At 63.7% G+C, this 46764-nt stretch carries 31 protein-coding genes (1 of these 31 cut by a window edge); 21 read left to right on the top strand and 10 right to left on the bottom strand.

Going from position 1 to position 46764, the window contains the following annotated elements:
• A partial coding sequence (locus EWH12_RS10910; protein WP_129926569.1) for an alpha-glucuronidase family glycosyl hydrolase occupies positions 1–2276 on the bottom strand: 2276 nt, incomplete at its 3' end.
• Between the two features lie 141 nt (positions 2277–2417).
• On the opposite strand from EWH12_RS10910, the gene EWH12_RS10905 reads away from it, so the two are divergent.
• The 8 genes from EWH12_RS10905 (at position 2418) to EWH12_RS10870 (ending at position 17393) form a co-directional block, all read left to right on the top strand.
• A complete protein-coding gene (locus EWH12_RS10905) occupies positions 2418–4793 on the top strand; it encodes a glycoside hydrolase family 3 N-terminal domain-containing protein (RefSeq protein ID WP_129926568.1) in 2376 nt (791 codons plus the stop codon).
• Complete coding sequence (locus EWH12_RS10900; protein ID WP_129926567.1) at positions 4790–7159, top strand: glycoside hydrolase family 3 N-terminal domain-containing protein; 2370 nt, start codon at positions 4790–4792, stop codon at positions 7157–7159. The genes EWH12_RS10905 and EWH12_RS10900 overlap by 4 nt, the downstream gene beginning before the upstream one ends.
• A 14-nt stretch (positions 7160–7173) precedes the next feature.
• Positions 7174–8385 (top strand): D-mannonate dehydratase ManD, encoded by a 1212-nt coding sequence (manD, locus tag EWH12_RS10895; protein WP_129926566.1) that lies wholly within the window; start codon positions 7174–7176, stop codon positions 8383–8385.
• 135 nt (positions 8386–8520) lie between these two features.
• Complete coding sequence (locus EWH12_RS10890) at positions 8521–9846, top strand: MFS transporter (protein WP_129926565.1); 1326 nt, start codon at positions 8521–8523, stop codon at positions 9844–9846.
• A complete protein-coding gene (uxaC, locus tag EWH12_RS10885; RefSeq protein ID WP_066601303.1) occupies positions 9843–11258 on the top strand; it encodes a glucuronate isomerase in 1416 nt (471 codons plus the stop codon). Before EWH12_RS10890 ends, uxaC begins: the two co-directional genes overlap by 4 nt.
• Positions 11255–12730 (top strand): mannitol dehydrogenase family protein, encoded by a 1476-nt coding sequence (locus tag EWH12_RS10880; protein WP_129926564.1) that lies wholly within the window; start codon positions 11255–11257, stop codon positions 12728–12730. Before uxaC ends, EWH12_RS10880 begins: the two co-directional genes overlap by 4 nt.
• 138 nt (positions 12731–12868) lie before the next feature.
• Positions 12869–15778 (top strand): TonB-dependent receptor, encoded by a 2910-nt coding sequence (locus EWH12_RS10875; protein WP_129926563.1) that lies wholly within the window; start codon positions 12869–12871, stop codon positions 15776–15778.
• Positions 15779–16163: 385 nt separating this feature from the next.
• Positions 16164–17393, top strand: coding sequence for an SGNH/GDSL hydrolase family protein (locus EWH12_RS10870; protein WP_422917726.1), 1230 nt, complete (start codon positions 16164–16166; stop codon positions 17391–17393).
• Here the strand turns inward: EWH12_RS10870 and EWH12_RS10865 are convergent.
• Positions 17377–17868: an Lrp/AsnC family transcriptional regulator gene (locus EWH12_RS10865; RefSeq protein ID WP_129926562.1), complete on the bottom strand. Its 492-nt coding sequence runs from the start codon at positions 17866–17868 to the stop codon at positions 17377–17379. The genes EWH12_RS10870 and EWH12_RS10865 overlap by 17 nt on opposite strands.
• A gap of 98 nt (positions 17869–17966) precedes the next feature.
• Here EWH12_RS10865 and putA point away from each other — a divergent pair, with 98 nt between their 5' ends.
• The 3 genes from putA (at position 17967) to EWH12_RS10850 (ending at position 23707) form a co-directional block, all read left to right on the top strand.
• A complete protein-coding gene (putA, locus tag EWH12_RS10860; RefSeq protein ID WP_129926561.1) occupies positions 17967–21566 on the top strand; it encodes a trifunctional transcriptional regulator/proline dehydrogenase/L-glutamate gamma-semialdehyde dehydrogenase in 3600 nt (1199 codons plus the stop codon).
• A gap of 84 nt (positions 21567–21650) precedes the next feature.
• Positions 21651–22385, top strand: a complete 735-nt coding sequence (locus EWH12_RS10855; protein ID WP_066601309.1) for a FadR/GntR family transcriptional regulator — start codon at positions 21651–21653, stop codon at positions 22383–22385.
• A gap of 134 nt (positions 22386–22519) precedes the next feature.
• Positions 22520–23707: a CaiB/BaiF CoA transferase family protein gene (locus EWH12_RS10850; protein ID WP_066601311.1), complete on the top strand. Its 1188-nt coding sequence runs from the start codon at positions 22520–22522 to the stop codon at positions 23705–23707.
• Between the two features lie 27 nt (positions 23708–23734).
• On the opposite strand, the gene EWH12_RS10845 is transcribed toward EWH12_RS10850, so the two are convergent.
• Together EWH12_RS10845 and EWH12_RS10840 are read right to left on the bottom strand one after the other, a co-directional pair.
• Positions 23735–24094, bottom strand: coding sequence for a YciI family protein (locus EWH12_RS10845; RefSeq protein ID WP_066601317.1), 360 nt, complete (start codon positions 24092–24094; stop codon positions 23735–23737).
• A 121-nt stretch (positions 24095–24215) separates the two neighbouring features.
• Positions 24216–25355 (bottom strand): acyl-CoA dehydrogenase family protein, encoded by a 1140-nt coding sequence (locus EWH12_RS10840; RefSeq protein WP_066601318.1) that lies wholly within the window; start codon positions 25353–25355, stop codon positions 24216–24218.
• A 204-nt stretch (positions 25356–25559) separates the two neighbouring features.
• Here EWH12_RS10840 and EWH12_RS10835 point away from each other — a divergent pair, with 204 nt between their 5' ends.
• A complete protein-coding gene (locus EWH12_RS10835) occupies positions 25560–26807 on the top strand; it encodes a LysR family transcriptional regulator (RefSeq protein ID WP_066601322.1) in 1248 nt (415 codons plus the stop codon).
• Positions 26808–26817: 10 nt separating this feature from the next.
• Here the strand turns inward: EWH12_RS10835 and EWH12_RS10830 are convergent, their stop codons facing one another.
• The 6 genes from EWH12_RS10830 to EWH12_RS10805 all read right to left on the bottom strand — a co-directional run bounded on the left by EWH12_RS10830 (position 26818) and on the right by EWH12_RS10805 (position 34012).
• The gene (locus tag EWH12_RS10830) at positions 26818–27039 is read right to left on the bottom strand and encodes a transposase family protein (protein ID WP_129926560.1); all 222 of its coding nucleotides are present in this window, start codon (positions 27037–27039) and stop codon (positions 26818–26820) included.
• A gap of 10 nt (positions 27040–27049) precedes the next feature.
• Positions 27050–28537 (bottom strand): aldehyde dehydrogenase family protein, encoded by a 1488-nt coding sequence (locus tag EWH12_RS10825; RefSeq protein ID WP_129926559.1) that lies wholly within the window; start codon positions 28535–28537, stop codon positions 27050–27052.
• A 20-nt stretch (positions 28538–28557) separates the two neighbouring features.
• Positions 28558–30186 (bottom strand): GMC family oxidoreductase, encoded by a 1629-nt coding sequence (locus EWH12_RS10820; RefSeq protein ID WP_066601325.1) that lies wholly within the window; start codon positions 30184–30186, stop codon positions 28558–28560.
• The gene (locus tag EWH12_RS10815; RefSeq protein WP_242496018.1) at positions 30183–31538 is read right to left on the bottom strand and encodes an MFS transporter; all 1356 of its coding nucleotides are present in this window, start codon (positions 31536–31538) and stop codon (positions 30183–30185) included. Before EWH12_RS10815 ends, EWH12_RS10820 begins: the two co-directional genes overlap by 4 nt.
• An 80-nt stretch (positions 31539–31618) precedes the next feature.
• Positions 31619–32551, bottom strand: a complete 933-nt coding sequence (locus EWH12_RS10810) for a PDR/VanB family oxidoreductase (RefSeq protein WP_066601330.1) — start codon at positions 32549–32551, stop codon at positions 31619–31621.
• 147 nt (positions 32552–32698) lie between these two features.
• Positions 32699–34012: a Rieske 2Fe-2S domain-containing protein gene (locus EWH12_RS10805; protein ID WP_242496017.1), complete on the bottom strand. Its 1314-nt coding sequence runs from the start codon at positions 34010–34012 to the stop codon at positions 32699–32701.
• Positions 34013–34233: 221 nt separating this feature from the next.
• Here EWH12_RS10805 and EWH12_RS10800 point away from each other — a divergent pair, with 221 nt between their 5' ends.
• From EWH12_RS10800 to EWH12_RS10760, 9 genes are all read left to right on the top strand, one after another.
• On the top strand, positions 34234–36486 hold the full coding sequence (locus EWH12_RS10800; RefSeq protein ID WP_129926558.1) for a TonB-dependent receptor: 2253 nt from the start codon (positions 34234–34236) through the stop codon (positions 36484–36486).
• A 64-nt stretch (positions 36487–36550) separates the two neighbouring features.
• Positions 36551–37330, top strand: coding sequence for an SDR family NAD(P)-dependent oxidoreductase (locus tag EWH12_RS10795; RefSeq protein ID WP_129926557.1), 780 nt, complete (start codon positions 36551–36553; stop codon positions 37328–37330).
• 145 nt (positions 37331–37475) lie between these two features.
• The gene (locus EWH12_RS10790; protein ID WP_066601337.1) at positions 37476–38519 is read left to right on the top strand and encodes an aromatic ring-hydroxylating oxygenase subunit alpha; all 1044 of its coding nucleotides are present in this window, start codon (positions 37476–37478) and stop codon (positions 38517–38519) included.
• Between the two features lie 115 nt (positions 38520–38634).
• The gene (locus EWH12_RS10785; RefSeq protein ID WP_066601339.1) at positions 38635–39378 is read left to right on the top strand and encodes a MerR family transcriptional regulator; all 744 of its coding nucleotides are present in this window, start codon (positions 38635–38637) and stop codon (positions 39376–39378) included.
• Positions 39379–39682: 304 nt separating this feature from the next.
• The gene (locus tag EWH12_RS10780) at positions 39683–40984 is read left to right on the top strand and encodes a cytochrome P450 (RefSeq protein WP_066601341.1); all 1302 of its coding nucleotides are present in this window, start codon (positions 39683–39685) and stop codon (positions 40982–40984) included.
• Positions 40985–41131: 147 nt separating this feature from the next.
• Positions 41132–42565 (top strand): aldehyde dehydrogenase family protein, encoded by a 1434-nt coding sequence (locus tag EWH12_RS10775; protein WP_066605139.1) that lies wholly within the window; start codon positions 41132–41134, stop codon positions 42563–42565.
• 62 nt (positions 42566–42627) lie between these two features.
• Positions 42628–45012: a TonB-dependent receptor gene (locus EWH12_RS10770; RefSeq protein ID WP_129926556.1), complete on the top strand. Its 2385-nt coding sequence runs from the start codon at positions 42628–42630 to the stop codon at positions 45010–45012.
• Positions 45013–45075: 63 nt separating this feature from the next.
• The gene (locus tag EWH12_RS10765; protein ID WP_129926555.1) at positions 45076–45999 is read left to right on the top strand and encodes a DUF7064 domain-containing protein; all 924 of its coding nucleotides are present in this window, start codon (positions 45076–45078) and stop codon (positions 45997–45999) included.
• A gap of 1 nt (position 46000) precedes the next feature.
• On the top strand, positions 46001–46764 hold the 5' portion of the coding sequence (locus EWH12_RS10760; protein ID WP_242496015.1) for a phosphotransferase family protein. It continues 418 nt past the right edge of the window; only the first 764 of its 1182 coding nucleotides appear in the window; it begins with the start codon at positions 46001–46003; the stop codon falls past the right edge of the window.

Raw genomic sequence — 46764 nt, 5'->3', positions numbered from 1 at the left:
GGGACTTGCGTCCGCTGTTCGCCGAATGGGTGTTCGGCGAGGGCCTTTCGGAAGGGCAGTCGCAATAGCTTGGCCGTGATGACATTTACCGCTGACAGAACCATGCCAATTAGCTCTGACATCCACAGGCCCGGCGCATAGGGGAATTCCAGCGCCTTGTACCACTGCAAATCATGGGCGGGTGCGGCTGATCCGGCGGGCAGGGGGCGTTTCGACACCGACTGGAAATAGGCGATGCTGGCGTCGCGCCACCATTGCGCCTCGCGATGCTGAATGGTCAGGAAGGCCTGCGTCTCCGCAAACCGCTCCGCATCGACATAGGGTTTGAGCGACGCCCAAGTCGTTTGCATATCCGCGACATAGCGGACCCCGTTGTCATAGCGATGGATCAGGCCGTCCCACACTGTCTCGCCCGATGACAGGCGATAATCCCACGGCACATGATGGAACCAGAGCAGGTCGCGCTCCGGCGTGGTTTTCACATTAGCCCACATCTTCGCGACTGGCGGCGCATATTGGCCGACCGCGTCGCTGCCCGTCTTCGTCCGGTCGAAGCCGATGCCGTTCGCATCCGCCTTATGATAATAGACCGGGTTCCATTCGGGCCGGGCCAGATCGGAAACCCAGGGGCCGGGGCCATAATGATGGCCGGTGTCCATGACATGCGTCAGGCCCAGCGGCGTCATATAATCGACCGCCGCCTCGCGCGATCCCATCATCATCTTGACGATTGGCTGCACGACCTTCTGGTCGGGAGAGAAGGTCATCTCCGCCCATTCTTTTGCAATGTCCTGCGCCGACAGGCTGGTGTCCCAGGCGAGGCGGCCAAAGGCATACCAGTCCGCCTGATTGAAGATCGACCCGTTCCAGTCGCGATCGACGCCGATATTGGCGACGCCGGCGATGCCCGTCAGCTTGTGGCCGTCCAGCGACCCGTCGATCACCTTGGCGACCGTCGACCCCTTGCCCTTCGCATAGGTGTCGGCGTCCAGCACTTCCTCGAACAACGGGCCGAGATAGGTGAGGTGCGTCGACTGGCCCAGATATTCCTTGGTGATCTGGAATTCCATCATCAGCGGCGTCTTGGGCATTGCGCCGAACAAGGGATGGAAGGGTTCGCGCGGCTGGAAATCGATCGCGCCATTCTTCACCTGCACGATCACATTGTCGGCGAATTTGCCGTCCAGCGGCTTGAAGTCGCTATAGGCCTGTTTGGCGCGATCGTCGGGATTGTCATGGGCGTAGACAAAGGCGCGCCACATCACGATGCCGCCATGCGCCTTCACCGCCGCCGCCAGCATGTTCGCGCCATCGGCATGGGTGCGTTGATAATCCTGCGGCCCCGGCTGGCCCTCGCTATTGGCCTTGACCAGGAAACCGCCGAAATCGGGAATCGCCTTGTAGATTTCGTCGGCCTTGGCTTTCCACCAGGCAGCGACGGCCGGATCGAGCGGGTCGGCGGTCTTGAGGCCGTCCAGTTCCATCGGCGCGGTCCATTTGACCGACAGATAGACTTTGATCCCATAGGGACGGAAGACATCCGCCAATGCTGCCGCCTTGGCGATATAGGGCGCGGTCAGGCTGTCCGCCTTCGCGTTCACATTGTTGAGAACCGTGCCGTTGATGCCGATCGAGGCGTTGGCGCGGGCATAGTCGGTGTAGCGCGGCCCTGTCCAGTCGGGCAGCCGCCACCAGTCCCAGATCGACTGGCCGGCATAGCCGCGCTCGACCGTGCCATTGAGATTATCCCAATGATTGAGCAGGCGCAGGCCGATCTTGGGTGCGCTGCGTATGTCGAGCTTGTCGAGACTTGTCCCGCTCTGGGCGAGGCGCAGCCAATGATAGGCGCCGTGGAGCAGGCCGATATCGCTGTTCGCGGCGATCAGTGTGACCGCCTTGCAGTCGATCATCGTAGTGCGAATCGCATAGCCCTCGCTGCCCAGGCCATCCGTCTTGACCGGCAGGGCAGGGGCCGATGTCGGCGTCGCCAGCCACAGCGCGCCTTGCTGCATGGTTGCCGACACGGTCGGGGTAGCGCCGGTCATGCCAGCAATCCCCCGCTGCAATTCGTGCGTCGCGATGGTCAGGGTGGGGCTGGTTCCGGCCGCCACGATAGCGGTCGCATGGGCCGCCAATCCGGGCTTGCGGACCTGATCCGCGGGCGCATAACGCAACCACAGATCATAGCCATCCTCGGCCTGCGCCACGGGCGCGATCACGGGCGTCAGCGCCGTCCCGGCCATGGCGATCATCCAGCAAAACAGGCGCGCTTTCACCAAAATCCTCTCCCTTGTCCCGAACGTCAAAGCCCATTGATCGGGCATTGACAAGTCTCTCTTGTCGAAGCAATGGTAACGCTATCAGTTCAACCACGGCAAGCGGAAAGATTGTCGCGGAATAAAATGGAGAGGGGCGTCGTGATCCGTAACCGTAAAATATGGTGTGCCGCATCGGCGCTGGCGCTGAGTGTCGCCTTGCCGGTGATGCCCGTCCATGCGGCGCCCGCGACGGCATCGACCAAGGCTGTGTACAAGGATGCCGGCGCCCCGATCGAAGCCCGCGTAGATGATCTTCTTGCGCGCATGACGCTGGATGAAAAGATCGCGCAGATCACCACTGTCTGGCTCGACAAGGTCAAGATTTTCGACGCGCAGCTTCAACTCGATCCTGCGAAGCTCGCGGCGCAATATCCCAATGGCCTCGGCCATTTCACCCGGCCGTCTGACGCGAAGGGCGCGGTCAGTCCGCGCGTCGCGCCGGGCCGCAATCCGCGCCAGACGGTCGCGCTCGTCAACGCCCTGCAAAAATGGGCGACGACGCAGACGCGGCTGGGCATCCCGATCCTGTTCCATGAAGAGGGGCTGCATGGCTATGCCGCCGTCGGCGCGACCAGCTTCCCCCAGTCGATCGCCATGGCCTCCTCCTTCGACACCGCCATGCTGCGCGACGTGAACAGCGTGATCGCGCGGGAGATCCGTGTCCGCGGCGTGCCGATGGTGCTGTCGCCGGTGGTGGACATCGCCCGCGATCCGCGCTGGGGCCGGATCGAGGAAACCTATGGCGAAGATCCCTATCTGGTCGGCGAAATGGGCGTTGCGGCGGTCGAGGGGCTGCAAGGCGTCGGCCGTAGCCGCGACCTGCGACCCGGCAAGGTGTTCGCCACGCTCAAGCATCTGACCGGCCATGGCCAGCCCGAAAGCGGCACCAATGTCGGCCCCGCGCCGGTCAGCGAACGCGAACTGCGCGAAAATTTCTTCCCGCCCTTTGAACAGGTGGTCAAGCGTACCGGCATCGAAGCGGTCATGGCGTCGTATAACGAGATCGATGGCGTCCCCAGCCACGCCAATCGCTGGCTGTTGGATAATGTGCTGCGCGAGGAATGGGGCTTCAAGGGCGCGGTCGTGTCCGACTATTCGGCGGTCGATCAGTTGATGAGCATCCACCATATCGCCGCTAATCTGGAAGAAGCGGCGATGCGCGCGCTCGATGCGGGCGTCGATGCGGACTTGCCCGACGGCCTGTCTTACGCGACGCTGGGCAAGCTGGTGCGCGAAGGCAAGGTGAACGAGGCGAAGGTCGATCTGGCCACGCGCCGGATGCTGGAGCTGAAATTCCGCGCCGGCCTGTTCGAACAGCCCTATGCCGACGCCGCCGCGTCGGAAAAGATCACCAACAACGCGGACGCCCGTGCCCTCGCGCTGAAATCGGCGCAGCGTTCCATCATCCTGCTCAAGAATGACGGCATGTTGCCGCTCAAGCCCGAAGGCACGATCGCCGTCATCGGGCCGAGCGCTGCGGTGGCGCGGCTGGGCGGCTATTATGGCCAGCCGCCGCACACCGTGTCGATCCTCGGCGGCATCAGGGCGAAGGTTGGCGGCAAGGCAAACATCGTCTTCGCGCAAGGCGTGAAGATCACCGAGAATGACGACTGGTGGGAAGACAGCGTCACCAAGTCCGACCCGGCCGAAAACCGCAAGCTGATCGCGCAAGCGGTCGAGGCGGCCAGGGGCGTGGACCGAATCGTCCTGACGCTGGGCGATACCGAACAGTCGAGCCGCGAGGGCTGGGCCGACAACCATCTGGGCGACCGGCCCAGCCTGGACCTTGTGGGTGAGCAGCAGGAACTGTTCGATGCGCTCAAGGCATTGGGCAAGCCGATCACCGTCGTCCTCATCAACGGGCGGCCGGCCTCGACCGTCACCATCAGCGAACAGGCCAACGCAATTCTCGAAGGCTGGTATCTGGGCGAGCAGGGCGGCAATGCCGTCGCGGACGTCCTGTTCGGCGACGTGAACCCTGGCGGCAAGCTGCCCGTCACCGTGCCGCGATCGGTCGGGCAATTGCCGCTATTCTACAATGCCAAGCCCTCGGCGCGGCGCGGCTATCTGTTCGATACGACCGACCCGCTCTACCCCTTCGGCTTCGGCCTCAGCTACACGAGGTTCGACCTGTCGCCCCCGCGTCTGGCCGCGACGACGATCGGCACCGGAGGCAAAACAACTGTCTCGATCGATGTCCGCAACAGCGGCGCACGCGAAGGCGACGAGGTCGTCCAGCTCTATATCCGCGACAAGGTCAGCTCCGTCACGCGCCCGATCAAGGAGTTGAAGGGCTTTCAGCGCATCACCCTGAAGCCGGGCGAAAGCCGGACCGTCACCTTCACGATCAGCCCGCAAAGTCTGTGGATGTGGAATGACCATATGGAGCGCGTCGTGGAACCGGGCGAGTTCGAGATCATGACCGGGAACAGTTCGGTCGCGCTCCAATCCGCCACGCTGACGGTGAAGCCATGAGTCTCGCCCGACGTCAGGCGCTGGGCCTGCTCGCCTCGACCTCCTTCTTCGCGGCGGCCCCGGCCGTCGCCGCTAGGAAGAGCGGTCCGCTCTACAAGGACGCCACCGCCCCGATCGACCTGCGCGTTCGCGACCTGCTGGGCCGCATGACGCTGGAGGAGAAGGTCGGCCAGATCATCGCGCTCTGGGCGACCAAGGCCGACATCATGGACGACCTGACCTTCTCGCCTGCAAAAGCGAGCCAGGCCTATCCCGCCAGCTTCGGCCAGATCACGCGCCCGTCCGACCGGCGCGGCGCGCCCGACGGGTCGCAGCAGGCGGGCGGCGTTGGCGCGCGCTGGCGCACCCCGGCCGACACCGTCGCCTTCATCACCGCCGTCCAGACATGGGCGACGCAGGAAACGCGCCTGGGCATCCCGGTGCTGTTCCATGAGGAATCGCTGCACGGCTATATGGCCACCGACGCGACCATGTTCCCGATGGCGATCGGCCTGGCGGGCAGTTTCGACCGGGACCTGATGCGCGACGTCCAGTCCGTCATCGCCCGCGAAGTCCGCGCGCGCGGCGTCCATCTGGCGCTGTCGCCGGTGGTGGATATCGCCCGCGACCCGCGCTGGGGCCGGATCGAGGAGACGTTCGGCGAAGACCCCTATCTGTGCGGCGAAATGGGTGTCGCGGCGGTGCTGGGCTTGCAAGGGGAGAGCAAGCAGATCGGCCCGGACAAGGTCATGGCGACGCTCAAACATATGACCGGCCATGGCCAGCCCCAGAGCGGCGAGAATATCGCGCCCGCGCCGATCAGCGAGCGGGAGTTGCGCGAGAATTTCTTTCCGCCCTTCCGGCAGGTGGTCAAGCGCACCGGCATCGCCGCCGTCATGCCCAGCTATAACGAGATCGACGGCGTCCCCAGCCACCAGAACAAATGGCTGCTCGGCGACATATTGCGCGGCGAATGGCATTTCGACGGCGCGGTGGTCAGCGATTATGGCGCGGTCCACGAACTCGACACCATCCACCATGTTCAGCCCGACCCGGAGGCATCGGCCCGCGCCGCCCTCCGCGCCGGGGTCGATTGCGAGCTGCCCGATGGGATGACCTATCGGACGCTCGTGGAACAGGTCCGCGCGGGCAAGGTGCCCCTCGAAGCGGTCGACATCGCCTGCACGCGCATGTTGACGCTCAAGTTCCGCGCGGGCCTGTTCGAAAATCCCTGGCCGCGCAAGGATTATGACGCGCTGACCGGCAATGCCGAAGCCCGCGCGCTGGCGCTCAAGGCCGCGCACAAATCGATCGCGCTGCTCAGGAATGACGGCACGCTGCCGCTCGCTGCCGGCGCGCACAGGCGGGTCGCGGTGATCGGCCCCAACGCCGCCATCGCGCGGCTGGGCGGCTATTCTTCCATTCCACGGCAGGACGTGTCTTTGCTGGAAGGGGTGAAGGCCAAGCTCAAGGGCAAGGCGGAGGTCGTCCATGCGCAGGGCGTCTTCATCACCCAGAGCGAGGATCGCTCGGTCGATGAAGTCTATCTGGCCGATCCCGCAAAGAACCGCCAGTTGATCGCAGAGGCGGTCGAAGTCGCTAAGGGCGCGGATATCATCCTGCTCGCCATCGGCGATACCGAACAGACCAGCCGCGAAGGCTTCGCGAAGAACCATCTGGGCGACCGCACCAGTCTGGACCTGCTGGGCGAACAGAACGCCCTGTTCTCGGCGATCAAGGCGACCGGCAAGCCCGTCATCGTCTGCGCCATCAATGGCCGCCCGCCCAGCTATCCGGACATAGTGGAGAGCGCCAACGCGCTGCTCGAATGCTGGTATCCGGGGCAGGAGGGCGGCGCCGCCATGGCCGATATCCTGTTCGGGGACGTCAATCCCGGCGCGAAGCTGCCCGTCACCGTCGCGCGCGACGCAGGGCAGATTCCGATCTTCTACAACCGCAAGCCCAGCGCCCGGCGCGGTTATGTGTTCGAGGACATCTCGCCGCTTTTTCCCTTCGGATATGGCCTTAGCTACACGCAATTCACATTTGGAAAACCACGACTTTCTGCTCAACGCATCGGCGTCGGTGGAACTGTCACGGTCGAGGTCGATGTGCGCAACATGGGCGACAGGGCAGGGGACGAAGTGGTGCAGCTCTACGTCCATGACCAGACCGCCAGCGTCACGCGCCCGATCAAGGAACTCAAGGGTTTTGAACGCATCACCCTTGCCCCCGGCGAGACGCGGACCGTGCGCCTGAGCCTCGGCCCTGATGCCTTCGCCTTATGGAATCTGGAGATGGAAGAGGTGGTCGAACCCGGCCTCGTCGACATCATGGTCGGGCCGGACAGCCAGAATCTTCAAACCGTCACGCTCGAAATTATCTGAACAGGACTGCGCATATGCCCAAGATCATTGATGCCAAGGTCATCGTGACCTCCCCCGGTCGCAATTTCGTTACCCTCAAGATCATCACCGAAGACGGCGTCTACGGCCTCGGCGACGCGACGCTCAACGGCCGCGAATTGTCGGTCGCCAGTTACTTGCAGGATCATGTCGTCCCCTGCCTGATCGGCCGCGACGCGCACCGGATCGAGGATATCTGGCAATATCTCTACAAGGGTGCTTATTGGCGGCGCGGTCCCGTCACCATGTCGGCCATCGCCGCCGTCGATACCGCGCTCTGGGACATCAAGGGCAAGCTGGCGGGCCTGCCGGTCTATCAATTGCTGGGCGGGGCGAGCCGGGAAAGCGTGATGGTCTACGGCCATGCCAATGGCGCCAGTATCGAGGATACGGTCGCCGTCGCGCTCGACTATCAGCGCCAGGGTTACAAGGCGATCCGCATCCAGTGCGGCGTGCCGGGCATGGCGTCCACCTATGGCGTGTCGAAGGATAAATATTTCTACGAACCGGCCGACGCCGACCTGCCGACCGAAAATGTCTGGAACACCAGCAAATATCTGCGCGTCGTTCCCGAACTGTTCAAGGCGGCGCGCGAAGCGCTGGGCTGGGACGTGCATCTGCTGCATGATATCCATCACCGCCTGACTCCGATTGAAGCGGGCCGTCTGGGCAAGGATCTGGAGCAATATCGTCCTTTCTGGCTGGAAGATGCCACGCCGGCCGAAAATCAGGAAGCGTTCAAGCTGATCCGCCAGCACACCACGACGCCGTTGGCCGTGGGCGAGATTTTCAATTCGATCCACGACTGCCGCGAGCTGATCGAAAACCAGCTGATCGACTATATCCGCGCCACCGTGGTTCATGCCGGCGGCATCAGCCACCTGCGCAAGATCGCGAACTTGGCCGACCTTTATCAGGTCCGCACTGGTTGCCACGGCGCGACCGACCTGTCGCCGGTCTGCATGGCCGCCGCGCTGCATTTCGACCTGAGCGTCCCCAATTTCGGCGTGCAGGAATATATGCGCCACACGCCCGAAACCGACGCGGTTTTCCCGCACGCCTACACCTTTGCTGATGGGGCCATGCATCCGGGTGAAGCGCCCGGTCTGGGCGTCGATATCGACGAGGACCTGGCCGCCCAATATGAATATAATCGCGCCTTCCTGCCGGTGAACCGGCTGGAAGACGGCACCATGTTCAACTGGTGATCCCTTGACCCATCCGCAAACATCTCCGTCGTTCCCGCGCAGGCGGGAATCCATCGCGCCATCTCGCGCCTTGCTTCGTGCCGATAGATGGATCCCCGCCTGCGCGGGGATGACCAATGCTTGTTGGAAAGCCCGATGAACGCCATCCCAAAGCCATCCGGCCCAAAGCCATCAGGCCCAAAGCCATCAGGCCCAAAGCCATCAGGCAAAGTCCGCTGGATCGTCTGCGGCTTGTTGTTTGCGGCGGTCGTGCTGTCTTATGTCGATCGCCTCGTCCTGCCGACATTGAAGCCTGACCTTCAGGCCCGCTACGGCTGGAGCGAACGCGGCTATGCCGATCTCGCCATCTGGTTCCAGGCGGGCTATGGCATCTCTTACGTCGTGTTCGGGCGGCTGATCGACCGGATCGGCGCGCGGGCTGGCTATGCGCTGGCTGTGACCTTGTGGACGCTGGGCCATGTCGCCCATATCTTCTTCACATCGACCGCCGGGATGCTGATCGCGCGCATTCCGCTGGCGATCGGGGAAGCGGGGACATTTCCCGCCGCTATCGCCGCGACCAACGAATGGTTCCCCAAGAAGGAACGGGCGCTCGCCATTGGCATCTTCAACGCCGGGTCGAATGTCGGGGCGATCCTGACGCCGCTGGTGGTGCCGATCATCGCGGTGACGCTGGGCTGGCGCTGGGCGTTCATTCTGACCGGCCTGCTGACCGTGGTCTGGCTGGCCGTCTGGCTGAGCTTCTACCGCACGCCGCGCCAGAAAAAGAGCCTGTCGGCCGAAGAACTGGCCTGGATCGAAACCGATCCCGTAGAACCCCAGCGCCCGGTCAAATGGGCGACCCTGTTCCGCCATCGCCAGACCTGGGCCTATATGGCGGGGCGCTTCCTGATCGATCCGGTCTGGTGGACCTTCCTCTTCTGGCTGCCCGATTTCTTCAACAAACAATATGGCGTCAAGATGCTGGACTTTGGCCCGCCGCTGATTGCGGTCTATCTGCTGGCCGATGTCGGGTCGGTCGCGGGCGGATGGGCCTCCTCGCGCTTCATGGGGCGGGGATGGAGCCTCAATCGCGCGCGCAAAGGCGCGATGCTGCTCGCCGCGCTCTGCGCCGTGCCGATCGCCTTTGCCGCCAGCGCGCCATCCATGTGGGTGGCGGTCGGCCTCATCGGCCTGGCCTGCGCCGGGCATCAGGGCTTTTCCGCTAATCTCTATGCGCTGCCCGGTGATGTCTTTCCGCGCCGGATGGCGGGATCGGTCGTCGGTCTTGGCGGCCTTTCGGGTGCGGTCGGGGGTATGATGATGGCCAAATTCGCGGGCGTCATCCTCGACACGGTGGGCAGTTACGGCCCGATCTTCGCGGTCGCCTCCTGCGCCTATCTGATGGCGCTGGGCGTCATCCATCTTCTCCTGCCCCGCTATCAGGCGGTGCTTGTTCCCCTTCCAGAGACTCGCGCATGACGAAGCCCTTACGCCTGCACCCCGACCGGCTGTTCCCGTCCGATCCCGCCACCCGCGATATGGCGCGGCGCCTCTATGCGGCGGTCAGGGATCTGCCGATCATCAGCCCGCACGGCCATACCGATCCGCGCTGGTTCGCCTATGACGCGCCTTTCGCCAATCCCGCCCAACTGCTGATCGTGCCCGATCATTATGCCTTCCGCATGTTGATGAGCCAGGGTGTGACGCTGGACGAACTGGGCGTGCCGACCGTCGATGGCAGCGCGACCGAAAGCGATCCGCGCGCCATCTGGCGGCGCTTTGCCGAGCGTTACTATCTGTTCCGGGGCACGCCCACGCGGATGTGGATGGACTGGGTCTTTGTCGAGGCGTTCGGCATCGATGTGCAGTTGGAAGCGGACACCGCCGATCACTATTACGACATGATCGATACCGCGCTGAGGACCGACGCCTTCCGCCCGCGCGCCCTGTTCGAACGCTATAATATCGAAGTGATCGCAACCACCGAAGGGCCGCTCGATCCGCTCGACCATCACCGCGCGATCCGGGCGTCGGGCTGGGGCGGCCGGGTCGTCACCGCCTATCGTCCCGACCCGGTGCTGGACCCCGACGACCCGCATTTCATCGCCAACGTCCAGCGCTTCTGCGCCATGGCGGGTGAGGATGCAGGCAGCTATGCCGGATATCTCCGCGCCCACGAAAAGCGCCGCGCCGATTTCCGCGAAGCCGGCGCGACCTCCACTGACCACGGCCATCCGTCCGCCTTCACCGCCAACCTGCCGCGCGAAGAGATTGAGGCGCTTTACGCCAAAGTCACGACCGGCCCCGTCACGGCCGGAGAAGCAGAACTGTTCCGCGGACATATGCTGACTGAAATGGCGCGCATGGCGATCGAGGACGGCATGGTGATGCAATTGCACCCCGGCGTCCATCGCAGCCATAACGCCGCCGTGCTGGCCCGCTTCGGCAAGGACAAGGGCGGCGACATCCCGACCGCGGGCGAATTCGTGCAGGCGTTGAAGCCCTTGCTCGACGCTTATGGCAATGACCCGCGCCTGACCCTGATCCTCTTCACCCTGGACGAGGATGTCTATGCCCGCGAACTCGCCCCGCTGGCGGGCCACTACCCCGCGCTCAAGCTGGGGCCGCCCTGGTGGTTCCATGACAGCCCGGAAGGGATGCGCCGTTTTCGCGAGCGCACGACCGAAACCGCGGGTTTCTACAACATGGTCGGCTTCAACGACGATACCCGCGCCTTCCTTTCGATCCCGGCGCGGCATGACGTCGCCCGCCGCATGGACTGCGCCTGGCTGGCCCAACTGGTCGCCGAACATCGGCTGGAGGAGGATGAGGCGGTCGAAGTCGCCCGTGCGCTCGCCTATGATCTGGTCAAGGCGGCGTACAAGCTGTGAGCCGGCTCTCCTCTCAAACGCTGGCGCAATTGCCCGCCGATGTGATCCGCCCCGCCTATGACCGAGCCGCCGTCAAGTGCGGCGTGGTCCATATCGGCATCGGCGCCTTCCATCGCGCGCACCAGGCGGTCATATTCGACAATGCGCTTAACGCCGGCGACTTGCGCTGGGGGATCGTCGCCGCCTCGCTGCGGTCGCCGGGCGTGCGCGATCAGATGCAGCCGCAGGACGGCCTCTATACCATGCTGGTGCGCGATGGCGCAGCACAGCGGGCGCGGGTGATTGGCGCGGTCCAGCGCATCATCGTCGCGCCGGAGGAGCCGCAGGCTTTGCTCGCCGCGCTGGCTTCTCCCGACACCCATATCGTCACGCTAACCATCACCGAGAAGGGCTATAAGCTCGACCCGGCGACCGGCGCGCTGATCGAAGCCGATCCGCAACTGGCCGTCGACATGGTTTCGCTCGACGCGCCGCAAACCGCGCCCGGCTATCTGGTCGCCGCGCTGGCGCGTCGCCGTGCGGCCGGACTGTCCCCCTTCACCGCGATCAGCTGCGACAATCTGCCGCATAATGGCGCGCGGTTGCGGGGCGCAGTGCTGGAACTGGCGCGCCGCCATGACGCCGCCCTGGCCGACTGGATCGCGCAGCATGGCGCTTTCCCCGAAACCATGGTCGACCGCATCGTGCCGGCGACCACGGCCGAAGACATCGCCGCGCTCGCCACGCGCCTGGGCGTGGAGGATCAGGCGATGGTCAAGACCGAGCCATTCCTGCAATGGGTGATCGAGGATCGTTTCTGCGGCCCGCGACCGAATTTCGGCGCGGGCGTGCAACTGACCGCGGCAGTCGCCCCCTGGGAAGAGGCCAAGCTGCGCCTGCTGAATGGCGCGCATAGCGGAATCGCCTATCTGGGCGGCCTGGCGGGCATCGACCATGTCCATGAAGTGCTGGCCCTGCCCGAAGCACGCCATTTCGTGGAGGCGCTTTGGGACGAGGCGGAGAGGACTTTGTCTCCACCGCCCGAACTGGACGTCGCTGCCTATCGCCGCGACCTAATGGCGCGTTTCGACAATCCGACGCTGCGTCACCGCACGCGCCAGATCGCGATGGACGGATCGCAAAAGCTGCCCCAGCGGCTGCTCGCGCCGATCGCCGCGCGCCTCAAGGCAGGGGATGGGATCGATGCCCTGGCGCTCGCCGTCGCGGCCTGGATACGCTGGCAGGCCGGGCGGGACGATAGTGGCGCACCCCATTATGTGGACGATCCGCTGGCCGAAACGATGGCTGCGGCATTGGCTGACAAACAGGACACGGCCGATCGCGTCGCGGCGATTCTTGCGTTCGATGCCGTTGTGCCGCCGGCGCTGGCGCGCGACGACAGGCTGCGCACGTCGCTGGACCCGTGGCTCGCCATCCTCGAAACAAATGGCGCTCTGGCGGCGCTGGCCGCTTTTCGCGGAGTGATGGAATAGTCGCCTATATCGTTACCAGTCGCGTTGCTTGAGCGTCTTGACAAAGTCGCAGGCAGGTTTATTGAAGCAAAAGTGATAGCGCTACCAGTTTACGCCCACCGGAAGTTCGGGGGCCGCGCTCAGGAGAGGGGTTTGTTCATGTCTTCACGCACCCATATATTTCGTACCGCCCTGTTTGCGGCTTCCGCGGTCGGATCGCTGAGCCTGGCTCAGGCGGCAATAGCGCAGGCGGCCGCGCCGCAGGCCGATCCCGCCGCCGCTGCCGCGCCGCAGGATAGCGAAGTCGCCGACATCGTCGTGACCGGCATCCGCGCTTCGCTGGCGAGCGCTACCAACGCCAAGAAGGACGCCGTCGCCTTCGGCGACTCGATCTTCGCCGAGGATATCGGTAAGCTGCCTGCCACCAACCTGGCCGAAACCCTGAACCGGATGCCGGGCGTCCGCCTCAACCGCGACATTAACGGCGAAGGCACGCAGGTCGCGATCCGCGGCCTTGGTCCCAGCTTCACCCGCGTCCTGCTCAACGGGTCGCAGCTTCAGGTCGCGTCGGACGGCGGCACCAACGGCGGCAGCGCCAACCGCGAAGTCGATCTCGACTTCTTCCCGTCCGAACTGTTCACCCGCCTCGATCTGGCCAAAAGCCCATCGCCCTCCACGCTGGAAGGCGGCATCGCAGGCACCGTCAACCTGCGTAATGCGCGGCCTTTCGACAAGCCGGGTACGCATTTCACGGTTGTCGCGCAGGGCCAATATACCGACAGCAACGACAGGATTTCGCCCCGCGGCGCGATCGTCGCCAGCCACACCACCGATACGTTCGGCATCCTGCTGGGCGTGGCCGGGGTGAAGACCAAGACGCGCGTGGATGGCTTTGAATCGCTGGGCTATAGCGACGGCAATCTGGGCGTTGGCGATCCGGGCGGCAATAATTTTTCCTGGGCGTCGGTCGTTCCTGCCAATGCGGGGCATGGACTGGTCGCTGGCCAGCCGGTCGATGTGGTCGCGACGTCGGGACTGACCCGTGACCAACTCAGCACCGCGCTCATTCCGCGCCTCGGCCGTCAGGCCCTGACGCAGGGCGACCGCTCGCGCATCTCCGCGCTGGCCGCGCTCGAATGGCGCCCCAGCGACGAACTGCATTTCGCCCTTGATGGCCTGTGGGCCAAATCGAAACGCAACTATGATCGCCTGATCATGAACTGGCAGGTGCGTAATTCCGGTCCTGGCACCAGCGCCCAGTCGACCGGCGGCATGATCCCGATCGACTTGACCGTGGACGATAATGGCGTCGTCACCAGCGGCACCTTCGCCAACAGCTCTTTCTTCCTGGAAGCCAGCCAGTTCAAGCAGACGACCAAATTCTGGAACATCAACCCCAGCGTCGAATGGAAGCCGGCGGACAATCTGACCGTCAACCTGTCGGCCAACTGGTCCAAGAGCCGTTTCTTCCGCGAACAGCCGACCTGGGCGTTCCAGACTGCGCCAGGGTCTGGCGTCGATGTCTATTATGATAATACCGGCCAAGGCGATTATCCCGCGATCACCACCAATGTCGATCTGAACGATCCCAATAACGGCCTGTGGGAATGGTATCGCCAGAATATCGCGCTGGTGCGCCGCACCACCGAAACCAAGGGCGCGCATCTGGACCTGACCTACGGCGACGCGATGTTCAACGTGAAGGTCGGCGCGGCCTATGACCGCGCGCAACGCACCATCCGCGCCTATGACAACAGCCCGGCCTATCAGTTGTCCGTATGCGGCGCCGGCTGCACCGGGGATAGCGGCTCAATCCCGACCAGCGCCATTCCGGGCTATCTCAGTCCCGGATCGACCACCAATTTCGGCCATCTCGCCAACGGCAATATCGGCTTTACCAGATATATCATGCCCGATTTCGATGCCATCAAGCAGGCGACCGATTATGTCAGCTATCGTGACAACGCGCCGGAAACGCGCGGCGCCGTCACCGGCGGCGCGACCGGCGACATGGATGAAGAAGTTTGGGGCGCTTATTTCGAACTGAACGGGGTCACGACGATCGCGGGTCGCGATCTGCATATCAACACCGGTATGCGTTACGCCCGCACCCGGCAGGAGGTGATCGGACCCAGCCAGATCGGATCGCAGATCATCGATATCACATCGCGGTCGACATATGAGAATTTCCTGCCGTCGATCAACCTGACCTATGACGTCATGGATAATGTGAAATTGCGTGCTTCGGCTTCGCGGACCATGACTCGCCCCGACGCCAGTCAGATTCTGCCAGGCATCACTTTCTCCGACCCGTCGGCTTTGGTCGCCAGTGCGGGCAACCCGGATCTCAAGCCCTACACGTCGGACAATTATGACATCGGCGGCGAAATCTACACCGGCGGCATCGGCTATGTCGGCGTGTCGATGTTCATGAAGAATATCACCGGCTTCACCGTCACCCAGTCGCAGGAAGTCAGCTTCGGTTCGCTCAACATTCCGTTCGCCAGTCTGATCGCAACCCAGCAAAATGCGTTAAATGACCGATCGCTCCAGACGGGGGTGCCGGTGTCCGATCTGCCGATCACCGTCAACCGCCCCATCAACCTGTCTGATCTCAAGATCAAGGGGCTGGAAGTCACCTGGGTTCAGCCGCTCGACTTCCTGGTGAAGGGTTTGGGCTTCTCGGCGAACGGCACCTATTTGGACCAGTCTTCCTCGTCCGGTCTGGTGGCGACCGGCGTTTCCAAATATTCATATAATCTCCAGGGCTTCTATGAAAATAACGGCCTGTCGCTCAGCCTGAATTATGTCTGGAACGACGATGCCATTGCGGTGAATCGTCCGCAAAACGGCATCCAGAATGCGTCGCTCCGGTCCGAAGCGCGTGGTCAGCTCGATATGTCGGCGGGCTATCAACTACCCTTCTTCAACAAGGCGCTGCGTCTGACGGTTGATGCGCTCAACATCACCAACGAGCCGATCCGCACCCTGTTCGAATATGATAATGCGCCCTATTCGGTCTATTATCCTGGTCGCACGATCATGGCCGGCATCCGGGCGAATTTCTGATCCTCCCCCAAGGACACCTCATAGGGTCGGTGGCGACGCCGACCCTTTTTCGTGAAGAGGCGGCGCTTCCAATGTTGGATTTTATCTGATCTCTTCTGTCCCATGAAGCCGCATCGCCACCGCCCACTCCGCATCCTGGACCGCCCGCCGCCCGCCGGGGCGTTCACCCTCGTCACGCATCGGACGGGCTGCTGTGACCCAGGTGGCGCGTCGCCGTCGCGTCGCGATGATCCGACGGAAGCGTCGTCGATAAGCGGGCATTGCGGCCGTGTCGCGTCGCAGCCGCTTTGGCAGCGCATCTCCGGCGCAAAAGCGCGCCAATGCGAAACCAGTGACGGTGTGAACTTCGCGGCCGTGACCCGGTCATGACCTTGCAAGGAAGGCGATGATGCGTCTCTCTCTCCTGTTATGCTTTCCGTTCGCCCTCCTGGCGACGCCGGCTCAGGCGAAGACCTGCACCCCCAATTGGGTCGCGGGCTGGGCGTCTTCGCAATTCCGCCCTACCGGCGACGCAGAACTGCCCGCCGGCACGCTGGCGAACCGGACGCTGCGCCAGATCGTCCGACCATCCGTGTCGGGCAACCGGATTCGCGTGCGCATCTCCAACCTTGCCGGGACCAGGCCGCTTATGCTGGCTGGCGCCAGTATCGCCCGCGCGCGCGATTCATCATCCGCTGCGATCGATCCCGCCACGCTGATCGCGCTGCGCTTTGACGGAAAGCCAGATGTCATCGTCCCGGCGGGCGCGGACTATCTGTCCGACCCGGTATCGCTGCAGACCAGGGCGCTCGACAGTATCGCGGTGTCGATCCACTATGCGGGTGATCCTGAACAGACGTCGCACCCCGGATCGCGCGCGACATCCTGGCATTTGCCCGGCGATCATCTGGGCGATAAGGCCATGGCCGGCGCCGACCATTTCGACCATTGGTTCAACCTGGCGGCGCTGGAAGTCGAACGCTGCGCGCCGGCGAAACTGATCGTCGCGCTGGGCGACTCCATCACCGACGGGAAGGGGGCGACGACCAACGGCAATGACCGCTGGACCGATGTGCTGGCGGCGCGGTTGCAAGCCGACCCGAAGCGCCGTCCTATCGCCATCGTCAACCAGGGGATCGGCGGCAACCGGTTGCTCGATGACGGGCTTGGCCCCAATGCGCTGGCGCGGCTGGACCGCGATGTGCTGGCCCAGCCCGGCGTCACCCATATGATACTGCTGGAGGGGATCAACGATCTGGGCACACTGACCCGCGACGCGCCCGTGAGCGTGGCGGCGCACCAGGCGCATGTCGCCCGCATCATCGGCGCCTATCGCCAGATCATCGCCCGCGCCCATGCCAAAGGGATCAAGGTGATCGGCGCGACCGTGATGCCCTTCGTCGGCAATGGCTATTATCATGCCGATGCCCGGAATGAGGCGGATCGGCAGGCGGTGAACGCCTGGATCAGGACGCCGGGCCATTTCGATGCGGTGATCGATTTCGACCGCGTGACCCGCGACCCGGCGCATCCCGACCGCCTGTTGCCCGCCTATGACGAAGGCGACGCGCTGCATCCCTCGCCAAAGGGGTATAAGGCGATGGGGGAGGCGATCCCGCTCAGCCTTTTCGATTGATCCGCCTGTGCCCCGCCTCCAGCACCGTCTCCATCGCGACGAAGGTGGATGTGCTGGCGACATGGGGCAGGGCGCTGATCTTCTCGCCCAGCACCATGCGATAGCGGCGGATGTCGGCGGTGCGCACTTTAAGGAGATAGTCGAAATTGCTCGCCAGCATATGACATTCCTCGACCTCCGGGATGCGCCGCACCGCCGCGTTGAATTCGCGCAATGCGGCCTCCCGCGTGTCGCTCAACTTCACTTCGGTGAAGGCGATATGGTCCATACCCAATTTCGCCGGATCGACGATCGCCCGAAAGCCGCGAATGACGCCCGCTTCCTGCAAGCGTTTCAGCCGCACCTGGCAGGGCGTCTTGGACAGGCCGACCTGCGCGGCAAGATCGGTGACGGTCATCCTCCCGTCTTCGACCAGGGCGGCGATGATCCGCCGGTCGAAATCGTCCAGATCGACCGCTTTGGGCATATTCTCCATCTTATCTGCCTAGCAAGGTCCTCTTAATAAGTCACTTCGACTTGTGGAGAGCCGTTGATAAGGCGGAACGAAAATTCGACCTGGGTTATTCTGGTTGCATGACAGATCAGCCCTTCGCCAACTTCGCACCCGCCATCCGCCAGCCCACCCCGCTGCGGGAAGCGATCACCGCCGCCTATCGCCGTGACGAGGCGGAGGCGCTGGCGCCCCTGATCGCATCGGCGACCCTGCCGGACGCAACGAAGGCTGCGATTGCCGACACCGCCCGCACCCTCGTCACCGCGCTGCGCGCCAATCACAAGGGCACCGGGGTCGAAGGGCTGGTGCAGGAATATGCGCTGTCCAGTCAGGAGGGCGTGGCGCTGATGTGTCTGGCCGAAGCGCTGCTCCGTATTCCCGACACCGCCACCCGCGACGCGCTGATCCGCGACAAGATCGCCGATGGCGACTGGGGTTCGCATCTGGGCGGCGACAAGTCGCTGTTCGTCAATGCCGCCACCTGGGGCCTGGTCGTCACTGGCAAGCTGGTCGGCAGCGTCGATGATCGCGGGCTGGGCGCAGCGCTGACCCGCCTTGTCGCCCGCGCCGGCGAGCCGGTCATCCGCCGCGGTGTGGACCTGGCGATGCGGATGATGGGCGAACAGTTCGTCACCGGCGAGACGATCAAGGAAGCATTGAAGCGCGCCAAGGAACTGGAGTCAAAGGGCTTCGCCTATAGCTATGACATGCTGGGCGAAGCGGCGACCACCGCTGCCGATGCGAAGCGCTATTATGCCGATTATGAACAGGCGATCCATGCCATCGGCAAGGCATCGGCCGGGCGCGGCATTTATGCCGGGCCGGGCATATCAATAAAGCTGTCGGCGCTGCATCCGCGCTATGTCCGGGCGCAGGCCGATCGCGTAATGGGCGAATTGCTGCCCGCGGTTAAGCGACTGGCGCTGCTGTCGAAAGGCTATGATATCGGCCTCAATATCGATGCTGAGGAGGCCGATCGGCTCGAACTGTCGCTCGACCTGCTCGAAAGCCTGGCGACCGACCCGGACCTGGCCGGCTGGAACGGGCTGGGCTTTGTGGTGCAGGGCTATGGCAAGCGCTGCCCCTTCGTCATCGACTGGATCATCGACCTTGCCCGCCGCGCCGATCGACGCATCATGGTGCGCCTCGTCAAGGGCGCCTATTGGGATGCGGAGATCAAGCGGGCGCAGGTCGATGGTCTGCCCGACTTTCCGGTCTATACCCGCAAGGCCCATACCGACGTCGCCTATGTCGCCTGCGCGCAGAAGCTGCTGGCCGCGCCCGATGCGGTCTTCCCCCAATTCGCGACCCATAATGCGCAAACGCTGGCCACCATCTATCAACTGGCGGGGCCGGACTTCGCGATCGGCCAATATGAGTTCCAGTGCCTGCACGGCATGGGCGAGTCGCTCTACGAACAGGTGGTCGGCGCCGGAAAACTGGACCGCCCCTGCCGCATCTATGCGCCGGTCGGCACGCATGAGACGCTGCTCGCTTATCTCGTCCGCCGTCTGCTGGAAAACGGCGCGAACAGCAGCTTCGTCAATCGCATCGCCGATCCCAACGTCTCGATCGAGGAGATGATCGCCGATCCGGCCGATGTCGTGCGCGCCATGGCGCATCCCGGCCATCATCATGACCAGATCGCATTGCCGGCCGATCTCTATCCCGACCGCCGCAATTCGGATGGGCTGGACCTTAGCAACGAAGCCACGCTCGCCAGCCTGGGCGATGTTCTGCGCCACAGCGCGTCGCTCGGCTGGACGGCTGCGCCCGACGATGCGGCTGGCCCCTCGCGCACGGTGTTCAACCCCGCCGATCATCGCGATGTGGTGGGCCGCGTCACCGAAGCATCGGTAAAAGAGGCGCGCGCCGCCGCCATCCGCGCAGCCGCGTCGCGCTGGTCCGATAGCCCGGTCGCCGATCGCGCCGCTGTGCTGGACCGCGCCGCCGATGCGATGCAGGCGCGGATGCCGATCCTGCTGGGCCTGATCGTGCGGGAGGCGGGCAAGTCTTTGCCCAACGCCATTGCCGAAGTGCGCGAGGCGATCGACTTCTTGCGCTATTATGCCGCGCAGGCGCGCTCGACCTTCGGCCCGGCGCAGGCCGCCTTGGGGCCGGTCACCTGCATCAGCCCGTGGAACTTCCCGCTGGCCATCTTCACGGGCCAGGTCGCCGCGGCTCTGGTCGCGGGCAATCCGGTGCTGGCCAAGCCGGCCGAGGAAACCCCGCTGATCGCGGCTGAGGTCGTCCGCCTGTTGCATAAAGCGGGCGTGCCGGCCGATGCGCTGCAACTGCTACCCGGCGACGGCCGCATTGGCGCGGCGCTGGTCGCGGCGCCCGAAACCGCCGCGGTCATGTTCACCGGATCGACCGAGGTCGCCCGGCTGATCCAGCGCCAGCTTTCCACGCGCCTGTCCGCAGATGGCAAGCCCATCCCGCTCATTGCAGAGACCGGCGGCCAGAATGCGATGATTGTGGACAGCAGCGCGCTCGCCGAACAGGTGGTGGCCGATGTTATCGCCTCCGCCTTCGACAGCGCGGGCCAGCGCTGTTCGGCGTTGCGCATCCTGTGCCTGCAGGAAGACGTCGCCGACCGGACGCTGACGATGCTCAAGGGCGCGCTGGCCGAATTGCGGATCGGCCGCACCGACGCGCTGAAGGTCGACATCGGCCCGGTCATCAGCGCGGAGGCGCGCGACGGCATCAATGCCCATATCGATGCGATGCAGGCGTTGGGCCGCAAGGTCGAACATAGTCCGCTGCCACCCGAAGCCACGCACGGCACCTTCGTGCCGCCGACGATCATCGAGATCGAGTCCATCGCCGATCTCAACCGCGAAGTCTTCGGCCCCGTTCTGCACGTGCTGCGGTTCCGGCGCGACCGGCTGGACGCGCTGGTCGACCAGATCAACGCCACCGGCTACGGCCTGACCTTCGGCCTGCATACCCGGCTGGACGAGACGGTGGCGCGGGTCACGGCGCGGGTGAAGGTCGGCAATATCTACGTGAACCGCAACGTCATCGGCGCGATCGTGGGCGTGCAGCCCTTTGGCGGTTGCGGCCTGTCGGGCACCGGCCCCAAGGCTGGCGGGCCGCTCTATCTGGGGCGGCTGGTCACGACGCCGCCGGTGTTCGCGGCGCGGGTCAGTCATTTGCGCTCGCCGCTGCACGCCTTCGCCGACTGGCTCGACGCGCAGGGCGATGGCGACGCGGCGACACAGGCGCGCCGCGCCGGCGACGCCTCTGCGCTGGGCGTCGAATTGGCGCTGCCGGGGCCGGTGGGCGAGCGCAACATCTACGCCCTGCATCCGCGCGGTCGCATCCTGATGCGCCCGGCGACTCGGCAGGGGCTGTTCCGCCAGATGGCGGCGGTGCTGGCGACCGGCAATCATGGCGTGGTGCAGGGGATGACGATCCCGGCCGGCCTGCCCGCCGACGTCGCCGCCTGCTTCAGCACCGACGCCACCGGCCATTATGCCGCCGCGCTGGTGGAAGGGGACGCCGCCAAGGTCGCCGCGACCGTCCAGTGCGTCGCCGATCTGCCCGGCCCGATCGTGTCGGTCCATGCCGACGATCATGGTCATGGCTATTGCCTGGACTGGTTGCTGGAAGAGCAGTCAACCTCCATCAACACCACGGCGGCGGGGGGCAATGCCAGCCTGATGATGATCGGATAAAGGGCGCGCGCGTCTTTTCGGTCCGGCCATTGCGCCTTTGGTCGCGGCGGCTATAGATTTGTCGTCTGTTCCGGAGCGCACCCCATGGCATCTACCCTTTCTACAAAGCCGAGCTTCGCGCCGATCAAGACGCGGCGGGCGTTCGAGATCATCTGCGAGCAGATCCGCGCGCAATTGGCCGCGGGCACGCTCAAGGCCGGGGACAAGTTGCCAGCCGAGCGCGAGTTGGCGGTCGAGTTCCAGGTCAGCCGCAGCGCGTTGCGGGAGGCGCTGCGTAGCCTGGAGGTCGCGGGGATCATCCGCAATGTGAAGGGCGCGAAGGGCGGGGCATTCGTGCAGACGGCAGAACCCGACCGGATCGTACAGGCGATGCAGGATTATGTCCACCTGGGCGATATCTCGCTGAATGAACTGACCGAGGCGCGGCTGGCGTTGCAGGACATCATCGTGCGGCTGGCCTGCGAGCGGGCGACCGACACGGACCTGGCCGACCTGGAGGCGATCGCCGAGCGGACGAGGCGGGAAACGAGTGTCGAGGCGCGTTACCAATGCGCCGTCGAATATTATGCCGTGCTGGCGCGGGCGACCAAGAACCGCATCTTCGGCATCTTCGTCGATTCCCTTTCGGCGATCCTGCATGAATTCGTGCAAGGACCGGATTATGAGACGTTGCAGCAGTCATTGATCGAATCCCGATTCCGGCTGGTGCGGCAGTTGCGGGCGAAGGACAGCGAGGCTGCGGTGGCGGAGATGCGCAAGCATCTGGAGCGGGTGCATCGCCATGTCCGCAAGAACAGCAAGGCGGCGGCCAAGGGCTGACCTTCGCACCTGACCGGGCGTCTGACAGGGGCGTTTGAAACAGCGAGTTGGACAGTTGTACGCGATTGACGCCCCACGACCGCCATGCAATAGGTAGGACCATTGAATAATTAGTTCGACAGGCGAGTGAGGCTATGGCGGAAGAGAGCAAGGCGGCGACGGTTGGCGCCCTGGATGGCGTGCGGGTGCTGGATTTCACCAGCGTCATGGCCGGGCCGTTCGCGACGCGGATGCTGGCCGACCTGGGCGCCGAGGTCATCAAGGTGGAATCGCTGGAGGGCGACCAGGTCCGTGCGCGGCCGCCCAAGCGGGATGGCTTCAGCGCCTATTTCGGCAATTTGAACGCGGGCAAGCAGAGCATCGCCTGCAACCTTAAATCCCCCGAAATCATCGCCCTCATCAAGGATTTGATTGCGACCTGCGACATATTGGTGGAAAATTTCCGGCCCGGCGTCATGGCGCGGTTCGGGCTGGACTTCGCCGCGCTGCGCGAGGCCAATCCGCGTCTCATCTACTGCTCAATCTCCGGCTATGGCCAGACCGGGCCGAAGGCGCTGTCCCCGGCCTATGCGCCCGTGATCCATGCGGCCAGCGGCTTCGACATGGTCAATCTGCGCTATCAGGACGGGGCTGACCGGCCGGCGACCAGCGGCGTCTTCATCGCCGACGTGCTGGGCGGCACCCATGCCTTTGGCGCAATCCAGGCGGCGCTGTATCAGCGTGAAAAGACGGGCGCAGGCCAGCATATCGACCTGTCGATGCTGGAGGCGATGGTGGGGATGCTGGTGTTCGAAACGCAGGAGGCGCAGTTCCCCGGCGACGCCCGGCGGCCGCTCTACACCCCGCTCAAGACCAATGACGGCTTCATCATGGTCGCGCCGACATCCCCTCGCAATTTCGAGCAATTGACAGACGCGGTCGGCCATCCCGAATGGCGCGACGATCCGCGCTTCCTGACCAATGCCGATCGCAACGCCAATTGGGCGACGCTGCTGGCGCTGACGGAGACGTGGACGCGCGAGCGCAGCGCGGAGGAGGCCGAGGCGATCCTCTCGCGCCATGGCGTGCCGTGCGGGCGCTATCGCGAAATCGATGAATTGCTGGACGATCCGCAACTGGCGTCGCGTGGCGCCTTCGCGGAAATCAGCGACGGGGCCGGCAGCTTCAAGGTGCCCAACCCGCCGTTCCGCATGAGCGGATCGCGGGTCGAGGCGCGCAACCATGTCGCCCGACTGGGTGAAGAGGGTGCGGATATCCTCACCAAGCTGGGCGTGGACGAGAGCGCGGTGGCAGCGCTACGCGCGCGGGGCGACCTGCTGTAACAAAAGGAATCGCCACGGCGTGGTGCGCTATTCCAGGTCGTGAAAGGGCCGGATTTCGATCTCGCTCGGTCCTGGCATGGGATTGGGGCAGCGCTTCACCCAGGCGACCGCCTCGTCCATATCCTTGACCTCCCACAGCCAGAAACCCGCGACCAATTCGCGTGGTTGGGAGAATGGGCCGTTAATGACGGTGCGTTCGGCGCCATCGAAGGCGACGCGCTTGCCTTGTGAAGAGGGGGTGAGGCCATCGGCCATCACCAGGATGCCAGCGTCGCGCAGTTCATCGTTGAAGCGGCCCATCGCGGCCATCATCGCGTCCGTTTCGGGCGAGGGCCGATAGCCTTTCTCGCTGTCTTCGGTCGCCTTCACCAGCACCATCACGCGCACCGCCTGTCTCCTTGCCGGGCGTTGGAACGATGGCGGGATTGTTCGGGAATTAGCGTCCCGGCGCAATATATTTCATGAAGATGAGGGGGCGGGATGCCTGCACGCATCCCGCCCGCGCCCTTTATCGCAGCAGTTCGCGCGCGATCGTGTTCTTCTGGATTTCCGACGACCCTTCATAGATGCGGGTGATGCGGATATCGCGATAGAGGCGTTCGATCGCAAAGCCCCGGCAATAGCCCGAACCGCCGAAAATCTGGACCGCCGTGTCGACGGTGCGGCTGCCTGCTTCGGTCGCGAACAGTTTCGCCATGGAGGCGAGTTCGCGGCGCTTTTCGCCCTGGTCATAACGCCAGCAGGCGTCGAGCAGGATCAGGCGGGCAGCGCGCATGTCGGTCGCCATCGTCGCGATATAGTGGCGGATCGCCTGGAAATCGGAGATGACGCCGCCAAAGGCCGGGCGCTGCTTGGATTCCTCGATCGCCAGTTCCAGCGCATATTCGCCCATGCCGACCGCCGTCGCGCCGACATTCATGCGGCCCTCGTTCAGTCCTTCGAGCGCATAATGGAAGCCACGGCCGAGTTCGCCGATCAGCGCGTCGGGGCCGACCTGACATTCGTCGAAGGTCAGTTCATAGACGCCGGGCGTCGCCGTCCCCATCAGTTCGATCGTGCCGGTGACGGCGAAGCCGGGCGTGTCGGCGGGCATCAGGAAGGCGGAAATGCCGCCGCGCGGCCCCGCGGCCTTGTCAGTATAGGCATAGACGATCACATATTTCGCGTTCTTGCCGTTCGAAATATAGGTCTTGCTGCCGGTGATGACCCAGCCGTCGGCGTTGCGGGTCGCGGTGGTGCGCATCGAACCCGGATCGGAACCGCTATTGGGTTCGGTCAGGGCAAAGGCGATGCCGATTTCGCCCGAACACATGCCGGGCAGCAGCGCTTCGCGCTGGGCTTCCGAGGCATGATACATGATGTTCTTGGCGCCCGGCCCCATGAGCGGGCGCAGTTCGGTCCAGAATTGGGGAGGAAGGCGGGCGAGTTCGATCTGCACCGCCGCCTGGGCCAGGGCGCCCAGGCCCAGGCCGCCATATTGTTCGGGCAGCGCCATGCCGAAATAGCCATTGTCGATCAGCGTCTTGCGCACGATCGGCGGCACTTTTCCGGTCGCCTGAAATTCGATTTCATGCGGCAGCAGATCGTGCACGATGTCGCGGGTGACGTCGCAAAATTCCTTGATGTCGTCGGGCAGTTCAAAGTCCACGGCGCAGCCTCCTTAAGGTTCGACTCTGATGCGCGGATAATCGCGCTGTTCAGCATTGGTCCTACCATTACAATAATGGTCAGTCCATTAAATTTTCTGGCTTATGGAAGGGCTGCGGCTGTCCTTTGGGGCAGTTGTCCTTTAGAGATGAGGCAGCCCGACGACGCAAAAGCGCGCGGGCGCAGGGTAACAAGAGTAAGCGGCATGGCGACCGATCCGTTCGACCTCAATCTGCGCCACCTGCGCGCTCTGCTGGCGATCCGCGAACATGGCAGCATCACCGCCGCGGCCGATGTGGTGAGCCTGTCGCAACCGGCATTGACGCAGGGGCTGGCGAAGCTGGAGCGGCAATTCGGCTACACGTTTTTCGAGCGGCGGTCAGGCGGCATGGTGCCCACGCCCATGGGTGAGATCGTGATAGAACGCGCGCGTGCGGCGCTGGATCATCTGTCGCAGGCAGCCAAGGGGCTGTCGGGCGTGTTTCAATATCCCGAACGGCTGATGACGATGACGCAGCTGCGCGCCTTCCTGGCGCTGGCGGAGGCGGGTAGCTTCGCGGCGGCGGCGCATGGCAGCACCTTGTCGCAGACGGCGGTGCATCGCGCGGTCGGCGACCTGGAGCAGATGATCGGCGGCAAGCTGGTCGAGCGGCGGGGCCGGGCGGTGTGGCTCAATCCGGCGGGGAAAAGGCTGGCGCGCGGCACGCGGCTGGCGGTGGCGGAGATCGTCGCGGCGCTGGCCGATATGGGGCTGGACAGCGGCAGCGGCAGCGAGGTCATCGCGTTCGGCGCGCTGCCATTGGCGCGGCCCTATCTGGTGCCGGCCGCGATGGCGCGGATGGCGCGGAGCGATCCGCGTGCGGCGTTCAAGGTGCTGGAGGGAAGCTGGCGCGAATTGGTGGAGCCGTTGCGCGATGGCGTGATCGACATGATCGTCGGCGCGCTGCGGCCCTATGAGATTGCCGACCTGTATCAATTGCCGTTGTCGGAGGATCGCTTGGTGATCGCGGCGGGGAGTCAGCATCCGCTGGCGGCCGAGGCGAGACCGACGATGGCGCAACTGGCGCGCTATCCCTGGATCGTGGCGCCGGCCAATTCGCCGCTGCGCGAACAGTGGGAGAAATTGTTCGGGGAGGGCGTGGCGCCGGCGGTCGCGCCGCCTGCGACCCCGATCGAGTGCGGGTCGGTCATGATCATCGGGCGGCTGCTGACCGAAGGCCATTTCCTGACCCTGTTGTCGCCCGACCAGGTGGCGTTGCAGATCCGCAGCGGGCTGCTGACCCAGATCGGTCCGCCGCTGGAGGACAGCAAGCGGGTGGTGGGGATCACCACGCGGCGCAGCTGGCGGCCGACTGCGACGCAGCGGCGCTTCCTGGAAATGGTGAGCGAGGCGGCCAAGGGCGAGCGGGTCGAAGGCGCGCCGCCCGATTTGCGGGAATCGGGCTGGGTGTGATGCCGCCCGCCTATGGCCGATTGATGGCCTGAAGCGCGGCGATCCGGCCCTTCAGCCGATTGGCGAGCGAGGGCCGGATCGGCTGTCCGGCGAGCAATTTGCGCCATGTATTGTAACTGATGCCGAAGCGGGCGTTGAGCGCTTCGTCGGTGCGGCCGGTGGCCAGCCTCTGCATCTGGAGGATCATCTCCTCCTCCAGATGCACGCCATTGCTGTTGCTGCTCTGCTGCACGGTGCGCGCCTCAGTCCAGATTGATCCAGACCGCCTTCGTCTCCAGATAATCCTCGATATGGTGCGGGCCGGATTCGCGGCCGAAACCGCTCATCTTGTAGCCGCCAAAGGGGACGGCGGGGTCGAGCATCTGGTAGCAATTAACCCAGACGGAGCCTGCGCGGATGCCGCGCGCCATGCGATGGGCGGTGCCAAGGTCGCGGGTCCATACGCCGCTGCCCAGGCCGAATTCGGTGGCGTTCGCGCGGGCCAGAACTTCATCCACCGTATCGAAGGTGAAGGCGGAGAGGACGGGGCCGAAAATCTCTTCCCGCGCGATCGTCATGTCGTCGGCGACATGGGTGAAGATCGTCGGTTCGATGAAATAGCCCGCATCATAGCCCGCGCCGCTCATGCGGCCGCCGCCGGTCAGGGGGCGGGCGCCCTCCGTGTTGGCGCCTGCGATGAAGGCGAGGATCTTGTCCATCTGAGGGGCGGAGACGACCGGTCCCATCTGGGTGGTGGGGTCGAGCGGGTCGCCGACCTTGATCGTCTTTGTGAAGGCGGCCAGCCGCTCCATAAATTCGTCGTGGATCGCGTTTTGCACGAACAGGCGGGTGCCCGCGCTGCAAATCTGGCCGGCATTGGCGAAGACCGCCATGGCGGCGGCCGGCACCGCCTTGTCCAGGTCGGCGTCGGCGAAGACGATGTTGGGCGACTTGCCGCCCAGTTCCACCGTAACGCGCTTCATCGACGCGGCGGCGGCGTGGAGGATCTTCTCGCCAACGCCGGTGGAGCCGGTGAAGGCGATCTTGTCGACGTCGGGATGACTGGAGAGCGCCGCGCCCGCATCGCCCAGGCCGGTGACGATGTTGATGACGCCTTCGGGGACGCCGGCCTCAAGGCAAAGCTCGCCGAAACGGAGCGCGGAGAGGGGCGTCTGTTCGGCGGGCTTCATGACCAGGGTGCAGCCGGTGGCGAGGACCGGGCCGGCTTTCCACACCGACATGCCGATCGGGCCGTTCCAGGGATTGATCGCCGCGACGACGCCGATCGGTTCCTTGAGCGTGTGCGAGAGGACGTCGCCGGGGGCGTTATTGTCTATCGTGTCGCCGGTGATGAGCATCGCCTGGCCGGCGTAATAGCGCAGCAGCGCGCCCGCGCGCGCCTTGCCCATGATGGTGCGGCTATAGGGCGCGCCAAGGTCGAGCGTGTCGAGCATCGCCAGTTCTTCGAAATGCGCCTCCACCAGATCGGCGAGGCGGAGCATGATGCGCTGCCGCTCGACCGGCTTCATCCGGCGCCATGGCCCCTCAAACGCGGCGCGGGCGGCCTTGACGGCGCGGTCCACATCTTCGGCGCCGCCCTGCGCGATCGTAGCGAGCAACTCGCCGGTGGCGGGGTTGCGGGTTTCGAAACGCTTGCCGGACAAAGCGGGGACGCGCTGGCCGTCGATCAGCATGTCCTGATCCGGCGTGTCGAGCAGGGCGGGGCGGGGGGGGATGGTCATCATGTTCATGGGGGCTCTCCGGGCCGCGATCAGGCGGCGATATTCGATGTGACGGCGTCTTCCAGGATGAAGCGGGCGGCGCGCTCGGCAATCATCATGGTGGGGGCGGAGGTGTTGCCGCTGATGATGTCCGGCATGACCGAGGCATCGACCACGCGCAGGCCGGACACGCCGCGCACGCGCAGGCGGCCGTCGACCACTGCCATGCGATCGCCATCCGGCCCCATTTTGCAGGTGCCGGTCGGGTGATAAGCGGTGTTGACGATCTTGCGCAGGGCGGCGTCGATCTCCGCATCGCTTTGATGCTGGATGCCCGGTTCGATCTCCGCACCGGTCATGGCGGCCAGCGCAGGCTGGGCGAAGATGCGGCGGCATTCGCGGAAGCCGGCGATCAGCGTTTGCATGTCATAGGGATCGGCGAAGAAATTGGGGTCGATGACCGGCTTGTCCTCCGGCCGGTTGCTGGCCAGACGCACCGAGCCGGCGCTTTTGGGGCGCAGCAACTGGATCAGGCCCATATAGCCGTGGCGACGGGGGACGGATCGCGCGTCAAGCTTCAGCCCGGCAAGGAAGGTGATCTGAATGTCCGGGCGGCCGGTGCCGTCGGTGCAGAGGAAGCCGCCGGCCTCCGCCACATTGGACGCCAGCATCCCTTCGCGCTTGAACAGATATTTCAATGGGCTGGCGAGGATGCGGGGCAGCACCCTGGCCGAGACGGCGTAGGATTCGGCCGACGGGTTTTCCATCGCGACATGGACGGTCGGATGATCCTGCAAATGCTGGCCGACGCCGGGCAGGTGGTGGACGACATCGATGCCCATATCGTGCAGATGATCCTGCGGCCCAATCCCGGAGAGCATCAGCAATTGCGGCGAGTTGGTCGCCCCGGCGCACAGGATGATTTCACGCCGCGCGGAGATGGTGCTGCGCGCGCCGTCCTTTTCTATCTCCAGGCCGACGGCCTGGCCGCGATCGAACAGGATGCGGCGGACCATGGTTTCATCAAGGACGGTAAGGTTGGCGCGCTTGAGGGCGGGGTGGAGGAAGGCACGGGCGCTCGACAGGCGGGTGCCGTTGCGCTGGTTAAGGTCATAGCGGCCGAAGCCATCCTGCCGTTCGCCAGCAAAATCGTCATTGCGCTGATGTCCTGCCTCTGCCGCCGCGTCGACGATGGCGGCGCTGACCGGGTTCCAGCTTTTGGGCTTCTGCACATCCAGTTCGCCGCCCTTGCCGTGCCAGCCTTTTTCGGGACCGGCATAATTTTCGACCGCCTTGAACGCGGGGAGGACGTCGTCATAGGCCCAGCCGTCATTGCCCGCCTTCGCCCAGGCGTCATAGTCGGCCTTTTGCCCGCGAATATAGACGCCGCCATTGATGGCGCTGCATCCGCCAAACAGCTTGCCGCGCGGAAAGTTGATTGTGCGGTTGTTGACAGCGGCGTTGCCAGTAAGCGCCTGTTTCCAATTATATTTTTCGTGCGGCAGCAGAAAGATATTGCCGACCGGCATGGCGGTCTTGAGGTTGACCGGCCATTTTTTGTCGGATGGTCCCGCTTCGATCAAGGCGACGCGGTTGGCGGGGTCAGCGGACAGACGATTGGCCATCAGGCTGCCCGCCGAACCCGATCCGATCACGATATAGTCGAAGCTGTCGCTCATGATAGTGCGTCCTTGCGGCCGAGCGCGGGCACATGGCCCCGCACGGCAATGAAACCCAGGGCGTTTACCAGCATCAGGGCGGCGAGCGCGCCGAAGAAGCCGAGATTGCCCCAGTCGATGAGCAGCGCGCCCGCCACCGCGCTGACGATCGCGCCGACCCGGCCGGCCGCGCCCATCAAGCCCAGGCCGCGGGCGCGCAGGCCGGTGGGAAAGGCATGGGCGCCGACCGCAAACATGGCGGACTGGGCGGCGCTGGCGAACAGGCCGAGCGCGCCGAGGCAGGCGAGGACGGCGGCTTCGTTACGGCCGCCGCTGATGGGGAGCAGGGCCAGCGTGGCGCAGACGGCGGCGCCGACCAACGCCATCAGGATCAGCACCGGTCGGGAGCCGAAGCGGATGATGGCGAGCGACGCGATCATCGCGCCGATCGTGCCGCCCATGTTGAAGCTGGTGAGGCCGAGGCTGGCGGTCTGGAGGCCGAAGCCTGCGCTGTTGAGCATCGTGGGCGCCCAGTTGAACATCAGATAGATCATGAACATGCCGGAAAACATGGCGACAGAGAGCGCCAGCGTGTCGCGTAGCAGCGCGGCGCCGAACAGGTTGCGCATCGGTTCGAAGCGGGGCGCTTCCCCGGCGGCGAGCGGGACATGGGCGGCGGACGCGGGATTGGGATGGCCGATGCGGCGCAATATGCGGTCCAGTTCGGCGGCGCGATCGGGCCGTTCGGCAAGGTAGCGAGGGGATTCGGGCAGCACGAACCAGAGCCAGGCGACAAAGATCATCGTCACGGTGCCGCCGATATAGAAAAGCCAGCGCCAGCCAAGGCCCGGCAGGATCAGCGCGGCGGCGACCCCGCCCAATATGCCGCCGATGGAGACGCACACCACGCCGAAGGTGACGGCGACGCTGCGCCAGCGAACGGGGGTGAATTCCGCGATCATGGCGCTGGCGGTGCCGGGTACGCCGCCGAGGCCCACGCCTGCCAGCGTCTTCAAGGCTGCGACCTGCCACAGCGCGCCGGAAAAGCCGGTGAGCAGGGTTGCGACGCCAAAGATGGCGACGCCGATGATGAGCGCGCCACGGCGGCCGAAACGATCGCCGACCCAGCCCGACGTCAGCGTGCCGATGGCCATGCCGACGAAGCCGAGCGCGAAAACGGAGCCAAGCGCCGTTCGGTCGATTCCCCATTCCTTGAGCAGCGACGGCGCGGCGAGGCCGAGCATCTGGTTATCGAGGCCGTCGAGAATGACGGTCGCGGCGATCATCAGCACAGACCAGATCTGGTAGGACGACATGGGTATGTCGTCCAGCATCCCTTTTGTGCTGCTGCCTTCTATCGTGGCGACCGCCAAGACCTTCTCCTTACCCTTGGGCCGTTTGCGGCCGCTTCATTCATTTGCCGGTATGAAATTGGAAAACCGGAATATCGCTTTTACAGGTCCAGCACTAGGTTGGCGCTTTTCGATCCCGAACAGCAGACCATGATTGATCTGTTCGCAGCCTTGTCGTCATCGGAGAGGAAATGGTCGCGATGGTCGGGAATGCCGTCCAGAACCTTGACCTCGCAGGTGCCGCAAATCCCTTCGGAACAGGCGAAGCCGACATTGACGCCGGCGCTCAGCAGCGCGTCGAGCATCGTTTCGCCTTCTTCGACCGCGATAGTCTTGCCGCTCTTGGCCAGTTCCAGCGTATAGCCGCCTTCGGTCGCCATCTCGGTTTCGGCTGAGAAATATTCGATATGGGCGTGACCCTTGGGCCGGTCGCAATTGGTGGCCAGGAAGGCGTCAAGCATCCCGCCCGGACCGCAGCAATAGAGATGCGCGTCGGCAGGCGCCGCGGCGCAGATGGCCTTCAGGTCGAGGCGGCGACCGCCGGGAATGCCGTCATAGGCGATCTCGACCTGGTCGTAATCGGACAGGCGATCGACATAGGCGGCGCGTTCCGGGGAGGCGGCGACATAATGCAACTCCCAGCTCTTGCCGAGCTTCTCCAGCCGCGCGATCATCGGCAGCATTGGCGTGATGCCGATGCCGCCGCCGATCATCACGGTGTGGTTGGCATCTTCCACCATCGGGAAGTTGTTTTTCGGTTCGGAGATTTCGAGAATCTGGCCGACCTGCCATTTTTCATGGATGTGGCGCGACCCGCCGCGGCCATCGATCGCATGATGGACGGCGATTTCATAATAGCTCCGGATCGCGGGATCATTGACCAGCGAATAGCTGCGCGCCAGCCCCGGCGAGAGCTGGACGTCGACATGGGCGCCGGGATCAAAGGCCGGCATCAGCCCGCCATCGACGGGTTCGAGGATGTAGCTGTTGATGCCTTCGGCTTCCCAGCGGATATTCTTCAATCGTGCGCGCATCACCCTCTCCGTCCGGTGCGATGCGTCTCTTGGCAGGGCCGGGACGCCATGGATCGGCGAACCGGACAAACCGCAATGCGTTTCGTCACCTTTATCATCCTTGTCTGAGGCGCCGGGGCATGGATCGCCCCGGTCCTTATATATGCCTTATTCAGCCGCTTCGACCTTGTCGGGCCAGCGCACCGCCTTGGCCAGCGCCGATTCATAGGCATTGGCCAGCGTGTCGCTGGGGTCGTGCAGGAACGACCCTGCGCGCGCGCGGTAGAAGATGCTGGGATCCTCGATCCCCGGCGGCAAGGTGCCCTTGTTGGCGAGCGCACGGGCGGCAAGCAGCACGCGGCGGCGGACGCGGGCGATCATCTGGTCGGTGGGGGCCAGATTTTCGAAGCTATGGTCGGTGATCGGTCCCATGCTTTCGGTCACCGCCTGATCCTGCATCGTGATGTTGGGGATGCCGGTGAACTGGGTGCCGTTGCGTTGGGAATCGCGGTCGATCGCCCAGTCGTTCGCCTGACTGTCAGGCGAACGCCAGCGGCCATACCAGTCGGTGGTGGTCGGCGCATATTCGAGCGGCGCGAACAACGGCGTGCCGTCCTTGAGCGTGGAGGTATAGGCTGGATTGCCCGCATCCACGCCGCAGGTGATGTCGAACAGCATCGAATGTTCGTCGTCCATCGGCACCCAGGCGCGGGCGATGGCGCGGGTCGCGAAACGGTTGTTGGGCGTCTGCGTCCAGAAGGGGAACATATAATGGGCGACGCGCCAGCTCATCTGGCCATCGTCGTTCGGGCGATAGCCGCCATACATGACGCCCCAGTCAGCCTGCGCCACTTCATAGTCGGGCGCGCGGTTGAGGACGGTCGGGCGCATCGGATGATCCTCGTCCAGGTCGTCCGCCTCGATCGAGCCGACATGGAGGAAGCCGACATGGCTGGTGTCGATGTCGCCTTCCAGCGCCTGGAGCCAGTTGCAATCGCGTTGCAGACACCAGATTTCGGCGTCCGGGTGCATCGTCGCTTCGATTTCGGGCAGCGGCGGCGGGGCGGACTGGTTTTCGCCCATATAGACCCAGATCAGACCATTGGCTTCATGCGTCTTATACGCCTTGGCATGGACTTTCTCCTTGAAGTCCATGCGGGCGGGGACGGACGGCATGTCGACGCATTTGCCGTCCACGTCGAACTTCCAGCCATGATAGACGCAGCGTATGCCGTTTTCTTCATTGCGGCCGATGAACAGCGACGCGCAGCGGTGCGGGCAGCGGTGGTCCATGATGCCGACCCGGCCGCTGCTGTCGCGGAAGGCGATCAGCTTTTCGCACAGGATCATCAGACGCAGCGGATCGCCATCGGCCTTCACTTCGGATGACAGGCAAGCGGGCATCCAATATTGGCGCATCATTGTGCCCATGACCGTGCCCGGTCCAACCCTGGTCATGTCGGCGCTATCAGTGGACTGCATGAGTTTTTCAGCCTCTTCCTTGCTTGTCGTTATCGGCGCGGCCTGAATCAAAGCCGGCGCCATTCCCTGGTCCCTGAATAGAGGGTCGCAGTCACACGCCCCAATCGGAATGTGGTCGGACCATTCAATAATCGGGACGATACTATTGCACCTCTTTCTTTTTTGCTGCTTCACGCTTCCCAGGCGGCGTCAAGCCGTGTCGTTAAGGGAGAGTCCGGGCCATGCCTTTCAGTTTCAAAACATCCTCAGCACTCAGCGCGATCGCCGCTATGATCGTGGCCGCGCCGGCCTTTGCGCAGGCCGATCAGGCCGCGCCTCAGCAGGTTGCGCCGCAGGATAATCTGTTCCCCGAAGATATCGTCGTGACCGCAGAGCGGCGCGAATCGACGGTGCGCGAAGTGCCTTTCTCGATCGCGGCATTCGGCGGCGAGTTGCTGCGTGAGGCGCAGGTATACAGCCCCGCCGCGCTGACGCAGCAGATGCCGGGCATCACCGTCAACACCGCCGACAAGTCGCTGTCGATCGTCGCGATCCGCGGCAATGTGTCGACCTTCCGCACCGCCACGCTGGACACGCCGGTCGCCTATTTCATGGACGACGTCTATTATGTGTTCAACAACGACCTGAACGCCAATTTCTACGACACCGATCGCGTCGAGGTGCTGCGCGGGCCGCAGGGCACGTTGTTCGGGCGCAATGTGGTGGGCGGCGCTATCGCCGTCATCACCAAGAATCCCGACTTCAAGGATGATTATTACGCCCAGATCACCGGCGGCAATGGCGGCTATGTGCGGACCGAGGGCATGGTCAACGGCACGCTGGTCGATGACAAGATCGCCGGCCGCTTCGCGTTCAGCACCGAACATAATGACGGTCTGATCGACACGCCGAACCAGTCGGGCAGCTATGGCAAGTCGGACAGCTATTCGGCCCGCGGCAAATTGCTGTTCCAGCCGACCGACACGCTCAAGATCGTCCTGTCGGGCGATTACAGCTATACCAAGGGCAATGGCGGCGCGATCCAGCTCGGCATCGGCGGCAATCAAGTCATCCCCGATACGTTCGGCGATTTCAGCGACGACAAGTGGACGAATAACGACTTCGTGTCCTCGCCCTATCGCCAGCGTCTGCGCGGCGGCTATTTGCGCGGCGACCTGGATCTGTTTGGCGGCACGCTGACGTCGATCACCGGCTATCGCATGAATGACAGCCGCGCGATCAACGACGACGTGCCGGTTGGCACCGAAGTCCCCGTGTTCGACCGCCGCCAGGTGGTGAAAAACCGCAGCTTCACGCAGGAAGTCCGCTTCGCCTCCGCGCCGGGCCGCTTCTCCTATGTGGTCGGGGCCTATTTCCTGTCGGCCGATGTTTCGACCACCAACATCTTCTTCTACAGCCCGCTGCCCGGTTCGGCGGTCAACGCCAGCGTGCGCCGCAACCCGGAGGTGACCAATATCACCCGCGTTCAGGAAGGCAATGTCCGCAGCCTGGCCGTGTTCGGCGAAGCGACCTTCGAGATCACCGACAAGCTGGCCGTCGTGGCCGGCGGCCGTTACACGTCGGACCGCAAGAAGATCGACTATCACGCCTTCTCGACCACGGACGCGGGCGCCATTCCCGGCTTCGGTTTCCCCGGCGAAGTCTTCGCGTCGGGCGGCAAGACCTGGGACGCCTTCACCCCGCGCTTCACGATCAAGTTCGAACCGATGGACAAGGTCAACATGTATGCGACCTATGCCAAGGGCTTCAAGTCGGGCGGCTTCGTCGACAATGCCTATCGCAACCCGACCATCCCGCTGGAGCCGGAGAAGGCGGAGAATTACGAAATCGGCGCCAAGTCGCGCCTGTTCGACAACAAGCTGGACCTGAACGTCGCGCTGTTCCGCCAGACGACGAAGAATCTCCAGAATTTCTCCGGCGCAGGCGGCATCGCCCATACCTATAATGGTACGCTCAAGATGAAGGGGCTGGAGGTCGAATCCGTGATTCGTCCGGTCGAAGATCTGCGCCTGACCGCCAATTACACGCATCTGGTGGGCAAATATACCGACCTGCGCGATCCGCTGGTGAACCTGGATTATTCGGGCAATCCGGCCAAGTTCGCGCCGCGCGACAGCTTCACTGTGGGTGCGGCCTATACCGGACGCCTGAGCAATGGCGCGACGCTGACGCCGCAGGCCGACTTCAACTTCTCTACCCGCATCTCGACCGATGATGCGAACACGCTGCGCCTCTACGACAATCTGCACGAGGATACCCGCGGGCGGACGCTCAATGCGCGGTTGAATTACGAGACAGCGGACGGGCGGTTCCAGATCGGCTTGTGGGGCAAGAATCTCACCAACAACTATCAGATCGTCAATGCGGACGACATCACCGCCTTCCTGGCTGTGCCCGGTAACGGCACCACCTATTGGAAGATCTTCACCAACACGCCGCGGACCTATGGCCTGACGCTGTCGTTCCGCCACTAATATCCTGGGGCGGGGAAGGTGATGCCTTCCCCGCCTTTTCTTTCGCCAGTTTCAGGACGGACATATGACCGAACAATTCACCCTTCCCGCCAATGGCAGTTTTTCCTTTGCCGGGCGCACCGCGCTGGTGACCGGCGGCGGGCGCGGCGTGGGGGAGGCGGTGGCGCGCGAAATCCATGCAGGTGGCGGGCGCGTGGCGGTGAGCGACGTCGATATCGATGTCGCGCAGGCGGTGGCGGCTTCGCTGGACCCGTCGGGCGAAACGGCGATCGCCCTGACGCTGGACGTGCGGGAAAAGGATCATTTCCTGGCCGCGCGGGACAAGATGGCGGCCCTTTGGGGCAAGGTCGATATTGTGGTGAACAACGCAGGCTTCGCCAAGCGGACGCCGACGCAGGATATTTCACCCGAAGAGTTCGACGCGATCGTCCAGATCAACATGCGCAGCGTGTTCCTGAGCTGCCAGATATTCTCCGAACATATGCGTGAGAATGGCTATGGCCGGATCGTCAACATCACCTCGCTCGCCGGGCAGAATGGCGGGACGGTGGCATCGCCCCATTATGCCGCGTCGAAGGCCGGGGCGATCATGCTGACCAAATATTTCGCGCGCTATCTGGCCGGGACGGGCGTGACCGTAAACGCCATCGCGCCCGGCCCGATCGACACCGCCAAGGCGCGGCTGTCGGCCGAGCAGATCGCGCGGGTCGAGGGCGAAGTGCCGGTCGGCCGCTTCATGGCCGTGGGCGAGATCGCGGCGGCGACGGCGCTGCTGGCGTCGGACCGGGGCGGTTTTTTTGTAGGTGCGACGCTGGATATGAACGGGGGGCTGTATTTGCGGTGATCCCGCTTTGCCATGTTCATTTCCCGCTTTTCTTATGGCTTTATGGGATTGCGATTGGCGCTGGCGCACGGCCCATCCATAATCATGCCCAACAATAGGGTAGCGCCGGAGCAGTGAACCGCCCGGCCGAATACTGGAGAGTAGCATGTTCATTTACAATGCATGGTATGTGGCCGCCTTTGCCGCCGATATCGAACCGGGCAAGACGCTAGGGCGCAAATATCTGAACAAGGCGGTCGTGCTGTTCCGCACCGAAGCTGGTGAGATCGCCGCGCTGGAGGACAGGTGCAGCCACCGCGCCATGCCGCTGTCCGCCGGGCATGTCGACGGCGACGTCCTGCGCTGCTGCTATCATGGCGTCGAGTTCAACGGCAAGGGCGCCTGCACCCGCATCCCTAACCAGGCGCGCATCCCCGCGTCCGCCAACGTCCGCCATTATCCCGTGGTGGAGAAGGATCATCTGATCTGGATCTGGATGGGCGAACCGGCGCTGGCCGATCCCTCGATCATCGTAGATAGCCCCGAACATAATGATCCGGCCTGGACCTGGAGGCCTTATAACTTCCCGGTGAAGGCCAATTGGCAGCTGATCATCGACAATATCATGGACCTGACCCATGTGCCCTATATCCATGCGCGCACGATCGGCGGGAACCCGGAACAACATTATAATGCCGACACCAAGGTCGAGTTTGACGGCCGCAAGGTGACATTGCTGCGCAAGATGCCCAATTCGATCCCGCCCAAATCCTATATCGACGCGGGCGGCTTCAAGGGGCGGGTGGATCGCTGGCAGGAAGTGCGGTTCGAACCGGGCATTGGCATGACCTGCCGCGTCAATGCGGGCGGGTGCGATGTCGGCACCGGCGCCTATGAAGGCAAGCGCGACAATGGCTTCATGCTGGCGAACAATCATTTCATCACGCCGGAAACCGAAACGACCAGCCATTATCTGTGGACCATCTGCACCACAGCGCCCAAGGAAAGCGGCGTGCCCGATGTGCTGTTCGACCAGTTTTTCGACACCATCACGGAAGACGAGGTCACATTGCAGGCGCAACAGGCCCGGATCGACGACGAACCCGAACGGCCCTTCATCGGTATTGCCAGCGATGGCGCGGTCAACCAGGCGCGTCGTCTGTTGAGCGCGATGCAGGAAGCGGAGGAAGGCGGCAAGGTCGCCGCCTGATCCCAGCGCATATGCCCCGTAGCGGCCTGACATCATGCCGAACGTGCGGGGCATATTGCGTATTCTGATAACATAACGGCTTGCCCGGCCCGGCGCGTCATGCTGTAGCGGGCCTATGAAGATGCGCGAACTGGAGGACCGGACCGGAGTCCATCGGGAAACCATCCGCGTCTATCTGCGCGAAGGACTAATCCCGGAACCAGCGCGTCCGCGCAAGACCGTCGCCGACTATGGCGAGGAGCATGTGCAGGCGATTCTCGCCGTGCGGCGACTCCAGCGCGAAAACAGGCTGACGCTGGCGCAGATCAAAGCGATCATCGGCGGCGAGGGGACCGAGGGGCGGGTCGAGGCCAGCGCCTTCGACCAGTTGGAGCAGTTGGTCGCGCATCGCGTCGGCGTGGATGGGCCGCCTGTCATGATCGCTTCGCTGCTGGAGCGCTATCCGCACGCGGCCCAAGACGCCCGGACATTGGCGACGATCGGCATCCTGGACATCATCGAGACGGAGCAGGGCGATGCGCTGAGCATCACTTGCGCGCAACTGGTCCGCATCTGGGGAGACATGCGGCGGGCCGGGTTCGACCAGCGGCTTAATTACACCCCGGAGATTCTGGGCTTTTACCGCCAGGCCGCCGATTTCGTCGGGCGATGGGAAGCGGCCACTTTCCTGGCGCGCGTAGACGGCCATATCGCCGTGGACGATGCCGCGACCATGGTCGAACATGCGCTGCCGTTGATGCTCGATTTTTTCGGCCTGCTGCGTCAGCGCGCTTTCTTTGCCCATGTCGACGCAATCCGCGCTGGTGCGCAAACCGATCGCCCCGACGACATGGCCATGACCTTGCCACCCTTGCCCTGAACATCGTGCCGTGACTGGCGGCCTGGCGGATCGTCCGCCGGGCGGCCGCGGTTTATAGCTGGCGAAAAAAAAGCCCGGCGCCGAATAGGCAGCTCTATTCAAACTTTGGGTCATCATTCAGTTTCGAGGATGGCGAACGCGCATTTAGACCCAAAAAATCCCGAAAATAGGCGGCTTAGGCGAAAAATAACGCTGAATGGTCCGACCGATATTAACGATTGACGAATCTCGTCCCGCAGTTACGTAATGAACCTACGCAATACGTATATCGCCGTAAGGCAGCGTATCAGGAGAGGGTAGTTTCATGGCGACTTCGCTGGATGCCGACGTGCGTCCGATCATCCCCGACGACATAGCCCGGATCGTTATCGCGCCCAAAAGCTATACCGACGACGCGACCATTTATGGCGCGTTCAAGTGGCTGCGCGACAATATGCCGCTGGGGATCGCGCAGGTTCCGGGCTACGACCCGATCTGGGTCGTCACCAAACATGCCGACATCAAGGAAGTGGAGCGCAACGGCAAGCTGTTCCACAATGCCGATCACAACCCGATTCTGGTCGATCAGGCGTCCGACGCCTTCACGCGGGAAATCAACGGCGGGTCGATCCGCATCCTGTCGTCGCTGACCTATATGGACCCGCCCGAACATGCGTCCTACCGCACGTTGACATCCAACTGGTTCCTGCCCGGCCGGATCAGCAAGCTGGAGGAACAGATCCGCGTCCTGGCGCGCAAGTCGGTCGACAATCTGCTGAGTTTCGACGGCGAATGTGATTTCGTCCGCGATTTCGCGCTGCATTATCCGCTGCGCGTCATCATGACGCTATTTGGCGTGCCGCCTGAAGACGAGCCGCGTATGCTCAAGCTGACGCAGGAATTTTTCGGCGTCCATGATCCCGAAGAACAGCGGCCCGAAATGGCGACCGACCCTGTGGTGGCGGCGAAGCAATGGGCTGCCTCGATCGAGGATTTCTACACCTATTTCGACAAGCTGAGTGCTGATCGTCGTGAAAATCCGACCGACGACCTGTTGTCGTTGATCGCCAATTCCCGGATCAACGGCGCGCCGATCCCGCGTAACGAGGCGAACGGCTATTATGTCGCGATCGCTACCGCAGGGCATGACACCACGTCGTCGTCCACCGCAGGCGGGCTGCACGGCATGATGCTCTATCCCGAAAATTGGGCGAAGGTGAAGGCGGACCCGTCGCTGATCCCCGGCCTGGTCGACGAAGCGATCCGCTGGACCAGCCCGGTCAAGCATTTCATGCGCAACGCGACGGCCGACACGCAGGTGCGCGGCATGGACATTCGCGCGATGGAACGACTGATGATCTGCTATCCGTCGGGCAACCGCGACGAGGCGGTCTTTGCCGACGCGGACCGTTTCGACATCACCCGGTCGCCCAACCCGCACATCGCCTTTGGTTTCGGCCCGCATATGTGCCTGGGGCAACATCTGGCCAAGTTGGAGATGCGCATCCTGTTCGAGGAACTGCTGCCGCATCTGGAATCCGTCGAATTGGCGGGCGACCCGCGCATGGTCGAGACCAATTTCGTCGGCGGGTACAAGGCGCTGCCGATCCGCTTCAAGCGAAGCTGAACCCTCTCCCCCTGGGCCGCGCCCTGAAAGGCGGGCGCGGCTCCTTCTTTTTCACGCCCGGAGACTGTTTCCATGAACGCACCAACGACCATCGCCGCCGGACTGCATGGCGAACCGGGATTTGAAGTTCGTCTGCCATCGCAAAAGATGCTGATCGGCGGTGCGTGGGAAGATGCCGGGGACGGCCGCACCATCGCGGTGGAGGATCCCGCCACGGGCCAGGCTTTCGCGACCGTTCCCGCGGGCACGGCGGCCGATGTGGACCGGGCGGTGACGAAGGCGCGGGCTGCGTTCGAATCCGCCGCATGGAGCCGGATGCGCCCGCTCGATCGTGGCAAGATCATCGAGGCGATCGCCCGCAAGATCGAGGATAATGCGCAGGAACTGGCGCTGCTCGAAAGCTATGACAATGGCAAGGCGGTGCATCATGCGCTGGCCGTGGATGTGCCGGCCGCCGTCGACATTTTTCGCTACATGGCGGGCTGGGCGTCCAAAATCTATGGGCAGGTAAACCCGATTTCGGGGGATGGCCGTCAATATCACAGCTATTCCGTGCGTGAACCGATCGGCGTCGTGGGACAGATCGTGCCTTGGAACTATCCGCTCGCCATGGCCGCGTGGAAGATCGCGTCGGCCCTGGCCGCAGGGTGCACCATCGTGCTCAAGCCGTCGGAGGTCACGCCGCTGACTGCGCTGCGTCTGGCCGAACTGGCGCTGGAGGCGGGGCTGCCCGAAGGCGTGCTGAACATCGTCACCGGCTATGGCCATGAAGCGGGGCAGGCGCTGGTCGAGCATCCCGGCATCGACAAGATCGCCTTCACCGGGTCGACCCGCGTAGGCAAGCAGATCGTCCAGACCTGCGCCAAGGATCTCAAGCGCGTCACGCTGGAACTGGGCGGCAAGTCGCCTTCGCTGATCTTCGCCGACGCGGACCTCGACAAGGCGGCGATCGGCGCGGCGCTGGCCATCTTCTTCAACAGCGGGCAGGTCTGCCTTGCCGCATCGCGCCTCTATGTCGAACGGTCGGTGTTCGACAAGGTGGTCGACGGCGTGGCCCAGGTCGCCAAGACGTTCAAGCTGGGCCATGGGCGCGACCCCGACACGATGCTGGGACCGCTGGTGTCCAAAGTGCAGCAGGGCCGGGTGCTCGATTATATCGAACAGGGCAAGGCGAGCGGTGCGGACCTGGTCACCGGCGGCGGCACCGGCGATCGCGAAGGCTATTTCGTGGAGCCGACCATCTTCGCCAATCCCGACGTCGACGCCAGCATCGTGCGGGAGGAAATTTTCGGCCCGGTGCTGGTCGCCACGCCATTCGACGATGTCGAGGAAGTGGTCCGCCAAGCCAACGACACCCGTTATGGCCTGGCCGCGAATATCTGGACCCGCGACCTGTCGCGCGCGCATCTGACAGCGCGCAAATTGCAGGCCGGTACGGTGTGGATCAACACCCACGGCATGAACGATCCGTCGGCGCCCTTTGGCGGCGTGAAGGAATCGGGCTGGGGCCGCGAAGTCGGCGAGGAAGGCGTGCTGCATTATACCGAAACCAAGACGGTCACGGCGCTGCTGGACGACTGAACCGATATTTACCTGAAAATACGCAAAAATTATCAACGAAAATCACAATTGGAGGGGAAGAAATGAAACGCAATTTTTCACGATTGATGCGTTCGGCGGGCGTGGTCGGGCTGGTGGCGGCCAGCCCTGCCTTCGCGCAGGATCAGGCGGCGCCGCAATCGGCCGCCGCATCGACATCGCAACCATCGCCCGACGGTGAAATCATCGTGACCGCCAACAAGCGGTCGGAAAATATCAACAAGGTCGGCCTGTCGATCACGGCCGTATCGGGCGAAGCGCTCGAAAGCCGCAAGGTCACCTCGCTGGAGGATATCGCCAGCGTCGTGCCGGGTCTTGCCTTTGCATCGAGCACCGCCAACACACCCATCTTCACCCTGCGTGGCGTGGGTTTCAACGAAAGTTCGCTGGGCGTCTATCCGGCGGTCAGCGTCTATCTCGACCAGACCCCGCTGCCTTTCCCGGTGATGGCCAGCCATACCGCATTCGACCTGGAACGGGTGGAAGTGCTCAAGGGACCGCAGGGCACGCTGTTTGGCCAGAATTCGACGGGCGGCGCGATCAATTATATCGCCGCCAAGCCGACATCCGCGTTCGAAGCGGGCGGCGACATCAGCTATGGCCGTTTCAACCAGGTGGACGGCAATGCCTTCATAAGCGGACCGATCACGCAAAATCTGCGCTTTCGTCTCGCGGGGACGGCGTTGCACGCCGACGACTGGCAGAAAAGCTACACCCGCAACGACAAGCTGGGCGAGCAGGAATATTATGCCGGACGCTTCCTGCTGGACTGGACGCCAGCCGATACGGTGCGTTTTGCGCTGAACATCAATGGCTGGCGCGACAAGTCCGATCCGCAGGCGCAGCAACTGGTGCTCAAATTCGGCCAGATTCCCGCCTTCGCCAAGCCTGAGTTGCTGGACTATCCCTTCGCGCCGGACAATGCGCGCGCAGCCGACTGGTCGACCGGCGCGCTTCGTCCGCGTGCGGATCGCAAATTCTTCCAGGCGGCGCTGCGCAGCGACATCGACCTGAGCGACGATCTGACGCTGACGTCACTGACATCCTATGATGATTACAAGCAGGATCAGGTCACCGACGGCGACGGCATGAACCTCATCGTGTTCGATCTGGAACGCAATGACGGCTATATTCATTCCTTCAATCAGGAACTGCGTCTGGCCAACGATCAGTCCGGGACCTTCCGCTGGATATTGGGCGCGAATTACGAAAAGAGCACAACCTTCGAAAATCAGGTTCTGCGCTATATCGACAGCACCAACTATAATCCCAACAACCTGTTCATCAACGCCAGTGGCGTAACCAACAAGCAGAAGATCGAGAATTACGCCTTCTTCGGTAATGCGGAATATAAGCTGACCGAAGAACTGACGCTCAAGGGCGCGGCGCGCTACACCAAGAGCCGCAACAACGCCAATATCTGCGGCTATGCGGCCGGTGACGGCAATGTCGCCGATCTGTTCAACCTGCTCGGAACGCTGCTGGGCAGCGTGCCGTTCACCCCGATCGGCAACACCGACTGTTATTCGCTGAACGAGAATAACGTCCCCGGCGAGCCCTATATCCGCACGCTCAAGGAGGATAATGTCTCATGGCGTGTCGGCCTGGATTATCAGGTGACGCCGCAGACGCTGGTCTATGCCAACGCTTCGCGCGGGTACAAGGCCGGCTCCTATCCCAGCCTGGCCGCCGCGACCTACACCGCGCTTTCGCCCGTGACGCAGGAATCGGTCACGGCCTATGAGGCGGGGGTAAAGACGCAATTGTTCGATCGCATGGTCTCGCTCAACTTCGCGGCCTTCTATTATGATTATCGCGACAAGCAGATCCGCGGCAAGACGCCCGACCCGATCTTCGGTATTCTCGACGTGCTGGTCAACGTGCCCAAATCGCGCATTCAGGGCGCGGAGGCCGATGTCACCTTCCGTCCGGTCGAAGGGCTGACGATCGCTGCGGCGGGCACCTATCTGGACTCCAAGGTGAAGCGCTATACCGGCGTGAACGTGATTGGCGTGAACAATGATTTCAGCGGCGATCCGTTGCCGTTCACGCCTAAATGGTCGGGTTCGCTGAACGTCGATTACAAGGTCGAAATGCCCGATGGCGGCGCCCCCTTCGTCGGCTTCACCATCGCCGGTCGCAGCGCGTCGGATGCGACGCTGGGCGGTCGCCGGATCACCTTCCCGGCATCGCCCGCGACGATCCTCAAGCCCGGTGTCGACTATATCTACAAGATTGACGGCTATACGACGGTCGATGGTCGCGTCGGCTATGTCGCGCGCGACGAACGCTGGCGAGTCAGCCTGTGGGCCAAGAATATCTTTAACCGCTATTATTGGACCAACGTCATTCCCGCCAATGACAATTCCGCCCGGTTCGCCGGCCGGCCTGCGACCTATGGTGTGACGGTCGGTTTCAACTTCAGATAACAGCCGACGCGGCCGCTGACCGGCGGCCGCGTCCTTCTCGCGTCCGTGCATTGAGGAAAGATTATGGAACTCACCACCGCCTATATGACCGAAAATTGTGAGCGCCACATTTCCAATCCCGCTATCCCGAAATGGAGCCAGAGCTACTATTTCAACTTTTATGACCGGCAGGCGAAATTGGGCGGGTTCATTCGCTTCGGCTTCATGGAGAATATGGGCGAAACCAACGGCTTCGCGATTTTTTTCATGGACGGAAAGCCGCTCTTCACCCGCGTCAACATGAATCTGCCTTACACCCAGGATCGTCCGGTAGGCGGGGTGACCGTTGCGGGTGTGCGCGTCGAGGCGGTGCGGCCGTCGCAGACCTGCCGGATTACCATCGATACCGAGGATTTCGGCGTCGACCTCTGCTGGGATCAACGCTTTCCGATGGGCGACAGCATCGTGCCGGGCAATGAGGACGACGCGATCGCGCGGGAACTGGCCTATATCCATCTGGAAGGGGCCTGCGACGTCACCGGCACGGTGCGCCTGCGCACTGGACAGACCATCACGATCAAGGATGCGGGCTTTCGCGACGTCAGCTGCGGCCCGCGCAACTGGGCCGGGGTGCAGCATTACCGGCTGGCATGGCCGATCTTCGACAATGGCATGTCCTGCGTCGCGGTCCACGCCATCACCGAGCAGGGTGAGGGCTATCAGAAGATCCTGCACGACGGGCAGCGCTGGCATCATATCGGTCGTGTCGAGGAGCTGATCGAATACGAGCCCGACGAGATGGGCTTCAAACATGTCCACTGGAAGGTGTGGGACGAGGATGACCGCTTGTGGGAGTTTACCGCCAAGCCGTTGTTCCGCTGGCAGTTTCCCTTCGACAGTTTCGTGATGGTCGAACAAATGATGGAATATCGGCTGAGCGACGGGACGGTTGGCTACGGCATGGGCGAAGGCGGCTTCCGCTTTCCCTGGGAAGGCAATGGCAATTGACATGAGCGAGATCATCGACGCGCCGCCGATCGACAGGATCGATATCTGGAACCGCGACGACATGGAGCCGCGCATCCGGGAGATACTCGACCGGACCGTGCGGGACCGGGTGAAAGGCCCCTATGCGGCGAAGACCGATAGCGAGGTCATCGCCATGCTGGAGCGCTATTTCGCCAGGACCGAAGGGCTGGAAGCGATCGGCATTTCCGACGTGGCGCGCATGGCGGGCGGCGCTTCGAAGGAGCAGTTCGCCTTCACCTTGCGGCATAAGGGCGACGGGGTGGGGGAGCGGCTGGTGCTGCGCATGGACCCGCTGGAGGCGATTTCGCAAACCTGTCGCGGTCGCGAGGCGCAGGTGCATGTGGCGTTTGCGGGCATATTGCCGGTCGCATCGGTCCGCAGCGTCGATGCGGACGGCGAGATAATGGGCCAGCCGGCGATCATACTGGGCTTCGTCAATGGCGTGACCGAACCGAGCGAAGGCACGGGGCATGGCGTGTCGGGCATCGGCACGCGCTATGACGATTGGGCCGCCAAGCTGGCGCCGCAATTTATCGACGCGCTGGCGCAGGTGCATCGGTTCGACTGGCGCTCCGCCGACCTGTCCTATTATGCGGCGCCCGAAGCGGGGACGCGACAGGCGGCGATCTGGCAGGTCAACTGGTGGTCGCAGGTCTGGTGGGACGGCGTCGTCCAGCCGGTCGCGATGGTGACCTATGCCGAACGCTGGCTGCGCGAACATGCGCCGATCTGCGACGCGCCCGT

The organism is Sphingobium cupriresistens (assembly GCF_004152865.1).
GTDB lineage: Bacteria > Pseudomonadota > Alphaproteobacteria > Sphingomonadales > Sphingomonadaceae > Sphingobium > Sphingobium cupriresistens.
This window is presented reverse-complemented; position numbering and strand designations above follow the sequence as displayed.

Excerpts from the sequence above, each read along its gene's own strand:
- putA (WP_129926561.1), top strand. The coding sequence starts at position 17,967 with ATGACAGATCAGCCCTTCGCCAACTTCGCACCCGCCATCCGCCAGCCC.
- EWH12_RS10870 (WP_422917726.1), top strand. The coding sequence starts at position 16,164 with ATGATGCGTCTCTCTCTCCTGTTATGCTTTCCGTTCGCCCTCCTGGCG.
- EWH12_RS10790 (WP_066601337.1), top strand. The coding sequence starts at position 37,476 with ATGTTCATTTACAATGCATGGTATGTGGCCGCCTTTGCCGCCGATATC.
- EWH12_RS10785 (WP_066601339.1), top strand. The coding sequence starts at position 38,635 with ATGAAGATGCGCGAACTGGAGGACCGGACCGGAGTCCATCGGGAAACC.
- EWH12_RS10875 (WP_129926563.1), top strand. The coding sequence starts at position 12,869 with ATGTCTTCACGCACCCATATATTTCGTACCGCCCTGTTTGCGGCTTCC.
- uxaC (WP_066601303.1), top strand. The coding sequence starts at position 9,843 with ATGACGAAGCCCTTACGCCTGCACCCCGACCGGCTGTTCCCGTCCGAT.
- EWH12_RS10780 (WP_066601341.1), top strand. The coding sequence starts at position 39,683 with ATGGCGACTTCGCTGGATGCCGACGTGCGTCCGATCATCCCCGACGAC.
- EWH12_RS10900 (WP_129926567.1), top strand. The coding sequence starts at position 4,790 with ATGAGTCTCGCCCGACGTCAGGCGCTGGGCCTGCTCGCCTCGACCTCC.
- EWH12_RS10890 (WP_129926565.1), top strand. The coding sequence starts at position 8,521 with ATGAACGCCATCCCAAAGCCATCCGGCCCAAAGCCATCAGGCCCAAAG.
- EWH12_RS10835 (WP_066601322.1), top strand. The coding sequence starts at position 25,560 with ATGGCGACCGATCCGTTCGACCTCAATCTGCGCCACCTGCGCGCTCTG.
- EWH12_RS10770 (WP_129926556.1), top strand. The coding sequence starts at position 42,628 with ATGAAACGCAATTTTTCACGATTGATGCGTTCGGCGGGCGTGGTCGGG.
- EWH12_RS10820 (WP_066601325.1), bottom strand. The coding sequence starts at position 30,186 with ATGAGCGACAGCTTCGACTATATCGTGATCGGATCGGGTTCGGCGGGC.
- EWH12_RS10795 (WP_129926557.1), top strand. The coding sequence starts at position 36,551 with ATGACCGAACAATTCACCCTTCCCGCCAATGGCAGTTTTTCCTTTGCC.
- EWH12_RS10805 (WP_242496017.1), bottom strand. The coding sequence starts at position 34,012 with ATGCAGTCCACTGATAGCGCCGACATGACCAGGGTTGGACCGGGCACG.
- EWH12_RS10850 (WP_066601311.1), top strand. The coding sequence starts at position 22,520 with ATGGCGGAAGAGAGCAAGGCGGCGACGGTTGGCGCCCTGGATGGCGTG.
- EWH12_RS10865 (WP_129926562.1), bottom strand. The coding sequence starts at position 17,868 with ATGGAGAATATGCCCAAAGCGGTCGATCTGGACGATTTCGACCGGCGG.
- manD (WP_129926566.1), top strand. The coding sequence starts at position 7,174 with ATGCCCAAGATCATTGATGCCAAGGTCATCGTGACCTCCCCCGGTCGC.
- EWH12_RS10855 (WP_066601309.1), top strand. The coding sequence starts at position 21,651 with ATGGCATCTACCCTTTCTACAAAGCCGAGCTTCGCGCCGATCAAGACG.
- EWH12_RS10810 (WP_066601330.1), bottom strand. The coding sequence starts at position 32,551 with ATGCGCGCACGATTGAAGAATATCCGCTGGGAAGCCGAAGGCATCAAC.
- EWH12_RS10825 (WP_129926559.1), bottom strand. The coding sequence starts at position 28,537 with ATGAACATGATGACCATCCCCCCCCGCCCCGCCCTGCTCGACACGCCG.
- EWH12_RS10765 (WP_129926555.1), top strand. The coding sequence starts at position 45,076 with ATGGAACTCACCACCGCCTATATGACCGAAAATTGTGAGCGCCACATT.
- EWH12_RS10800 (WP_129926558.1), top strand. The coding sequence starts at position 34,234 with ATGCCTTTCAGTTTCAAAACATCCTCAGCACTCAGCGCGATCGCCGCT.
- EWH12_RS10775 (WP_066605139.1), top strand. The coding sequence starts at position 41,132 with ATGCTGATCGGCGGTGCGTGGGAAGATGCCGGGGACGGCCGCACCATC.